General features: G+C 58.7%; 57 protein-coding genes, 4 tRNA genes and 1 other annotated feature (1 of these 62 only partly in view). Of the genes, 19 read left to right on the forward strand and 42 right to left on the reverse strand.

The window, feature by feature from the left end; translation table 11 throughout:
* Window positions 1-182: 182 nt before the first annotated feature.
* The 3 genes from clpB to rluD all read right to left on the reverse strand — a co-directional run bounded on the left by clpB (window position 183) and on the right by rluD (window position 4,595).
* Window positions 183-2,756 (reverse strand): ATP-dependent chaperone ClpB, encoded by a 2,574-nt coding sequence (clpB, locus tag GKN89_RS11890; protein WP_004932446.1) that lies wholly within the window; start codon window positions 2,754-2,756, stop codon window positions 183-185.
* 130 nt (window positions 2,757-2,886) lie between these two features.
* On the reverse strand, window positions 2,887-3,618 hold the full coding sequence (gene yfiH / locus GKN89_RS11895) for a purine nucleoside phosphorylase YfiH (protein WP_019455144.1): 732 nt from the start codon (window positions 3,616-3,618) through the stop codon (window positions 2,887-2,889).
* Window positions 3,618-4,595, reverse strand: coding sequence for a 23S rRNA pseudouridine(1911/1915/1917) synthase RluD (gene rluD / locus GKN89_RS11900; protein ID WP_025159659.1), 978 nt, complete (start codon window positions 4,593-4,595; stop codon window positions 3,618-3,620). The genes yfiH and rluD overlap by 1 nt, the downstream gene beginning before the upstream one ends.
* Before the next feature lie 131 nt (window positions 4,596-4,726).
* Here rluD and bamD point away from each other — a divergent pair, with 131 nt between their 5' ends.
* The 4 genes from bamD (at window position 4,727) to pheA (ending at window position 7,560) form a co-directional block, all read left to right on the forward strand.
* Window positions 4,727-5,458, forward strand: a complete 732-nt coding sequence (gene bamD / locus GKN89_RS11905; RefSeq protein ID WP_004932456.1) for an outer membrane protein assembly factor BamD — start codon at window positions 4,727-4,729, stop codon at window positions 5,456-5,458.
* Between the two features lie 311 nt (window positions 5,459-5,769).
* Window positions 5,770-6,111, forward strand: a complete 342-nt coding sequence (raiA, locus tag GKN89_RS11910) for a ribosome-associated translation inhibitor RaiA (RefSeq protein ID WP_004932457.1) — start codon at window positions 5,770-5,772, stop codon at window positions 6,109-6,111.
* Window positions 6,112-6,233: 122 nt separating this feature from the next.
* Window positions 6,234-6,360, forward strand: a sequence feature (Phe leader region).
* A complete protein-coding gene (locus tag GKN89_RS11915; RefSeq protein ID WP_101428074.1) occupies window positions 6,235-6,282 on the forward strand; it encodes a hypothetical protein in 48 nt (15 codons plus the stop codon). It overlaps the preceding feature by 48 nt.
* A gap of 42 nt (window positions 6,361-6,402) precedes the next feature.
* The gene (gene pheA, locus GKN89_RS11920; RefSeq protein WP_042783716.1) at window positions 6,403-7,560 is read left to right on the forward strand and encodes a bifunctional chorismate mutase/prephenate dehydratase; all 1,158 of its coding nucleotides are present in this window, start codon (window positions 6,403-6,405) and stop codon (window positions 7,558-7,560) included.
* Between the two features lie 55 nt (window positions 7,561-7,615).
* Here the strand turns inward: pheA and tyrA are convergent, their stop codons facing one another.
* Together tyrA and GKN89_RS11930 are read right to left on the reverse strand one after the other, a co-directional pair.
* Window positions 7,616-8,737: a bifunctional chorismate mutase/prephenate dehydrogenase gene (gene tyrA, locus GKN89_RS11925; RefSeq protein WP_019455141.1), complete on the reverse strand. Its 1,122-nt coding sequence runs from the start codon at window positions 8,735-8,737 to the stop codon at window positions 7,616-7,618.
* A gap of 3 nt (window positions 8,738-8,740) precedes the next feature.
* Window positions 8,741-9,817 (reverse strand): 3-deoxy-7-phosphoheptulonate synthase, encoded by a 1,077-nt coding sequence (locus GKN89_RS11930; protein WP_019455140.1) that lies wholly within the window; start codon window positions 9,815-9,817, stop codon window positions 8,741-8,743.
* A 506-nt stretch (window positions 9,818-10,323) separates the two neighbouring features.
* Here GKN89_RS11930 and GKN89_RS11935 point away from each other — a divergent pair.
* The 4 genes from GKN89_RS11935 to GKN89_RS11950 all read left to right on the forward strand — a co-directional run bounded on the left by GKN89_RS11935 (window position 10,324) and on the right by GKN89_RS11950 (window position 12,348).
* A complete protein-coding gene (locus GKN89_RS11935; RefSeq protein WP_025159658.1) occupies window positions 10,324-11,088 on the forward strand; it encodes a YdiY family protein in 765 nt (254 codons plus the stop codon).
* A 246-nt stretch (window positions 11,089-11,334) separates the two neighbouring features.
* Complete coding sequence (locus GKN89_RS11940; RefSeq protein WP_154747083.1) at window positions 11,335-11,556, forward strand: holin; 222 nt, start codon at window positions 11,335-11,337, stop codon at window positions 11,554-11,556.
* Window positions 11,540-12,055 carry a lysozyme gene (locus GKN89_RS11945; protein WP_019455137.1) on the forward strand — a complete coding sequence of 172 codons (516 nt, stop codon included), beginning with the start codon at window positions 11,540-11,542 and terminating at the stop codon, window positions 12,053-12,055. The genes GKN89_RS11940 and GKN89_RS11945 overlap by 17 nt, the downstream gene beginning before the upstream one ends.
* Window positions 12,056-12,120: 65 nt before the next feature.
* Window positions 12,121-12,348, forward strand: coding sequence for an ogr/Delta-like zinc finger family protein (locus GKN89_RS11950; protein WP_016929021.1), 228 nt, complete (start codon window positions 12,121-12,123; stop codon window positions 12,346-12,348).
* A 143-nt stretch (window positions 12,349-12,491) separates the two neighbouring features.
* On the opposite strand, the gene rplS is transcribed toward GKN89_RS11950, so the two are convergent.
* The 5 genes from rplS to ffh all read right to left on the reverse strand — a co-directional run bounded on the left by rplS (window position 12,492) and on the right by ffh (window position 16,108).
* Window positions 12,492-12,848 carry a 50S ribosomal protein L19 gene (rplS, locus tag GKN89_RS11955; protein WP_019455136.1) on the reverse strand — a complete coding sequence of 119 codons (357 nt, stop codon included), beginning with the start codon at window positions 12,846-12,848 and terminating at the stop codon, window positions 12,492-12,494.
* A gap of 48 nt (window positions 12,849-12,896) precedes the next feature.
* A complete protein-coding gene (gene trmD / locus GKN89_RS11960; RefSeq protein ID WP_004932485.1) occupies window positions 12,897-13,664 on the reverse strand; it encodes a tRNA (guanosine(37)-N1)-methyltransferase TrmD in 768 nt (255 codons plus the stop codon).
* A 52-nt stretch (window positions 13,665-13,716) separates the two neighbouring features.
* Window positions 13,717-14,265 carry a ribosome maturation factor RimM gene (gene rimM / locus GKN89_RS11965; RefSeq protein ID WP_019455135.1) on the reverse strand — a complete coding sequence of 183 codons (549 nt, stop codon included), beginning with the start codon at window positions 14,263-14,265 and terminating at the stop codon, window positions 13,717-13,719.
* 18 nt (window positions 14,266-14,283) lie between these two features.
* On the reverse strand, window positions 14,284-14,532 hold the full coding sequence (rpsP, locus tag GKN89_RS11970) for a 30S ribosomal protein S16 (protein ID WP_004932501.1): 249 nt from the start codon (window positions 14,530-14,532) through the stop codon (window positions 14,284-14,286).
* A 214-nt stretch (window positions 14,533-14,746) separates the two neighbouring features.
* Window positions 14,747-16,108 carry a signal recognition particle protein gene (ffh, locus tag GKN89_RS11975; protein ID WP_004932504.1) on the reverse strand — a complete coding sequence of 454 codons (1,362 nt, stop codon included), beginning with the start codon at window positions 16,106-16,108 and terminating at the stop codon, window positions 14,747-14,749.
* A 169-nt stretch (window positions 16,109-16,277) separates the two neighbouring features.
* On the opposite strand from ffh, the gene GKN89_RS11980 reads away from it, so the two are divergent.
* Window positions 16,278-17,069, forward strand: coding sequence for an inner membrane protein YpjD (locus GKN89_RS11980; protein WP_004932506.1), 792 nt, complete (start codon window positions 16,278-16,280; stop codon window positions 17,067-17,069).
* Between the two features lie 40 nt (window positions 17,070-17,109).
* Entirely contained in the window at window positions 17,110-18,399 is a 1,290-nt protein-coding gene (locus tag GKN89_RS11985; RefSeq protein WP_019455134.1) for an HlyC/CorC family transporter, read from the forward strand.
* 66 nt (window positions 18,400-18,465) lie between these two features.
* On the opposite strand, the gene luxS is transcribed toward GKN89_RS11985, so the two are convergent.
* The 13 genes from luxS to pncC form a co-directional block, all read right to left on the reverse strand.
* Complete coding sequence (gene luxS, locus GKN89_RS11990) at window positions 18,466-18,981, reverse strand: S-ribosylhomocysteine lyase (protein WP_019455133.1); 516 nt, start codon at window positions 18,979-18,981, stop codon at window positions 18,466-18,468.
* Window positions 18,982-19,147: 166 nt separating this feature from the next.
* Complete coding sequence (gshA, locus tag GKN89_RS11995) at window positions 19,148-20,710, reverse strand: glutamate--cysteine ligase (RefSeq protein WP_025159657.1); 1,563 nt, start codon at window positions 20,708-20,710, stop codon at window positions 19,148-19,150.
* An 82-nt stretch (window positions 20,711-20,792) separates the two neighbouring features.
* Window positions 20,793-21,221, reverse strand: coding sequence for a YqaA family protein (locus GKN89_RS12000; protein ID WP_025159656.1), 429 nt, complete (start codon window positions 21,219-21,221; stop codon window positions 20,793-20,795).
* Complete coding sequence (gene yqaB, locus GKN89_RS12005; protein WP_154747084.1) at window positions 21,218-21,784, reverse strand: fructose-1-phosphate/6-phosphogluconate phosphatase; 567 nt, start codon at window positions 21,782-21,784, stop codon at window positions 21,218-21,220. The genes GKN89_RS12000 and yqaB overlap by 4 nt, the downstream gene beginning before the upstream one ends.
* Before the next feature lie 178 nt (window positions 21,785-21,962).
* Window positions 21,963-22,039, reverse strand: a tRNA-Arg gene (locus GKN89_RS12010).
* A 52-nt stretch (window positions 22,040-22,091) separates the two neighbouring features.
* Window positions 22,092-22,168: transfer RNA gene (locus GKN89_RS12015), tRNA-Arg, on the reverse strand.
* Window positions 22,169-22,229: 61 nt separating this feature from the next.
* Window positions 22,230-22,306: transfer RNA gene (locus tag GKN89_RS12020), tRNA-Arg, on the reverse strand.
* 3 nt (window positions 22,307-22,309) lie between these two features.
* Window positions 22,310-22,402, reverse strand: a tRNA-Ser gene (locus tag GKN89_RS12025).
* Between the two features lie 310 nt (window positions 22,403-22,712).
* Window positions 22,713-22,898, reverse strand: a complete 186-nt coding sequence (gene csrA / locus GKN89_RS12030) for a carbon storage regulator CsrA (RefSeq protein ID WP_004091602.1) — start codon at window positions 22,896-22,898, stop codon at window positions 22,713-22,715.
* Between the two features lie 252 nt (window positions 22,899-23,150).
* The gene (alaS, locus tag GKN89_RS12035; protein ID WP_154747085.1) at window positions 23,151-25,778 is read right to left on the reverse strand and encodes an alanine--tRNA ligase; all 2,628 of its coding nucleotides are present in this window, start codon (window positions 25,776-25,778) and stop codon (window positions 23,151-23,153) included.
* Between the two features lie 133 nt (window positions 25,779-25,911).
* The gene (gene recX, locus GKN89_RS12040; protein WP_154747086.1) at window positions 25,912-26,424 is read right to left on the reverse strand and encodes a recombination regulator RecX; all 513 of its coding nucleotides are present in this window, start codon (window positions 26,422-26,424) and stop codon (window positions 25,912-25,914) included.
* Between the two features lie 60 nt (window positions 26,425-26,484).
* Window positions 26,485-27,549 (reverse strand): recombinase RecA, encoded by a 1,065-nt coding sequence (gene recA / locus GKN89_RS12045; protein WP_004932541.1) that lies wholly within the window; start codon window positions 27,547-27,549, stop codon window positions 26,485-26,487.
* Window positions 27,550-27,660: 111 nt separating this feature from the next.
* Window positions 27,661-28,149, reverse strand: coding sequence for a nicotinamide-nucleotide amidase (pncC, locus tag GKN89_RS12050; protein ID WP_019455129.1), 489 nt, complete (start codon window positions 28,147-28,149; stop codon window positions 27,661-27,663).
* Window positions 28,150-28,392: 243 nt separating this feature from the next.
* On the opposite strand from pncC, the gene GKN89_RS12055 reads away from it, so the two are divergent.
* On the forward strand, window positions 28,393-29,772 hold the full coding sequence (locus GKN89_RS12055) for an MFS transporter (RefSeq protein WP_211129783.1): 1,380 nt from the start codon (window positions 28,393-28,395) through the stop codon (window positions 29,770-29,772).
* Between the two features lie 9 nt (window positions 29,773-29,781).
* On the opposite strand, the gene chbG is transcribed toward GKN89_RS12055, so the two are convergent.
* The 6 genes from chbG to GKN89_RS12085 form a co-directional block, all read right to left on the reverse strand.
* A complete protein-coding gene (gene chbG, locus GKN89_RS12060; protein ID WP_154747087.1) occupies window positions 29,782-30,543 on the reverse strand; it encodes a chitin disaccharide deacetylase in 762 nt (253 codons plus the stop codon).
* Between the two features lie 148 nt (window positions 30,544-30,691).
* Entirely contained in the window at window positions 30,692-31,540 is an 849-nt protein-coding gene (gene chbR, locus GKN89_RS12065; protein WP_025159654.1) for a transcriptional regulator ChbR, read from the reverse strand.
* A 15-nt stretch (window positions 31,541-31,555) separates the two neighbouring features.
* The gene (locus tag GKN89_RS12070; protein WP_154747088.1) at window positions 31,556-32,941 is read right to left on the reverse strand and encodes a glycoside hydrolase family 1 protein; all 1,386 of its coding nucleotides are present in this window, start codon (window positions 32,939-32,941) and stop codon (window positions 31,556-31,558) included.
* A 43-nt stretch (window positions 32,942-32,984) separates the two neighbouring features.
* The gene (chbC, locus tag GKN89_RS12075; protein ID WP_063918187.1) at window positions 32,985-34,346 is read right to left on the reverse strand and encodes a PTS N,N'-diacetylchitobiose transporter subunit IIC; all 1,362 of its coding nucleotides are present in this window, start codon (window positions 34,344-34,346) and stop codon (window positions 32,985-32,987) included.
* 12 nt (window positions 34,347-34,358) lie between these two features.
* On the reverse strand, window positions 34,359-34,676 hold the full coding sequence (locus GKN89_RS12080; protein WP_004932561.1) for a PTS sugar transporter subunit IIB: 318 nt from the start codon (window positions 34,674-34,676) through the stop codon (window positions 34,359-34,361).
* 415 nt (window positions 34,677-35,091) lie between these two features.
* Window positions 35,092-35,985: a LysR family transcriptional regulator gene (locus GKN89_RS12085; protein ID WP_154747089.1), complete on the reverse strand. Its 894-nt coding sequence runs from the start codon at window positions 35,983-35,985 to the stop codon at window positions 35,092-35,094.
* 106 nt (window positions 35,986-36,091) lie between these two features.
* Here GKN89_RS12085 and GKN89_RS12090 point away from each other — a divergent pair, with 106 nt between their 5' ends.
* The 4 genes from GKN89_RS12090 to mutS all read left to right on the forward strand — a co-directional run bounded on the left by GKN89_RS12090 (window position 36,092) and on the right by mutS (window position 41,765).
* Window positions 36,092-36,892, forward strand: coding sequence for an SDR family NAD(P)-dependent oxidoreductase (locus tag GKN89_RS12090; RefSeq protein ID WP_195934008.1), 801 nt, complete (start codon window positions 36,092-36,094; stop codon window positions 36,890-36,892).
* Window positions 36,893-36,904: 12 nt separating this feature from the next.
* Window positions 36,905-37,876, forward strand: a complete 972-nt coding sequence (locus tag GKN89_RS12095) for an aldo/keto reductase (protein WP_063918185.1) — start codon at window positions 36,905-36,907, stop codon at window positions 37,874-37,876.
* A 30-nt stretch (window positions 37,877-37,906) separates the two neighbouring features.
* The gene (locus GKN89_RS12100; RefSeq protein ID WP_230328988.1) at window positions 37,907-38,899 is read left to right on the forward strand and encodes a hypothetical protein; all 993 of its coding nucleotides are present in this window, start codon (window positions 37,907-37,909) and stop codon (window positions 38,897-38,899) included.
* 310 nt (window positions 38,900-39,209) lie between these two features.
* Window positions 39,210-41,765, forward strand: a complete 2,556-nt coding sequence (mutS, locus tag GKN89_RS12105; RefSeq protein WP_154747090.1) for a DNA mismatch repair protein MutS — start codon at window positions 39,210-39,212, stop codon at window positions 41,763-41,765.
* Between the two features lie 81 nt (window positions 41,766-41,846).
* On the opposite strand, the gene rpoS is transcribed toward mutS, so the two are convergent.
* The 8 genes from rpoS to ftsB form a co-directional block, all read right to left on the reverse strand.
* Window positions 41,847-42,845, reverse strand: coding sequence for an RNA polymerase sigma factor RpoS (rpoS, locus tag GKN89_RS12110; RefSeq protein WP_019455119.1), 999 nt, complete (start codon window positions 42,843-42,845; stop codon window positions 41,847-41,849).
* Window positions 42,846-42,899: 54 nt separating this feature from the next.
* The gene (gene nlpD / locus GKN89_RS12115) at window positions 42,900-43,898 is read right to left on the reverse strand and encodes a murein hydrolase activator NlpD (protein ID WP_019455118.1); all 999 of its coding nucleotides are present in this window, start codon (window positions 43,896-43,898) and stop codon (window positions 42,900-42,902) included.
* A 325-nt stretch (window positions 43,899-44,223) separates the two neighbouring features.
* Window positions 44,224-44,850, reverse strand: coding sequence for a protein-L-isoaspartate(D-aspartate) O-methyltransferase (locus GKN89_RS12120; RefSeq protein ID WP_019455117.1), 627 nt, complete (start codon window positions 44,848-44,850; stop codon window positions 44,224-44,226).
* On the reverse strand, window positions 44,844-45,605 hold the full coding sequence (gene surE, locus GKN89_RS12125; RefSeq protein WP_019455116.1) for a 5'/3'-nucleotidase SurE: 762 nt from the start codon (window positions 45,603-45,605) through the stop codon (window positions 44,844-44,846). Before surE ends, GKN89_RS12120 begins: the two co-directional genes overlap by 7 nt.
* Window positions 45,586-46,632, reverse strand: coding sequence for a tRNA pseudouridine(13) synthase TruD (gene truD, locus GKN89_RS12130; RefSeq protein WP_063918182.1), 1,047 nt, complete (start codon window positions 46,630-46,632; stop codon window positions 45,586-45,588). The genes surE and truD overlap by 20 nt, the downstream gene beginning before the upstream one ends.
* 4 nt (window positions 46,633-46,636) lie before the next feature.
* The gene (gene ispF, locus GKN89_RS12135; protein WP_004932594.1) at window positions 46,637-47,110 is read right to left on the reverse strand and encodes a 2-C-methyl-D-erythritol 2,4-cyclodiphosphate synthase; all 474 of its coding nucleotides are present in this window, start codon (window positions 47,108-47,110) and stop codon (window positions 46,637-46,639) included.
* 10 nt (window positions 47,111-47,120) lie between these two features.
* Window positions 47,121-47,828, reverse strand: a complete 708-nt coding sequence (gene ispD / locus GKN89_RS12140) for a 2-C-methyl-D-erythritol 4-phosphate cytidylyltransferase (RefSeq protein ID WP_019455114.1) — start codon at window positions 47,826-47,828, stop codon at window positions 47,121-47,123.
* Between the two features lie 3 nt (window positions 47,829-47,831).
* Complete coding sequence (ftsB, locus tag GKN89_RS12145; RefSeq protein ID WP_016929043.1) at window positions 47,832-48,152, reverse strand: cell division protein FtsB; 321 nt, start codon at window positions 48,150-48,152, stop codon at window positions 47,832-47,834.
* 403 nt (window positions 48,153-48,555) lie between these two features.
* Here ftsB and GKN89_RS12150 point away from each other — a divergent pair, with 403 nt between their 5' ends.
* The 3 genes from GKN89_RS12150 (at window position 48,556) to GKN89_RS12160 (ending at window position 50,866) form a co-directional block, all read left to right on the forward strand.
* Window positions 48,556-49,326, forward strand: a complete 771-nt coding sequence (locus GKN89_RS12150) for a basic amino acid ABC transporter substrate-binding protein (protein WP_019455113.1) — start codon at window positions 48,556-48,558, stop codon at window positions 49,324-49,326.
* A gap of 114 nt (window positions 49,327-49,440) precedes the next feature.
* A complete protein-coding gene (locus GKN89_RS12155; RefSeq protein ID WP_154747222.1) occupies window positions 49,441-50,160 on the forward strand; it encodes an amino acid ABC transporter permease in 720 nt (239 codons plus the stop codon).
* Entirely contained in the window at window positions 50,144-50,866 is a 723-nt protein-coding gene (locus GKN89_RS12160) for an amino acid ABC transporter ATP-binding protein (protein ID WP_370520200.1), read from the forward strand. The genes GKN89_RS12155 and GKN89_RS12160 overlap by 17 nt, the downstream gene beginning before the upstream one ends.
* A 52-nt stretch (window positions 50,867-50,918) precedes the next feature.
* Here the strand turns inward: GKN89_RS12160 and GKN89_RS12165 are convergent, their stop codons facing one another.
* The 5 genes from GKN89_RS12165 to cysG form a co-directional block, all read right to left on the reverse strand.
* A complete protein-coding gene (locus GKN89_RS12165; RefSeq protein ID WP_033637158.1) occupies window positions 50,919-51,245 on the reverse strand; it encodes a DUF3561 family protein in 327 nt (108 codons plus the stop codon).
* 84 nt (window positions 51,246-51,329) lie between these two features.
* A complete protein-coding gene (gene cysC / locus GKN89_RS12170) occupies window positions 51,330-52,019 on the reverse strand; it encodes an adenylyl-sulfate kinase (RefSeq protein WP_080062264.1) in 690 nt (229 codons plus the stop codon).
* The gene (gene cysN, locus GKN89_RS12175; RefSeq protein ID WP_019455109.1) at window positions 51,958-53,385 is read right to left on the reverse strand and encodes a sulfate adenylyltransferase subunit CysN; all 1,428 of its coding nucleotides are present in this window, start codon (window positions 53,383-53,385) and stop codon (window positions 51,958-51,960) included. Before cysN ends, cysC begins: the two co-directional genes overlap by 62 nt.
* 11 nt (window positions 53,386-53,396) lie before the next feature.
* The gene (gene cysD, locus GKN89_RS12180) at window positions 53,397-54,305 is read right to left on the reverse strand and encodes a sulfate adenylyltransferase subunit CysD (protein ID WP_004932620.1); all 909 of its coding nucleotides are present in this window, start codon (window positions 54,303-54,305) and stop codon (window positions 53,397-53,399) included.
* A 22-nt stretch (window positions 54,306-54,327) separates the two neighbouring features.
* Window positions 54,328-55,758: a siroheme synthase CysG gene (gene cysG / locus GKN89_RS12185; RefSeq protein WP_015376683.1), complete on the reverse strand. Its 1,431-nt coding sequence runs from the start codon at window positions 55,756-55,758 to the stop codon at window positions 54,328-54,330.
* Window positions 55,759-56,018: 260 nt separating this feature from the next.
* On the opposite strand from cysG, the gene GKN89_RS12190 reads away from it, so the two are divergent.
* On the forward strand, window positions 56,019-56,268 hold the 5' portion of the coding sequence (locus GKN89_RS12190) for an aminopeptidase (RefSeq protein WP_154747091.1). Its footprint extends 827 nt past the window's final position; 250 of the gene's 1,077 nt are visible here — the first part of the coding sequence; it begins with the start codon at window positions 56,019-56,021; the stop codon falls past the right edge of the window.

Consider the following 56,268-nt stretch of genomic DNA (forward strand, 5'->3'; position numbering starts at 1 on the left):
TTGCAAAAAACTTTTCAAGCGTTCAAATAATCACCAAAAACGCCTTTTTAGGATGTTTATTAGTCAAAAAATACCGGTTTTAGCGCAGTAATAGCGGCAAACGCTGCAAACAGGAGCAAACGAAGATAAAGAAAAGGGAGCGGTCGCCCGCTCCCTTTTATCTTTATTACGCTTAATCGCCGTTATTGGCGTGCGACGATATGGTCGTTTTCCACATCCAGCGTCACCAGCTTGCCGGGGATCAGCTTGCCGGACAGGATTTGCTGCGCCAACGGGTTCTCGATCTCCTGCTGAATAGCGCGTTTCAACGGACGCGCGCCATAGACAGGGTCGTAACCGGTTTTGCTCAACAGCGCCAGAGCAGGCTCGGTCATAGTCACTTCGTAACCGCGCTCTTCCAAACGCTTGTACAGACGCGACAGCTGAATCTTGGCGATCGCAGCAATATGTTTCTCGCCCAGCGGATGGAACACCACCACTTCATCGATACGGTTGATAAATTCCGGACGGAAGTGGTGACTCACCATCTCCATCACCGACTCTTTCATCTGCGCGTAGTTCATCTGACCGAAATGCTCCTGGATCAGATCCGAACCCAAGTTGGACGTCATGATCACCACGGTATTGCGGAAATCGACGGTGCGGCCTTGACCATCGGTCAGGCGGCCGTCATCCAACACCTGCAGCAGGATGTTGAACACGTCCGGGTGCGCTTTCTCGACTTCATCCAGCAGGATCACCGAATAAGGCCGACGGCGTACGGCCTCCGTCAGATAGCCACCCTCTTCATAACCGACATAGCCCGGAGGCGCGCCGACCAGACGAGAGACGGAGTGCTTCTCCATAAACTCGGACATATCGATACGCACCATGGCGTCGTCGCTGTCGAACAAGAACGAAGCCAACGCCTTGCAGAGCTCGGTTTTACCCACCCCGGTCGGGCCGAGGAACAGGAATGAACCGATCGGCCGGTTGGGATCGGACAACCCGGCGCGGCTGCGGCGAATCGCATTGGAAACCGCGCTGACCGCTTCGTCCTGGCCGATAACCCGCGAATGCAGCTCTTGCTCCAGGCGCAGCAGCTTGTCACGCTCCCCTTCCAGCATTCTGGCTACCGGGATCCCGGTGGCGCGCGCCAGCACCTCGGCAATCTCCGCATCGGTCACCCGGTTGCGCAGCAGCTTCATGCTCTTGCCTTCGGCCTGCGTGGCGGCGGCGAGCTGTTTCTCCAGCTCAGGGATTTTGCCGTATTGCAGTTCCGACATCCGCCCCAGATCGCCGACGCGTCGCGCCTGCTCCAGAGTGATTTTGGCCTGTTCGAGTTCAGCCTTGATATTCTGGGTGCCGGAGAGCGACGCTTTTTCCGCTTTCCACTCTTCCTCCAGCTCCGAATACTCGCGCTCTTTCTGCCCCAGCTCATCGCTGAGCATTTCCAGGCGTTTCTTGCTGGCATCGTCAGACTCTTTATTCAGCGCCTGCTGTTCCAGCTTCAATTGAATGATGCGGCGCTCAAGCCTGTCGAGCGATTCCGGCTTGGAGTCCATCTGCATGCGAATGCTGGACGCCGCTTCGTCGATCAGGTCGATAGCCTTGTCCGGCAATTGACGATCGGCGATATAACGGTGCGAAAGCGTTGCCGCCGCTACGATGGCCGGGTCGGTGATCTGCACATGGTGGTGCAGTTCGTAACGCTCTTTCAGGCCGCGCAGGATAGCGATGGTGTCTTCCACGCTCGGCTCCGCTACATACACTTTCTGGAAACGACGTTCGAGCGCCGCATCCTTCTCTATATATTGGCGGTACTCATCCAGCGTGGTGGCACCGACGCAGTGCAGTTCGCCGCGCGCCAGCGCCGGCTTCAGCATGTTGCCCGCATCCATCGCGCCATCCGCCTTCCCGGCACCGACCATGGTGTGCAGTTCGTCGATAAACAGGATCACACTGCCTTCCTGCTTGGCCAAATCGTTGAGCACGCCTTTCAGGCGCTCCTCAAACTCGCCGCGGTATTTGGCACCGGCGATCAAAGCGCCCATATCGAGGGACAATACGCGCTTGTGCTTCAGCCCTTCCGGCACTTCGCCGTTGATGATGCGTTGCGCCAGGCCTTCGACGATGGCGGTTTTACCCACGCCAGGTTCGCCGATCAACACCGGGTTGTTTTTGGTACGGCGCTGCAGCACCTGAATGGTGCGGCGGATCTCTTCGTCACGGCCGATCACCGGGTCAAGCTTGCCCTGCTCGGCGCGCTCGGTCAGGTCGATGGTATATTTCTTCAATGCTTGCCGTTGGTCTTCGGCGCCTTGATCTTCCACGCTGTCACCGCCTCTCATTTGTTCAATGGCTTTGCTGATTTTGTCGGCCGTCGCACCAGCCGCTTTCAACAAGTCGGTCAGCGAGCCGCGGTCTTCCAGCACCGCAAGCACAAACAGCTCGGAAGAAATGAATTTGTCCGCACGCTTCTGCGCCAGCTTGTCGCACAGGTTCAAAACGCGCACCAGCTCGTGGGACGGTTGAACGTCGCCACCGGTGCCTTCTACCTGCGGTAAACGGGACAGCGCCTGTTCGATCTCGGTGCGCACGCGCCCGGCATCGATACCTGCGGAAGTTAATAATGGACGAACCGTGCCCCCTTCCTGATTGAGCAGGGCGCTCATCAGATGTAGCGGTTCAATAAACTGGTTGTCGTGCCCAAGGGCTAGTGACTGGGCATCGGCGAGGGCAAGCTGGAATTTGTTGGTAAGACGATCCAGACGCATAACACCTCCAAGATGGGTCGAAATTGCTACTGGAGATTAAATGAGGTCATCCCTCAAATTTTCAAGGTTATCTCGACGCTAAATTTTCGGTACAACGCCATGCGTCGTTGGATCGTCCTAATTCAATAGGTTATATCAGCCAGATTAAACTTGCCAGACGTCCGGTTATTCCGTCGCGTCGATAGGAGAAAAAATGACTCGTTTCGTTAACCGTACAGCGGTCGCCGCCATAGATGGCCTGCACGCCCGCTCGCAACAAACGTTGGCGAGCCAGCAAGTAGATATTAGCCAAAAATTTATCGCCGTGCGGCGTAAACGCCGCCGCGGCTTCGGCGTCTTCCGCCATGAAAGCGGCGCGCACCTCCGGCCCGACCTCAAACTGCTGTGGGCCGATCGCCGGCCCCAACCAGGCGCTGATCTGGCCCGGCGCGGCGTTGAACGCCGCTACGGTTTGCTCCAGCACGCCGTGGCATAACCCACGCCAACCGGCGTGAGCGGCGGCCACTTCGTCGCCGCGCTGCGAGCAGAATAGCACCGGCAGACAATCCGCCGTCATCACTGCGCACACCTGCCCCGGCACATTGCTGTACACCGCATCCGCCCGCAGATCGGCGGGCGCTTGCCCGGCCAACGTCACCACGCGAGTGCCGTGTACCTGCTCGAGCCACACCGGCATTTGCGGCAAACCGGCGGCGATAACCAGCCGTTCCCGATTGCGCTTCACCGCTTGCACCTCGTCGCCGACGTGGGCGCCGAGATTCAGCGAGTCATAAGGCGGCAGGCTGACGCCGCCACCGCGCGTGGTGCTGCAGGCCTTAACGCCGGGAGGTAACGGCCAGTCGGGCAGAATGAGCGAGTTCATTACCAGTCCATCTGATCTTTGAATTCTTCGGTGTCCGCCTTCAGCGCATTGATCAGATCGACCATGTCCTGCGGCAGCGGCGCATGCCACTCCATCTGGATGCCGCTGATCGGATGGTACAAACGCAGCATGGTGGCGTGCAGCGCCTGGCGGTCAAAGCCGCGCAGCGTGTTGATGAAGGCTTCCGAAGCGCCCTTTGGCGGACGTGGACGGCCGCCGTACAGCGGATCGCCCACCAGCGGATGACTGATGTAGGCCATGTGCACGCGGATCTGGTGAGTACGGCCGGTTTCCAGGCGCAAACGCAGGCGGGTATGCGCACGGAAGTGCTCCATAATGCGATAATGCGTCACCGCCGGTTTACCCATCGGATGCACCGCCATGTGAGTGCGTTTGGTGGAGTGGCGCGCGATAGGCTCCTCTACCGTGCCGCCTGCCGTCATGGTGCCGATCGCCACCGCTTCGTATTCACGGGTGATTTCACGCGCCTGCAGCGCTTCCACCAGCCGAGTTTGCGCCGGTACGGTCTTCGCCACCACCATCAGGCCGGTGGTGTCTTTATCCAGACGGTGTACGATGCCGGCGCGCGGCACGTCGGCGATTTCCGGGTAGTGATGCAGCAGCGCATTGAGCACCGTGCCGTCCGGATTGCCGGCGCCAGGATGCACCACCAAATCGCGCGGCTTGTTGATCACCAGGATGTCGCTGTCTTCATAGACGATGTCCAGCGCAATGTCCTGCGGCTCCCAACGCGCTTCTTCTTCTATCTGTGCATCGATGGCGACCGCCTCTCCGCCCAGCACCTTCTCTTTCGGTTTGTTTGACGTTTTGCCATTGACCTTCACCCGATCGCCCAGGATCCACTCTTTTATGCGAGATCGTGAATAATCAGGGAACAATTCGGCCAAAGCCTGATCTAAACGTTGTCCGAGTTGAGATTCGGCCACCGTTGCGGTGAGTTGTACTTGTTGTGCCATATGCAGCTTCTTCGTTAACGTTGGGTTTTCACGGCGATGCCGTTTAATATAATGTGCTATTGTACCTGGTCTTTGTCGGGAGCTTAACGGACAGTCTCCCGGAATAACACCCTGAGGATAATCAAAACGTCATGACGCGTATGAAATATCTGGTGGCGGCAGCCACGTTGAGCCTGGCGCTGGCAGGTTGCTCCACATCCAAGGATGCGGTTCCCGACAACCCACCTTCGGAAATCTATGCTACCGCGCAGCAAAAACTGCAGGACGGTAACTTCAAGGGCGCGATTACGCAACTCGAAGCGTTAGACAACCGCTATCCTTTCGGGCCGTATTCCCAGCAGGTCCAGCTGGATTTGATTTACGCCTACTATAAGGCTGCCGACTTGCCGATGGCTCAGGCATCGATCGATCGCTTCATGCGCCTGAACCCGACGCACCCGAACATCGATTACGTGATGTACATGCGTGGTCTGACCGACATGGCGCTCGATGACAGCGCGCTGCAGGGCTTCTTCGGGGTTGACCGTTCGGACCGCGATCCTCAGCACGCTCGCGCTGCGTTCCGCGACTTCAGCCAGTTGATTCAGCAATATCCGAACAGCCAATACGCAACCGACGCCAACAAGCGTTTGGTGTATCTGAAAGACCGCTTGGCCAAGTATGAGCTTTCGGTGGCGGAATACTACACTAAACGCGGTGCTTACGTCGCGGTCGTTAATCGCGCCGAGCAGATGTTGCGTGAATTCCCGGATACCAAAGCGACGCACGACGTGTTGCCGCTGATGGAAAATGCCTACAAGCAGCTGCAGCTGAACGGCCAGGCTGACAAAGTGGCCAAAGTGATCGCCGCCAACCCGCAATAATCGCGCATCGGCAACGATAGAAAAACCAAACGGCAGCCCAGGCTGCCGTTTTCATTGGCGTCGACCGGGTTTTACTGGAAAAATACACAAGTAAAAACAAGGTGTTAGCGAGCGCTATTCACCGGTCAACTCATCGATAATGCGCCATCCGGCGGCAACTCTCAAGCATTAGATAATCAATTCAGATGCTGAATCACAGATTGAACTAACTTTGCAAAAAGTGACAAAAAATCGTGATTCACATCACGCATTTAAACAAAAAGCGGGGTATGCTGGACTCACCAAGACGGAAAGACAGAGAGGTAAGTTATATGACATTGAACATTACCAGCAAACAAATGGATATCACTCCCGCCATCCGCAATCACGTCGAAGACCGTCTCACCAAACTGGAAAAATGGCAGACCCAGCTGATTAACCCGCATATCGTCTTATCCAAAGAGCCGCAAGGGTTTGTCGCCGACGCTACCATTACCACGCCTAACGGCCCGCTGGTCGCCAGCGCCAAACATGACGACATGTATACCGCCGTTAATGAGCTTATCGCCAAGCTGGAGCGCCAGTTGAACAAGGTGCAGCACAAAGGCGAAGCGCGCCGCTGCAATGCCAGCGTGAAAGACATCGTGCCGGAAGTCACGCAAGAGCAGGAATAACCGTCCGACTGCGATTGCCGCATCAAACGCGCCCGAGGGCGCGTTTTTTGTCGGGTATTTTTGTTGACGGGCTAAAGGCCAGCGGTTACTTTAAAACCTGTTCACAACAACCTTAGGTAGACCATGCCACGCACACCGTTTTTCTTCGCATTCTTTTTTACCTTCCCCTGACTGGGAGGCGTTTCGTCGTGTGAGAAAGAATGCGAAGACGAACAACAAGGCCTCCTGGAGACAGGGGGCTTTTTTTATGGCTGTTTTACAACGAATAAGAACAGAAGGCGGAAGCTGATTATGACTGACAACCCGTTATTGGTGCTGCGCGAGCGCATCAGCGCACTGGACTTGAAACTGCTGGCTCTGCTGGCGGAACGCCGTGAGCTGGCGATCGAAGTCGGCAAGACCAAGCTGCACTCTCACCGCCCGATCCGCGATAAAGAGCGCGAGCGCGATCTGCTGGATGCGCTGATCGCCGCCGCCAAGCCTTACGACCTGGATGGCTTCTACGTCACCCGTCTGTTTCAACTGATTATCGAAGATTCCGTCCTGACCCAACAGGCGCTGCTGCAGCACCAGCTCAACCCCGTCAGCCAACACTCCGCCCGCATCGCCTTCCTCGGCCCTAAAGGCTCTTATTCGCATCTGGCGGCGCGCCAATACGCCGCCCGTCATTTTGATCGGCTGATCGAATGCGGCTGCCAGAAGTTTCAGGATATCTTCGCCCAGGTGGAAACCGGCCAGGCGGACTATGCCATTCTGCCGATCGAGAACACCAGCTCCGGCTCGATTAACGAGGTGTACGATCTGCTGCAACATACCAGCCTGTCGATCGTCGGCGAGCTGACTAACCCGATCAACCACTGCGTTCTGATCGCCGGCGACAGCGATCTTAGCCAGATTGAAACCGTCTATAGCCACCCGCAGCCGTTCCAGCAGTGCAGCCAGTTCCTGAATCGCTTCCCGCACTGGAAAATTGAATATACCGAAAGCACCGCCGCCGCGATGGAGAAAGTCGCCAAGCTGAATTCACCGAAGGTGGCTGCGCTCGGTAGCGAAGCCGGCGGCGCGCTGTACGGACTGCAAGTGTTGGAGCACAACCTCGCCAACCAGCAACAAAATATCACCCGTTTCATCGTCTTGGCGCGCAAAGCGATCGACGTCTCCGAACAGGTGCCGGCCAAAACCACGCTGATCATGGCGACCGGCCAGCAATCCGGCGCGCTGGTCGAAGCGCTGCTGGTACTGCGAGACAACGGCATTATCATGACCAAACTGGAGTCACGCCCGATCAATGGCAATCCATGGGAAGAGATGTTTTATATCGATGTGCAGGCCAACCTGCGCGCCGACGCGATGCAAAAAGCACTGCGCGATCTGGCGCCGATCACCCGCTCACTGAAGGTGTTGGGTTGTTACCCGAGCGACACCGTGGTGCCGGTCAACCCGTCGTGAAACCATAAAAAAAGGGTTCGGCCAAGCCGAACCCTCCATATCTGCTGCCCGCGCGTTACTGCCGACTATCGTTAGCCTGCCGCAACAGCGTGCGGCTCTCCACCAGGAAGCGTTGGGCGTAATCGCCGAACCAGTGCTCTACCTTGCGGAAGCTGTCGATAAACGCCTGTTTATCACCGTGCTCCAACAGCTTTATCGCCTCGCCAAAACGCTGGTAGTAGCGCTTGATCAACGCCACGTTTTCTTCAGACGACATGATGATGTCGGCGTACAGCTGCGGATCCTGCGCAAACAGGCGGCCAACCATCGCCAGCTCCAGCCGGTAGATTGGCGAGGAGAGCGCCAGCAATTGCTCCAGCTGCACGTTCTCTTCCGCCAGGTGCAAGCCGTAGGCGAAGGTGGCGAAGTGCCGCAGCGCCTGGATAAACGCCATATTCTGATCGTGCTCGACTGCGCTGATGCGATGCAGCCGCGCGCCCCACACCTGCAGCTGTTCAAGCAGCCACTGGTAAGCCTCCGGCTGGCGGCCGTCGCAGTAAACCACCACCTGCTTGGCCACGCTGCCCACGTCCGGGCCGAACATCGGGTGCAAGCCGACCACCGGGCCGCTGTGCGCCGCCAACATCGCATGCAACGGGCGATTTTTCACCGAGGCCAGATCCACCAGAATGCAGTCGGCGGGCAGCGGCGGCAGGCGGCTTATCACCTGCTCGGTCACGTGAATCGGCACGCTGACAATCACCATGCCGGCATCCGCCAACAGCTGTTCCGCCTGCGGCCAATCTTCCTGATCCAACACCCTGACCTGATAACCCGACAGCGTCAGCAGGCGGTTGAACAACCGGCCCATCTGGCCATTGCCACCGATGATGACGATCGGTCGCAGCTGCGGGCACAGGGTTTTAAAGCCTTTATCATTCTCGCTGACGTAGGATTCGCGCATCACGCGGCGCAAAACGTCCTCGATCAAATCCGGCGGCACGCCGAGGTTTTCCGCCTCTTGGCGCCGCGAGGCCAGCATCGCCGCCTCGCGCTCCGGCACATAGACCGGCAGACCGTGACGGCTTTTCACCTCCCCCACTTCCGCTACCAGATGCAGGCGCTTCGCCAGCAGGTCCAGCAGCGCTTTATCCACCTCGTCGATTTGATCGCGCAGCGCGGTCAGTTCTGCCACCATAACTTACTTTTCTCCCGTGCGTGCCGTCAGCGCAGCGCCGAGTTCCTGATGCATGTGGCGCAGCAGCGTTTCCGTACTTTCCCAGTCGATGCAGGCGTCGGTAACGGACACACCGTAACGCATGTCTGCACGCGGCTGTTCGGAAGACTGATTGCCTTCATGCAGATGGCTCTCCAGCATAATGCCGGTGATCGAGCGATTGCCCGCTTTGATCTGCTCCACCACGGACTCGGCAACCGCCGGCTGACGGCGATAGTCTTTATTCGAGTTGCCATGGCTGCAATCTATCATCAAGGACGGGTGGAGTCCCGCCTCGAGCATCTGTTTTTCACAGGCCGCAACGTGCTCGGCGCTGTAGTTCGGGGTCTTGCCGCCACGCAGGATAACGTGCCCGTCCGGGTTACCCTGAGTCTGCAGCAGGCAAACCTGCCCCGCCTGGTTGATGCCGACAAAACGGTGCGGCATGGCGGCGGCGCGCATAGCGTTGATGGCGGTGCCCAGACTGCCGTCGGTGCCGTTTTTAAATCCGACAGGCATCGACAGGCCGGAGGCCATTTCACGGTGCGTCTGCGATTCGGTGGTGCGCGCACCGATTGCCGACCAGCTGAACAAGTCCCCCAGGTACTGCGGGCTGTTCGGATCCAACGCTTCGGTGGCCAACGGCAAGCCCATGCCCACCAAATCCAGCAACAGGCGACGCGCAATATGCAAGCCTGCTTCAACGTCAAACGAGCCGTCCATGTACGGATCGTTGATCAAACCTTTCCAGCCGACAGTGGTTCGGGGTTTTTCAAAATAGACGCGCATAACGATATACAGCTGATCGCTCAAGTCAGCCGCCAGGGTTTTCAAACGACGGGCGTAGTCCAGCGCCGCATCCGGATCGTGGATCGAACAAGGCCCGCACACCACCAACAGGCGATGATCGCGCCCCTGTAAAATGTTGGCGATGGTGTTGCGCGCGGCGGCGATTTCATTTTCGTCGCTGGCGCTGAGCGGGAACTGGTTTTTCAGTTCCTCTGGCGTGATGAGAACCTGTTCTGCACTGATATGTACGTTATTGAGCGCGTCTTTTTGCATGATGCAATTCCTGTCGTTTGGCGTTATGCGTTGAAATGGAGCATTGAGCGTTTCAAGGCTCTACCCTATCACGATATGTAAAGTTTTCAATCCATTTTCCGTAAATAAAAAATTACCGTGATATTTTTCATTTAAACCGCTTTGTATAAGCATCACAAAATCAAACAAAAATACAATAAATACAAACAACTAAATTAAAACCCAATCCATATTCACACTGTTACACACCTTTCTGACAAAGGCCCCAACCTGTAAACATAAATTCACACTCGAATTTACAAAGAAGGGCCCCATCCGATTAGACGCCGGCAAATAGGCAGAGGAGGATCTCCGCCAGGCACAGCACGAAATACCGCCGAAAGCGATGAATTTATGTAGAAGAAAAGCGAATAAATAAGGAATAAAAATTAAAAACTTAAGCTAATGGCGGCTATTTTTGTCGCCGAAATGAACCGATATAATGTGACCGTCATCAACAATAACCACCCTTAACAACTGGATCCAAGATGCTCTCTTCTCGCGCTCGTCGCGCTTTTCCGCTGTATATTTGCTGCTTAACGACTTTCACCAGTGTTTCAGCCCTTGCCGACAATACGCTTTTCACCGCGATGGACGATCCGGCCACCGCCAAGAAACCGTTCGAAGGCAACGTGCAGGCGGGCTATAACGCCCAGTCCGGCAATTCGCAGAGCTCCACCCTGTTGGCCAATACCAACATGACCTGGTTTAACACCGATGCGGCGTACAGCCTGTGGGGTGCGGCCAACAACACCACCTCCTCCAACGTGCGCTCGTCCGAGAAATACCAGGCCGGCGGCCGTACGCGCTATAACCTGACCGATCGCAACTACCTGTTCGGCCAGGCCAGCTGGCTGAGCGACCGTTTCAATGGTTACGACTCGCGTTCCACGCTGACCGGCGGCTACGGCCGTCAAATCCTCAATGGGCCTCTCAGCGACCTGCGGGTGGAATTCGGCCCCGGCGTGCGCCATGACGAATACCACGGCGGCGGCCGTTCAACCAAAGGCCTGGCTTACGGCGCGGCCAACTATTCCTATCAGCTGACCGACAACACCAAGTTCATTCAGGGCGTCTCCGCACTGGCGAACGAAGAAACTACGCTGAACTCGGAAAGCGCGCTGAACGTGGCGATCAACGATCGTTTCTCACTGCGCGTGGCCTACACCGTGACCTACAACAGCAAACCGCCGGCCTCGGCGCCGAAGAACACCGACACCACTACCTCGGTCACGCTGGTTTACGGCCTGTAATCTCCCCGTCCCCCTTTCACGAAGCCCATCATCGATGGGCTTTTTTTATGCCTGTCGTCACCCTTTGCACAATTTGCTAAAAATATTCACCCCACCCATTGACGACTTTAGCAAATAGCTTAATACTGTATGCATATACAGTGATTATTATACAGGCCAGGAGCATGACGGATATCGATAGCGAGCAGTCAACAAAGCATCGATACCTCCTGTCCCAAGGTTCTGTACACAAAGCGAGCATCAGCTATGGAGAAAATTACCTCATTCATCACCTATACCATGGCGCTGTTTCTCGCCTGGCTGGGCAAACTGTCACCGCAGGACATTGCCTTTTTAGTTGGTGCAGCGGTAGGAATCGGCACTTTTCTGGTGAATTGGTACTACCGCCGTAAAAGCCTGCAGATCTTGAAGGCCATTGAACGCAATGCGGCATTACGGAGGAAAATTTACGATGAGTGCAATCGTTAAACGCTGCAGCGTCGCCGCCGTTTTGGCCATCGCCGTGCTGTTGCCCTCTTTCGGCGAACTGCAAACCTCAGAGGCCGGCCTCAGGCTGATCGCCGATCTCGAAGGTTGCCGCCTGTCGCCTTACCAGTGCAGCGCCGGAGTATGGACGCGGGGTATTGGACACACCGCCGGCGTCATCCCAGCTGAGGCGATCGATGAACGGAAAGCCGCTGTGGACTTGGTGGACGATGTTCGCCGTACCGAGCGCGGCATGGCCACCTGCCTACCGCAAACGCTCTCACAAGAAACCTATGACGCGGTGATTGCCTTCGCCTTCAACGTCGGCATCAGCGCCGCCTGCCACTCCACGCTGGTCGCGCTGCTGCAACAAAGCCAGTGGCGGCAGGCCTGCGATCAGTTGCCGCGCTGGGTTTACGTAAATGGAAAGAAAAACAAGGGGCTGGAACAGCGACGCGCCAAGGAACGCGCACTGTGTTTGCAAGGCATGGCCTCGACATGACGGGCTCGCACACCTAAGTGGTGATGCCACAACAATTTCACTTAATTTGTTCAAGGGGGGTTCTTATGATGCACTGTCCACTATGCGGTCACGTGGCCCACACTCGCTCCAGCCGTTATCTGAGCGAGTCGACCAAAGAGCGTTACCATCAATGTCGCAACATCAACTGCAGCTGCACGTTCGCCACGCACGAGTCCGTTGCACGGGTGATCGTTAAACCTGGCGATGATATTGTCCCGGCGCAGCCGCACCCGCCGGAGAATCAGCATAAACAAAGCGCCGCCGCGCTGTAGGGTAAAAGGCCTGCTGATGCAGGCTTTTTCATGTCGGTACTACGCAGACGGACTCTCGCAAATACAGCGCGATAGAATTTTCGGATAAAAAAAGGGGTTGGCATAGGCCAACCCCTGATAACTATTAACTTTTGGATGCAGCGTTAGTTAACGCGGTTCAGACGCTCTTTGATACGAGCAGACTTACCAGTACGTTCACGCAGGTAGTACAGTTTAGCTTTACGAACGGCACCACGACGTTTAACAGTAATGCTGTCGATTACTGGGGAGTGAGTCTGGAATACGCGCTCAACACCTTCGCCGTTGGAAATCTTACGAACAGTGAATGCAGAGTGCAGACCGCGGTTACGGATAGCGATAACCACGCCCTCGAATGCCTGCAGACGTTTTTTGCTACCTTCAACGACCCATACCTTCACTTCCACGGAATCACCCGGACGGAATGCAGGTACGTCTTGTTTCATCTGCTCTTGTTCAAGTTGCTTAATAATGTTGCTCATAATATGTCTCTTACCCTAGGTAAACTGATATATCGGTCCCGTCTGATGTCAGACGTTTCCTTCATAGTCCTGTTGCCTGGCCTGATGTTCCCGTTGGAACTCAGCCAGCAACACCGCTTGCTCGTCAGTCAGAGCTAGGCTTTCTAGAAGTTCAGGTCTTCTAAGCCAGGTTCGGCCCAGCGACTGCTTTAAGCGCCAGCGACGTATCTCGGCATGGTTGCCCGACAGCAGAACCGGCGGTACTTCCATCCCTTCCAACACCTCTGGGCGGGTATAGTGCGGGCAGTCCAGCAATCCGTCGGCGAAGGAGTCTTCCTCCGCTGAGGCCTGATGGCCCAGCACACCCGGTATGAAACGGGCGACTGAATCAATCAGGGTCATCGCCGGCAGTTCCCCGCCGCTGAGAACGTAATCGCCGATTGACCATTCTTCGTCAATTTCGGTTTGGATTACGCGCTCATCTATCCCTTCGTAACGGCCGCACACCAGAATCATCTTCTGATTGGCCGCCAGTTCGCACACGCCGGTTTGATCCAGCTTGCGCCCCTGAGGTGACAGATAAATCACCTTTGCTCCCTCGCCTGCCGCTGCTTTCGCTGCATGAATGGCTTCCCGTAAAGGTTGCACCATCATCAGCATTCCCGGGCCGCCGCCGTATGGGCGATCGTCCACGGTACGATGCCGGTCGTAGGTGAAGTCGCGAGGACTCCAACACTGCACGCTCAGCAGGCCATTTTTTACTGCCCGGCCAGTCACCCCGTAATCGGTGATAGCGCGGAACATCTCAGGAAACAGGCTTACAATACCGATGAACACAAGCCAATCCCCTTACCGTTATTCCACTTGCTTCGACCGTATGATCCGGAGGTCAAAAACCAGGATCCCAATCTGCCTCAATCACGCGGGCAGTGAGATCGACTTTCTTGATAACCTGCCCATGAAGAAACGGAATCAACCGCTCCTTCATGCCGAACGCATCTTTCAGGTTCGCTTTCACAACCATCACATCGTTCGAGCCGGTTTCCATCATATCGATGACTTTACCCAGCTCGTAGCCGGCGGTGGTGACTACCTGGCAGCCCATCAGGTCTTTCCAGTAGTAATCGTCACCCTCCAGCGGAGGAAGTTGCTCAGAATCCACCATAATCTCGCGATTAGTCAGCAGATTCGCCGCGTCCCGATCGTCAATGCCTTTGACCTTGATGATCAGATCCTGACTGTGGCGCTTCCAGTCTTCCAACTCGATATGCTGCCACTGACCCGCCTGCTGGATAAACCACGGCTGATAGTCAAAAATGCTTTCGGCGTTCTCGGTGGATGAAAACACTCTGAGCCAACCACGAATGCCGTAAGCGGACCCCATTTTACCGAGTACAATCGGCTGCTTAGGCGCTACCGGTTTGAGTTGCTTGCTCATTGCCACCACCGCGACAGATTAAGCTGCTTTCTTAGCGTCTTTGATCAGCGCGTGAACGCGATCAGAAACGGTTGCACCCAGACCAACCCAGTGCTCGATGCGGTCCAGGTCCAGACGCAGTGCTTCAGCCTGACCGGAAGCGATCGGGTTGAAGAAGCCTACGCGCTCGATGAAACGACCATCACGAGCGTTGCGGCTGTCGGTCACTACTACTTGATAGAACGGACGCTTTTTAGCGCCGCCACGTGCCAAACGAATTGTTACCATAACATCCTCTTTAGTTAATAAAACAGCCGGGCCCCATTGAGGGACGGGGCCCGGTTGCAATATAAAAAGCCCGAAAATTTTACTCATTTTGGCGCAAAAAGCAATCTAAAGCGTCAATCGCAGGGGACAACTTTTGCAGCCTGTCAAATTTCGGGCGGTTTTCACCGCGAACGGCGAATGCTGAAAGCGCCCGCACTCGGCGTGCGGGGGCCCGTCAGCGGCCTGGGAAGCCCGGCGGCATCATGCCTTTCATGCCGCGCATCATCTTCGCCATACCGCCTTTCTTCATCTTCTTCATCATACGCTGCATTTCGTCGAACTGCTTCAGCAAGCGGTTGACGTCCTGCACCTGCATGCCGGCCCCCATCGCGATGCGGCGCTTGCGCGAGCCCTTGATGATTTCCGGTTTGGCGCGCTCTTTCAGCGTCATCGAGTTGATGATCGCCTCCATGCGCACCAGCACTTTGTCGTCCATCTGCGACTTGACGTTGTCCGGCAGCTGGCCCGCGCCCGGCAGCTTGCTCAACATGTTGGCCATGCCGCCCATGTTGCGCATCTGCTTGAGCTGCTCCAGGAAGTCGGTCAGATCGAAACCGTCGCCCTTCTTCAGCTTGTTGGCCAGCTTCTCCGCCTGCTCGCGGTCGACCTTGCTTTCGATATCTTCGATCAGCGACAGCACGTCGCCCATGCCCAGGATGCGCGATGCCACGCGATCCGGATAGAACGGTTCCAGCGCTTCGGTCTTCTCGCCCACGCCGAGGAACTTGATCGGCTTGCCGGTGATGTGGCGGATGGACAGCGCGGCACCACCGCGCGCGTCGCCGTCGACCTTGGTCAGCACCACGCCGGTCAGCGGCAGCGCTTCGTTAAACGCCTTGGCGGTATTGGCGGCATCTTGCCCGGTCATGGCGTCGACCACGAACAGGGTCTCCACCGGCTTGATCGCCGCGTGCACCTGTTTGATCTCGTCCATCATCGCTTCGTCAACGTGCAAGCGGCCGGCGGTATCGACGATCAGCACGTCGTAGAACTTCAGCTTGGCCTGTTGCAGCGCGCGATTGACGATGTCGATCGGTTTTTCTTTGACATCAGACGGGAAGAAGTCGATGCCGACGCCTTCCGCCAGCGTTTCCAGCTGTTTGATCGCCGCCGGGCGATAAACGTCCGCGGAAACCACCAACACTTTCTTCTTCTGTTTTTCTTTCAGGAACTTGCCGAGCTTACCGACGCTGGTGGTTTTACCGGCGCCCTGCAGGCCCGCCATCAGCACCACCGCCGGCGGCTGTGCCGCCAGGTTCAGCTCGGTATTCACTTCGCCCATCGCGGCGATCAGCTCGCCTTTGACGATCTTGACGAATTCCTGCCCCGGCGTCAGGCTTTTGTTGACTTCATGGCCGACCGCGCTCTCTTTGACGCGGTTGATGAAGTCGCGCACCACCGGCAGCGCAACGTCCGCCTCCAGCAATGCCATGCGCACTTCACGCAGGGTTTCCTTGATATTCTCTTCGGTCAGCCGCCCGCGGCCGCTGATATTGCGCAACGTGCGCGACAATCGATCGGTTAAATTTTCAAACATCGTCTCATGCTCAACGTGTAATGACAGGCCGCTCCGGCGACACAATTGCGCCGATGATAACACGAAGCGCGCAGGATCTCTGCCTCAGCGTTGGAGATCGGTTGGAGTGAAACGCGCGCAACGTTATACTGACACTCCAATTAACCACGCCGAAGCAAAATTAAACGCTATGCCAGTTTTCTCCATTGTGGCTTTGATGGCCTACCTGCTCAGCCTTGGACTGATCATTCCCAGTTTGTTGCGGAAGAACAGCGCATACCGTCGGCTTGCCCTCGTCTCGGCGGTGGTGGCACTGATTTGCCACGCCATCGCACTGCAGCAGCGCATCTTTGACGTCAGCGCCGGGCAAAATCTCAGCCTGCTGAACATTGGCTCTATCGTCAGCCTGATCATCTGCTCGGTGATGACCTTCGTCGCCTCGCGCGATCGCGGCTGGTTCCTGCTGCCGATTGTCTACAGCTTCGCGATGATCAACCTGGCCTTCGCCAGCTTCATGCCCGGCGAGTTCATCACTCATCTGGAAGCCAGCCCGGAACTGATGGTGCATATCGGCCTGGCGTTGTTCTCTTACGCTACTCTGATCATCGCCGCGCTCTATGCCTTGCAGCTCGCCTGGCTCGACTACCTGTTGAAAAACAAGAAATTGACCTTCAGCGCCGACATGCCGCCGCTGATGAGCATCGAGCGCAAAATGTTCCATATCACCCAGATCGGCGTGGTGCTGCTGACGCTCACCCTGTGCACCGGCCTGCTGTACATGGATAATCTGTTCAGTAAAGAGAACGTGCATAAAGCCGTGCTGTCGATCATGGCCTGGTTCGTGTATATCGTGCTGTTGTGGGGCCACTACCATGAGGGCTGGCGCGGTCGCCGCGTCGTCTGGTTCAGCTTCGCCGGTGCCTTCCTGTTGACACTCGCCTATTTCGGCAGCCGTCTGATTCAGCAGGTGATGGTGCGCTAAGCCAGCCCGGTTCAATTCTCCCTATATAAGGAATACTGCATTGGAGCATGTGTCGACGGGGACCCTCATCATTATCCTGGTGATCATGATCGTGGTCTCTGCTTACTTCTCCGCCTCCGAAACCGGCATGATGACGCTCAATCGTTATCGCCTGCGTCATCTGTCCAAACAGGGCAACCGCTCGGCGCGTCGGGTGGAGAAACTGCTGCAAAAACCGGATCGGCTGATCGGTCTGGTGCTGATCGGCAACAACCTGGTCAACATTCTCGCCTCGGCGCTGGCGACCATCGTCGGCATGCGGCTGTATGGCGATCTCGGCGTGGCGATCGCCACCGGTGTGCTGACCTTCGCCGTGTTGCTGTTCGCTGAAGTGCTGCCGAAAACCTTCGCCGCGCTTTACCCGGAACGCATCGCCTTCCCCAGCAGCGTCTTGCTGGCGCCGTTGCAAAAGGTGATGTTCCCGCTGGTCTGGCTGCTCAACGGCATCACCAGCCTGACCCTACGTCTGTTCGGCATTCGCACCAATGTGCGCATCAGCGACGCCGTCAGCAAAGATGAGCTGCGCACCATCGTGCGCGAATCCCAGTCGCAGATCTCCCGTCGCAATCAGGACATGCTGATCTCGGTGCTGGATCTGGAAAAGGTGACAGTCAACGACATCATGGTGCCGCGCACCGAGATCGTCGGCATCGACGTCAACGACGACTGGAAGTCGATCATGCGTCAGCTGACCCACTCGCCGCACGGCCGCATCGTGCTGTATCGCAGCTCTCTGGACGATGCGATCGGCATGCTGCGCGTGCGCGAAGCCTACCGTCTGATGACCGAGAAAAAAGAGTTCAACAAAGAAAACCTGCTGCGTGCCGCCGATGAGATCTACTTCGTGCCGGAAGGCACGCCGCTCAACGTGCAGCTGGTGAAGTTCCAGCGCAACAAAGAGAAGGTCGGCATCGTGGTCGACGAGTACGGCGACATTCAGGGGCTGGTCACGGTGGAAGACATCCTCGAAGAGATCGTCGGCGACTTCACCACCTCGATGTCGCCGACGCTGGCGGAAGAAGTCACGCCGCAGAGCGACGGCTCGGTCTTGATCGACGGTACCGCCAACGTGCGCGAGCTGAACAAGGCCTTCAACTGGACTCTGCCGGCCAACGAGGCGCGCACCGTCAACGGCATGCTGCTGGAAGAGCTGGAAGAGATCCCCGAAACCGGCACTCGAGTGCGCATCGGCCATTACGATATCGACATTCTCGACGTACAGGGCAACATGATCAAACAGGTGCGGGTCACGCCAATCACCTCGCTGCAGGCCAGCGTCGGTCATCACTGACCGTCGGCCTGAACGTAAAAAAGACGCGAAATCGCGTCTTTTTTTATCTCTGCGGGCCACGTACGACTAGATATGCAGTTCCTGCAGCTTCTCTTTCGGCAGCGCCAGCTCGTCGTTGTGGTTCACCACCACATCGTTATCCAGAATGTGCTTGGCGATCTCCTGCGCTTCTTCCAGCGAGTGCATATGGTAAGTGCCGCATTGATACTCGTTCAGCTCAGGGATCTTGCGCTGATCGGTCACTTTCAGCACGTCGGCCATCGCCGCTTTCCAGGCATCGGCAACGCGCTGCTCTTCAGGCACGCCGATCAGGCTCATGTAGAAACCGGTGCGACAGCCCATCGGAGAGATGTCGATAATTTCCACGCCCTGGCCGTTCAGATGGTCACGCATAAAGCCGGCGAACAGGTGCTCCAGCGTGTGAATGCCGCGCTCGGGCATCACTTCCAGGTTCGGGCGGCAAAAGCGCAGGTCAAACACCGTGATGGTATCGCCATGAGGCGTTTTCATGGTTTTTGCAACGCGGACAGCCGGAGCTGCCATACGGGTATGATCGACGGTAAAGCTATCCAGCAATGGCATTTCGCTACCTCCTCGTAAAAGAGCATTTATTTCGAAACTTTTTTTCCTAACCGGGAAACCTTTTCCAACCCTGCGAGTCTGAGTATGTGAAAGACGCGCATTTGTTATCATCATCCCTGTCATCAGAGATGCATATTTGGCCACATTGATGTGGCCTTTTTCTTTTTCAGCTTCCGCCGTTTTGCTTCAGGAACGCTTCAAAGCTTAGCGTATCATTGGCTTCTATGTCGCGTTGGCGCTGCCACGAAGCCTCGCGCTCTTTATCCAGCTCAGCTTCGTTCAGAATTTCCAACGGCTCTTCCAGCAGCATCTCGCGATAGCGTTCAGCCAACTGCAGACCGACGCGCCCAGTGCCTTCCGCCTTCATCGCCTTCAGAATGCGTGCGGAGAAAGTCAGTTCCGGATCGTCGAACGCGGCGACCAACTCATCGCACACCTGCTGGTATTGACGATTGCCGGCTTCGCCGTCCAGCACTTCCGCTACCCGACGCAGATCGGCGAACAACGCCTTGCCAACTTTCTCCAGCGGCTCATGGCTGGCACCACAGCCGATGCCGATGGTCTGGCCCGGCTTGCGCCCTTCCAGGATCACTCGGTTCCAGTTTTTGCGCGTGCACAGCAGCTCATCGCTGCTCATCTCCGGCGCATCTGCCAGCGCGCACCACACCAGGAACAGATCCAGGAAACGCGCCTGCACCGCATCCACGCCGATCGGCGAGAACGGGTTGATGTCCAGCGAGCGCACTTCGATGTATTCGATGCCGCCGCGCAGCAACGCGTCCGACGGCGTCTCGCCGCTTTTGGTCACGCGCTTCGGCCGGATCGGCGCATACAGCTCGTTCTCGATTTGCAGCACGTTGCTGTTCAGCTGCAGATAGCGATCGCCCTCTTTCACGCCCAGCTTGGCGAACTCTTCCGAAGGCGTGGCGATCGCCCGCTTCAGACCGGCCACATAGCTGTGCAGATCGTTGAAGGTAATGCCCAGATTACTCTGCGATTTGTTGGTGTAACCCAGGTCGCTCAAACGCAACGAGGTGGCGTATGGCAGGTAGCACATGCCCTGTTCGGTGCGCTCGAACGGCAGATTGGTCTCGCGCCCTTTGAGGAACGAAGAACAGATCGCCGGCGATGCGCCGAACAGATATGGGATCACCCAACCGAAACGGTAGTAGTTGCGGATCAGGCGGAAATAGCCCGCCGAGATCTGCTCTTTACCGCTTTCGGCATCCTGCACGCCGGCCCAGGCCTGCCAAAACTCCAGCGGCAGCGAGAAGTTGTAGTGCACGCCGGAAATAGTCTGCATCAGCGCGCCATAGCGATTCTTCAGCCCTTCGCGGTACAGCGTCTTCATGCGGCCGATGTTCGACGAACCGAACTGCGCCAGCTCGATATCCTGTTCGGCTTCGATAAAGCACGGCATGCTGAGCGGCCACATGCGTTCATCGCCAATATTGCGCGCCACGTAGCGATGAATATCGCGCAAGAACGTCAGCAGGTGATCGATATTGTCATCAACCGGCGTAATGAACTCTAACAGCGCCTCGGCGAAATCCGTGGTAATCCAGTGGTGCGTCAATGCCGCCCCCAGCTTTTCCGGATGCCCGGTAGTCGCCAAGGTGCCGTTCGGCGTGACTCGCAGCGTTTCACGCTCGATGCCGCGACGAATGCCTTTTAATGCCTGAGGATGGGCTTCCAACCAAGAAAGCGCCTGTGATACGTCCGGGATCAAATTGACCTCCCGCTTCTAAAAACAATAACTCGTAAGCATACTGAATCCGCACCCGAGAGAATATTGAGTTATATTCACTTGGTTACTGCCACCAGGCGATGCCCTGTACCGTTATCATAGTCAAAACGATGTAACGCAGCGCCTTTCCGATACACAGAAACAGCGCGACAGAGCCCCAGGGCATGCGCAGCCAACCTGCCAACACGCACAACAAATCGCCCACCACCGGCACCCAGCTGAGCAACAGCGCAGCCGGGCCGAAGCGTTGCAGCCACCCGAGCGCCGTTGCCAGCCCCCGCTGTGGTTTCAACGCCGGTAACAGGCGCCCGATAATGACATTGGTCAAGCCGCCCAGCGTGTTGCCCAGGGTCGCGGCCAGCACCAGCAATTCCGGCGAGACGCGACTCTGGGTCAGCAAAGCGACCAGAACGATTTCTGAATTTCCCGGCAGCAGCGTCGCACTGAGGAAGCTGCTGCCAAATAACGATATTACGGCTAGCGTACTACTCACAGCGTGCGAACGTCTACCACGTCCATACCGGCGCTTTTTGCCGCCTGAATGCCGAACTCGGCGTCTTCAAACACCACGCACTTTTCCGGCGGCACGCCGATAAGTTCAGCGCAGCGCAGGAAGGTGTCCGGCTCCGGTTTGTGGCGCTGTACGTCGTCCGCCCCGACGATCGCGTCGAAGCAGTTGAACAGGCCGAGATGACGCAGCAGCATTTCCGCCATGCGGTGCTCACTGCCGGTACCGACCGCCATCGGACGGCGACCGTGATAGGATTTTACCACCTCGATCAGCGGCAACGGGCGCACGCTGTCCAACAGCATCGCCTCCACCGCGCGGGTTTTCTCCGCGGCCAGGTGATGGGGATCGAGATCGGCCTGATGGCTGGCGATAATCGCCTGAGCGATGCGCCAGGTTGGTGAACCGCTCAGCGACACCATCGCCGCTTCATCAAACGTCATGCCATAACGGGACAGCACTTCACTCCACGCTTTACGGTGCGTTGGCTCGGTGTCCAGAATCGTGCCGTCCATGTCGAAAATAAGACCCTGATAGCGGTCGTACATCGTTACTCCATGATCGTTGAGGAAAGAAAACTACTTTAGCGTAAAGCCGTTGGGTTGTCGCTGACTGCGTCATAGCGGAATGTGCTGTGAGCGTTCGGGTGCAAAGAAGGAAAGGAGTGAAGAGAGAATGGCTGAATGCTGAAAAGCGAAAAACCCGCCGAAGCGGGTTTCTCTTAGATGGTGCATCCAGGAGGATTCGAACCTCCGACCGCTCGGTTCGTAGCCGAGTACTCTATCCAGCTGAGCTATGGATGCATGTCTATTTTTACTGCTCGCCTGCTTCACTAACGAAGCATGACGGAAAGAATGGTGCATCCAGGAGGATTCGAACCTCCGACCGCTCGGTTCGTAGCCGAGTACTCTATCCAGCTGAGCTATGGATGCACATGAATTCTTTTTTGATACCGTATGGTATGTTGTTACTACCCCACCATACTGCAAAATATGGTGCATCCAGGAGGATTCGAACCTCCGACCGCTCGGTTCGTAGCCGAGTACTCTATCCAGCTGAGCTATGGATGCAAATGGCGGTGAGGCGGGGATTCGAACCCCGGATGCAGCTTTTGACCGCATACTCCCTTAGCAGGGGAGCGCCTTCAGCCTCTCGGCCACCTCACCATACGCTTCTTTCGAATTGTGCCTAACTTGCTTTAGAGAAGCTCATCGGCACTGCGTGGCGCACATATTACTTTCTCCGACTTTTAAGTCAAACAATTTTTCCCAACTCATGCGCGTTTGCACAATTCACACCCAACATGGGCGATTTCACGGCAAAAAGGGCGTTTTATCAACAGGCAACCGCAGCGTTTGTCGCAACAAAGCAGGAAACTAACCGGGAAAATAATCACGAAAAAAAGAGGGGAGAACGAAAGAAGTGGCTAAAACGATGCAGTAGCGTCTCGTCTGGCAACGAGACGCTGCTTCGGAATCAGTAAGTCGTCTGCTGAGACTTCTCTGCCTGAATGCGCTGATAGATTTCTTCACGGTGAACCGAAACCTCTTTGGGGGCGTTCACACCAATACGCACCTGGTTGCCTTTTACCCCTAGCACAGTGACCGTAACCTCATCGCCAATCATGAGGGTTTCACCAACTCGACGAGTCAGAATTAACATTCTTTGCTCCTTGAAAGATTAAAAGAGTCGGGTCTCTCAGTTTCCCCGTCATTATCCATCATATGTGGTGAAAACGTAAGCCGCGCAATCCACAATAAGTGTAAGCAGACTTGGTCCCACCTCAGATAATGGTAAGTTTAGCCGACCTGAAAAACTTTGTTCCCGCAATTGTAACTAAATTGTGTTAGCACAGTATGAAAACGCCATAATCAACAAAGTATTATGGCGTTTGTCCGTACTATTTATTTATGTTCACAGCTTCGAGGCCACCCAGGCTTCTACGCTGTTTAACGCCGCTGGCAGGGCGTTGATATCCGTCCCCCCCGCCATCGCCATATCTGGGCGGCCACCGCCCTTGCCGCCCACCTTCTGCGCCACGTTGCCGATCAACTCGCCGGCTTTTACGCGGTCAGTCAGATCCTTGGTCACGCCTGCGACCAGGCTGACTTTGTCGTCAGCCGTCGTTGCCAACACGATGATGGCCGAACCCAATTGATTTTTCAGGTCATCCACCATGGTGCGCAGCATTTTGGCTTCGACATTATCCAACTGGCTGACCAACAGCTTCACGCCGTTAACCACTTTCGCCTGGCTGGACAGCGACGCGCTTTCCTGCGCCGCCTGCTGATCTTTCAACTGCTGCAGTTCTTTTTCCAGCGCGCGGGTGCGATCGAGCACCGAGCGCACTTTATCGGTCAGGTTGTTGCTGTCGCCCTTGACCAGCTGCGCAACGTCTTGCAACAAATCGCTTTGCTGGTGCAGCGTGGCGATAGCTCCTGCGCCGGTCACCGCTTCGATACGACGGATGCCCGCCGCAGTGCCCGACTCGCTCAGAATGCGGAACAGGCCAATATCGCCGGTGCGGCTGGCATGGGTACCGCCGCACAGTTCGGTGGAGAAGTCGCCCATGGTCAGCACGCGCACGTTGTCATCGTACTTCTCGCCGAACAGCGCCATCGCGCCCTTCTCTTTGGCATCTTCCAACGCCATCAGCTCGGTCTGTACCGGCAGGTTGCGGCGCACCTGCTGGTTCACCAGATCTTCCACCGCGCGGATTTGCTCTGGTTTCATCGCTTCGAAATGCGAGAAGTCGAAACGCAGGTATTTGTCGTTAACCAGCGAGCCTTTCTGCGCAACGTGGTCGCCCAACGTTTGGCGCAGCGCGGCGTGCAACAGGTGGGTTGCGGAGTGGTTCAGACGGATGCTGTTGCGACGCTCGGTATCGATCTGCGCGTCAACGCGATCGTTCAGCTTCAGCGAACCTTGCGCCAGCTTGCCTTGATGGCCGATAGCCTGGCCGTATTTCTGGGTGTCGTTGACCACAAATTCTGCGCCGGCGGCTTTCAGCACGCCTTTATCGCCGACCTGGCCACCGGACTCACCGTAAAATGGCGTCTCATCCAGCACCACCACCGCCTCTTCGCCGGCGCTGATCTGATCGACCGACTGGCCGTCGCGGAACAGTGCGATGACCGTCGCCTGCTGCTCGTCGTGATCGTAGCCGCTGAACTGGCTGCTGCCGTCCACGCGGATCAGGCTGTTGTAGTCGGCACCGAAACCGCTGGACTCACGCGCGCGGCGGCGCTGCGCTTCCATCGCCTCTTCAAAGCCTGCTTCGTCGACTTTCAGACCGCGCTCGCGGCAAACGTCAGCGGTCAGATCGACCGGGAAGCCGTAGGTGTCGTACAGACGGAAAGCGGTTTCGCCGTCCAGGGTATCGCCCTGCAGCTTGGCCAGCTCTTCGTCCAGCAGCGCCAGGCCACGCTCCAGCGTGCGGGCAAACTGCTCTTCTTCGGTTTTCAGCACCTGCTCCACCAACGATTGCTGGCGTTTCAGCTCGTCGGCCGCCGGGCCCATCACTTCGATCAGCGGTGCCACCAGCTTGTAGAAGAAGGTGTCTTTCGCGCCCAACATGTTGCCATGACGGATCGCGCGACGAATGATGCGACGCAGCACGTAGCCGCGGTTTTCGTTAGACGGGATCACGCCGTCCGACACCAGGAAGGCGCAAGAACGGATGTGGTCGGCGATAACGCGCAGGGATTTGTTGTCCAGATCGGTCGCGCCGGTCACTTTCGCTACGGCGGCGATCAGGGTGCGGAACAGGTCGATCTCATAGTTGGAGTTCACATGCTGCAACACCGCCGCGATGCGCTCCAGACCCATGCCGGTATCCACCGAAGGTTTCGGCAGCGGCAGCATGGTGCCGTCGGACTGACGGTTGAACTGCATGAAAACGATGTTCCAGATCTCTATGTAACGGTCGCCGTCTTCTTCCGGGCTGCCTGGAGGGCCGCCCCAGATGTGATCGCCGTGATCGTAGAAAATCTCGGTGCACGGGCCGCATGGGCCGGTGTCGCCCATCTGCCAGAAGTTATCGGAAGCGAAAGGCGCGCCCTTGTTGTCGCCGATGCGGATAATGCGCTCGGCCGGAACGCCGATTTGCTTCTGCCAGATGTCGAAGGCTTCGTCATCGGTTTCATATACGGTGACCCACAGTCTTTCTTTCGGCAGGTTGAACCAGTTTTCACCGGTCAGCAGTTCCCACGCGTAGCTGATAGCGTCGTGCTTGAAGTAATCGCCGAAGCTGAAGTTGCCCAGCATTTCAAAGAAGGTGTGGTGACGAGCGGTATAACCGACGTTTTCCAGGTCGTTATGCTTGCCGCCTGCGCGCACGCAGCGCTGCGAGGTGGTGGCGCGGGAATAGGCGCGTTTGTCGAGCCCCAGGAAAACATCCTTAAATTGGTTCATGCCGGCATTGGTAAACAGCAATGTCGGATCATTGTTAGGCACCAGGGAGCTGCTTGCTACAACCTGGTGACCCTTACTATGAAAGAAATCGAGAAACGCTTGACGGATCTCAGCGGTGCTCTTGCTCATAATTTTCCTGGAAAGGCTAGAATAACGACACGTGAGCCGGCGACGCGTCATCCCGACGATGACAACCAGCTCACGAACAAAAAGTGGGGATAAGATAAATTTTCTTCAGAGGGAAGTAAAACCCCGTGTGCGCTCATTGCGCAAAATCACGGTAAATTGACTGAATTTCTTCCTGGAAGAAGCCGCGATAGAGCAGATAACGCTGCACTTTGGCTTTCTCTTTCCAGTCGGTTGGCAACACATCGCCAAATTTTCGCTGCGCCACCTGTTTAGCCTGTTCACACCAGTCGATGTCGCATTCCGCCAGCGCGTTCTGCACCAGCGCTTTATCCACGCCCTTTTGCATCAGTTCGCTGCGGATACGCTGCGCGCCATAACCCTTGCGGCTGCGGCTACCGATGTAACTGTGGGCGAAACGCCGATCGTCCAGCCAGTTATGCTGGTAACAGTAGGCGATAACCTGCTCGATCTGCGCAGGATCCACCGGCTCTTCAGCCACCGACGATGATGCCGGCGCATGTGGCCCCTTGCCACCAAAACGGGCTTTCGCCACAAACGGCTGCGCCGCAAGTTTGCGGCGCAGTTCAGCTTCACTATGATCGCGTTGCGACAGCAGGCGCATGGCGCGGCTTAGCAAATCATTCATCATTCAAGCCTGAATTTATGGGATATGCGCCACACAAGCGGCGGCGCATACCTTCAGCGATTAGAACTGCTCGCTGGTTTCCGCTTCGTCGTCTTCGAAGTCGTCACCGGAAGCGGCCACCAGTTCACCGCCGCTGTGCAGCAGCAGGTCGCGCAGCTTCTTGTCCAGCTCGGCGGCGATCGCTGGGTTTTCTTTCAGGAAGTTACAGGCGTTCGCCTTGCCCTGACCGATCTTCTCGCCGTTATAGCTGTACCAGGCGCCGGCTTTTTCGATCATCTTGTGCTTAACGCCAAGATCGACCAGCTCGCCGCGGCTGTTGATGCCTTCGCCGTACATGATTTGGAACTCAGCCTGCTTGAATGGCGCAGCGATTTTGTTCTTCACCACTTTCACGCGGGTTTCGCTACCCACCACTTCATCGCCCTCTTTGATGGCGCCGATGCGGCGGATATCCAGACGCACCGAAGCATAGAACTTCAGGGCGTTACCGCCGGTCGTGGTTTCCGGGTTGCCGAACATCACGCCGATTTTCATACGGATCTGGTTGATGAAGATCAGCAGGGTGTTGGCGTTTTTCAGGTTGCCGGCCAGCTTACGCATCGCCTGGCTCATCATGCGCGCCGCCAGGCCCATGTGCGAATCGCCGATTTCACCTTCGATTTCCGCCTTCGGCGTCAGCGCCGCCACGGAGTCGACGATGATAACGTCAACCGCACCGGAGCGGGTCAGAGCATCACAGATTTCCAGCGCCTGCTCGCCGGTGTCCGGCTGAGAGCACAGCAGGTTGTCGATATCGACGCCCAGCTTTTTCGCATAGATAGGATCCAGCGCGTGCTCGGCGTCGATGAACGCACAGGTTTTGCCTTCGCGCTGCGCAGCGGCGATCACCTGCAGCGTCAACGTGGTTTTACCGGACGATTCCGGGCCGTAGATTTCTACGATGCGGCCCATCGGCAGGCCGCCGGCGCCCAGGGCGATATCGAGTGACAGTGAGCCGGTGGAGATCGTTTCCACGTCCATGGAGCGGTCTTCACCCAGACGCATGATGGAGCCTTTGCCGAACTGTTTCTCAATCTGGCCCAGTGCCGCAGCTAACGCCTTTTGCTTGTTCTCATCAATAGCCATTTTTGCTCCTTCGTTTCGCAATGCCGGTGTTACCCCACACTGCCACTGAATGTATGTTGTGCAGGAAATGTCACTAATTATACTGTATGGTCATACAGTATCAAGCCTAATTTACAAAAATTCGTCAATGGCGGTTTGCAGCGCGAAGATCGTCGCCTGCAGCCGCACCGCATCGCGGTCGCCCTTGAATTGCATCTTGCGCACCAGCCCCCGGCCATCGCTGTTGGCGAAGCCGAACCACACGGTGCCAACCGGCTTTTCCTCGCTGCCGCCGTCCGGGCCGGCGATGCCGCTCACCGACAGCGCCAGATCGGCCCGCGCCGCACGCAGCGCCCCTATCGCCATCTCGCGCACCACCTCTGCACTGACCGCGCCGTGCGCCGTCAACGTGGCTTCGCTCACCCCCAGCAGGTCATGCTTCGCCGCATTACTGTAGGTGACGAAACCGCGATCGAAATAGGCAGAGCTGCCGGCGATGTCGGTAATGGCCTTGGCGATACCGCCGCCGGTGCAGGATTCCGCGCAGGTGATCCAGCGGTTCTGCGCCTTCAGTTTCTCCCCCGCCAGCACGCTGAGCCGGCGCAGTTGGTTTTCACTCATAACCCCTCCTTCGCGAATTCAGGTATATGCGCCCGATAGTAGCATTTATCAAGGCGGCGCGGCGGCCGGCGCGTGGAAATGCGCAGCGCCTCGCAGGCGGTGCGGTTTTAAGCGCCCGGTCAAGCTGCTAGTATCAAAAGAAGCGCCCCATCGAGCGGCGGCGCACCAGCACAAGGAACATCACGGAGGCGGCGCGCTGCGGCGGCGGCCTCAGGGCGCACCCGAAGAGATTAGGATGATAGAGTGAAAAAAACGTTGGGCGTATTCTTGCCGTTGTACACCACCACCCTGCTGCTGCTGTTGGGCTCGGGCCTGCTCACTACCTACGTTTCGCTGCGGCTGACCTCCATCCATGTCAGCAGCGCGCTGATCGGTGCCATCATTGCCGCCAACTACATCGGATTGGTGATCGGCGGCAAGGTCGGCCACTTTCTCATCGCCCGCGTCGGGCATATCCGCGCCTACGTAGCCTGCGCCGGCATCATCACCGCCGCGGTGCTGGGGCACGGCCTGACGGAGTTCATTCCCGCCTGGGTAGCGCTGCGTCTGGTGATCGGACTGTGCATGATGTGCCAGTACATGGTGCTGGAAAGCTGGCTGAACGACCAGGCGGAATCCAACCAGCGCGGCATGGTGTTCGGTTTCTATATGGCGGCGACCTATCTCGGCATGTCGCTGGGCCAAATCGTGCTGATGCTGCAAAGCAACCTGGGTATCGCCACGCTGCTGGTGATCGCACTGTGCTTCGCGCTCTGCCTGGTGCCGATCGCCCTTACTACCCGCACCAATGCGCGCCACATGTCGCCGGCTCCGATGGAACTGCGTTACTTCGTCGGCGCCATCCCCAAAGTATTGGCCACCACGCTGGTGATCGGCATGGTGGTCGGCTCGTTTTACGGCCTGGCGCCGGTCTACGCCAGCCTGCAATCCTTAACCACTCAGCAAACCGGCCTGTTCATGGCGCTGTCCATCTTCGCCGGGCTGGTGGCACAGTTTCCGCTCAGTTGGCTGTCGGATCGCTACAACCGCCCCTTGCTGATGCGCCTCAACGCCATTTTGCTGATCGTGGCGGCGCTGCCGCTGGCGCTGCTGCCGCACATCGATTTCCCGCTGCTGCTGGCGGTCGGGTTCGTCGTCAGCATGCTGCAATTTACGCTCTACCCGCTGGCGGTGGCGCTGGCCAACGATCTGATAGAGCCGGAGCGCCGCGTCTCGCTGGCCGCCTGTCTGCTGATGGCGTTCGGCGTCGGCGCCAGCATCGGACCATTGGCGGTCGGCGCGCTGATCGAACCGCTGGGCGGCAATATCCTGTACGCCTTCTTCGCCCTGTGCGGCGTGCTGCTGGCGGCCCTCAGCCGCACGACGAAAGCAGAGGAACCGCAGCTGGCGCAGGACGCGCCGGTGCCGCACATCCCGCTGCCGGACAGCCTCGCCAGCTCGCCGCTGTCGCCGGCGCTCAACCCGACCTTCGATGAACAGATCATTCACGACACCATGCCGCCGCCGGAAGCGGCGCCCGAGGTCGACGATCCGCAGCCCGAAGAACAAGAGGCGGAGCCTTTGCCTCAGGGCGCCGATCCGGAAGAGGACACCGGCCTGAAAAAGGCGCACGCCATGCTGTAAACGGCGGCGTTACAGATCCTGGAAGGAGCCCAGCAGGAAACCGCGTTCGGCGATCGCCGCTTTCAGCGTCGGCGCGGTCAACACATCCAGCTCGACGAGACGCGGGTGGCAGTATTGGCTCTGCAGAATGGTCGCATCGAGAAACGCCGGGTGGCACATTATTTCCAATGACTCGACGCCCTGCTCGTCGGCACGCGCCAACCTCTGCAGGAACAAGGCTTCGGAGATCGCCTCACCGTAGAATCCCGCGTCAAACGCATCGGTGCTGCAGGGCATCTGCAACGTAATATCGCGCCGTTTCGCCTCTTCGCGATCGAGGCGCAGCGGCAGCCCCTGCGCCTGCGCGAACGCCTCCACCAGCGGATAAATCTGCGGCTGCATATGCACATGGTGGTGGCTATCGATATGCGTCGGCGGCCGGCCGAACAGCGTCACAAACCGCGCGAACTGGCGCTGCAGCTCCTCGTGAATTTCGTCCAGCTGCAGCTCGCCGGCCTCGGCGCGGCGCCACAGCCATTTGCCCAGTTCGCCATGTTCGTTGACCAGCGAAGGCATGGCGCCCAGCGGCTTGCCATGGGTCAAAACGAAATGCAGCCCGATCGGCAACCCCGGATATTGCCGGCTGAGCGCCGCCGCGTGCTGCGCGCCACCGCCGTTCACCATCGCCGTGGTGGAGGAAACGACGCCATGCTGATACGCCTCGATGACGCCATAGTTCTGCCCTTTGCTCAGGCCGAAATCGTCGGCATTCACGATCAGTAGTTTTTCCATAGAGGCTCCCGCGGGATAGATTTTTGGCGAGGGAAGGCCGACCGCTCGGCGCGGCATTCCCCTTCGTTAAGGTAAAAATCAAATGATTAACCGACCGGCGCCCTGAAGCTCATCGGCATATCGGCGTTGATACTGATCGGGAGCGGCCCTAAAGAGGGCCGTAACACTTTTTTCGGTAGTTACCAGGGGTCACGTCGGTGAGCCGCTTGAAGTTTTTAATGAACAGGCTGACATCGCCATAGCCGGAATCAAAGGCGATGTCGGAGACCGAATAGTTGGTGACCTCCAGCTGCGTCTTGGCGAAATTGATGCGGATCTCATTGATCACCTGCATCGGCGTCTTCTGATAGTAGCGCCGCATCGCCCGGGTCAGGTACTCCTGAGTTTTCCCCGATAGCGCCACCATGTTCGCCAACGCCTTTTCGCCGAACATCGCCTTGTCATGCATGCCGGCCAGGGTGTTCTTCAGCCACTGCGGGATATCATCGCCGCCGTCGTTTTCTTCTTTATAATGTCGGATGCGGCTGATCACGTAGAAGGTCAATGTTTCGAGGAATTCGGCGAAGTCGTCCTCGCGAAACTGCGGCGAACTCACCACCGATTCGATATAGGCCAAAAACTCGCTTCTCAGGCTGTAGGCCTGCGAGGCGACGAAACAACGCGGCAGCTGTTGCAAGTAATGCTCTTCAAAGAACGCTTTGCTGACCGCCACGTTGAAGATTTTCGTCGCGCCGAACTCGTAAAAGCTCTGGTGGTAGGAACCGATAGGAATAAAGACGAAATCCCCCCGTTCCAGCAGTACCCGTTTGCCGTTGATCTCCTGATAGCATTTGCCGCTCAGCACGATGGTGAACTCGTAATAGTCGTGCTGATGCAGCCCGGTGGCGCTTTCCACCTTGTTGTAGATAAACAGGTGAAAATCTTTGCAGTTAAAGAAATCCTGCTCGCGAATCAGCTTCACGTCGTTTGCGCTCAGTGAAATTCGGTTATCGGACACGGCGCCGGCCTCCCGTTAGTCAAATCCGTTGCGTCTGGCCGCCTCGGCAAACCAGTAACCGCTTTTCTTGATGGTGCGCCGCTGATCCGCCCGATCTAGCCGCACCAGCCCATACCGATTCTTGTAGGCGTTCAGCCAGGACCAGCAGTCGATAAAGGTCCACAGATGATAGCCCTTGCATTGCGAACCTTCCGCCAGCGCGCGGTGTAACCACTTCAGGTGCTCGCGAATAAAGTCGATGCGGTAGTCGTCTTCCACCCGCCCATCGGCGCCGATAAACGCTTCTTCGCCCTCGACGCCCATGCCGTTTTCCGAAATATAACAAGGCAGATTGCCGTAGTTCTCTTTCAGATCCATCAGGATGTCGTACAGCCCCTTCTCATAGATCTCCCAACCGCGATGCGGATTGATTTTGCGGCCCGGCATTGCATAGTAGCTGAACAAATCCTCCGGCGATGCGATCGGCCCCGCGGCGCAACGCCCCTCTTTCGCCTGCACCCTGCGCGGCTGATAGTAATTGACGCCGAGGATATCCACCACGCCGCCTTCGATCAGCGGCGCGTCCTGCGGCTCGCAGTGCGGCATCAGCCCACGCTGCTCCAACAGGTGCAGCAGCGCCGTCGGATAACGCCCCTTGGCGACCGGATCGAGAAAGCTGCGATTGAGCAGCAGATCGGCGTCGTGTGCAGCCTGCAGATCCTCCGGCGCATCGGAGCGCGGATAGGTCGGGCTCAGATTCAGAATGATGCCGATGCTCCCCGGCAACCCGCGCGCTCTGAAACGCTGCACCGCCATGGCATGCGCCAGTACGCTGTGATACGCCACGGTGACCGCCCGTTTGAAGTCCACCACGCAAGGGTAGTGCAAGTCATTCAGGTAACCGGCCTCCACCGGCACGATCGGCTCGTTGAAGGTGAACCAGTGGGTGACCCGATCGCCAAACAGAGCGAAACACATATCGGCGTAACGCGCGTAGGCTTCGACCACCGCCCGGCTTTCCCAGCCGCCGCGCTGCTGCATGCACAGCGGCATATCGAAGTGATAGAGATTGATAAACGGGGTGATGCCCTGCGCCAGCAGCTCGTCGATCATCGCGTTGTAGAACGCCACCGCCTGCGGGTTCACCTCGCCGTCGCCGTCCGGGATCAGCCGCGACCACGAGATCGACGTTCTGAAGGTATTGTGGCCCAACGTTTTGAGCAGCCCGATGTCGGTGCGGAAATGGTCATAAAAGGTCGAGGCCTCGGCCGGCCCCACCCGATCGTGAAAGCGCTCGGGCGCGATCTCGTACCAATAGTCGAAGATGTTGCGGCTCTTGCCGTCCCGCGCGGCCGCCCCTTCAGACTGCGGCGCGGAGGTGGCGCTGCCCCACCAGAACCCGTCGGCAAATTGATATTCCATACTCGCGTCCCTCGCGGGGCGGCCGCGCCGCCCCGTTCCACAGTTAGAATTTCAGCGCGTTGGCGATGTCTTCTTCGCTTTCTGTCGCCGCATCGATCTGGCTCTGCGCCTTGTTGGAGATCGCCACGAACGGCAGGTAAATCACGGTGGCGACCGCCAGGTTGAACAGGCTCAGCAACATGGCCATGATGCTGCCGTTGGTGTTGAAGAACGCCCCCAGGCCGACCGGCATGGTCCAGGGCGCGATGTTGGTGATCGGCGGGATCAGTCCGGAGTAATAAGCCAGCGAAGTGATAATGGTCAGCACCGGCTGTACCAGAATAAACGGAATGAACATCACCGGGTTCATGATCACCGGCAGGCCGAACAGGATCGGCTCGTTGATCTGGAAAATGCCGGATGGTGTCGCCAACTTGGCGACCTGGCGGTAATCCTCGCGGCGCGAGGCGATGAAGATGGCGATGATCAGGCCCAGCGTCGAGCCGGTGCCACCGAGGTAGATATAGGAGTCGACGAACGGTTTCGCCCACATGTGGAACTCTTTACCGGCGGCCACCGCCGCTTCGACAGAACCGTATTTGTTGTACAGCTCCACGTTTTCCAGCGCGAACGGTGTCATGATGCCGCTGTCCAGCGCCGCCAACGCCATGGAGCCGTGCACCCCAAAGAACCACAGCAGCGAAGAGAACAGCACGTACACCCAACCCACCACGCTGCCCATCTTGGCCAGCGGCGCCGAAATGCCGTCCATGATGATCTGGTGGAAGTTGGTGCCCCAATGCGCCAGCGCGAACGCCACCAGCCCCATGATGGAGAGGATGATGAAGCCGGGGATCAGCGCCGAGAAAGAGCGCGACACCGAAGCCGGCACGCTGTCCGGCAGGCTGATCACCCAGTTGCGCCGCACGATGAAAGCAAACATCTCAGCCACCGCCAACCCGATCACCATACCGGAAATGATGTTGGCGCCGCCCAGCCAGTTGGCGCCCACCGCATAGGCCTCGCCGACGTTGAACGGCGTGACGGTCATGAAGGCCGCCACCGCCAGCAGTGCCGAGGCCAGCGGATCGACCTTGCGCTCTTCGGCCAACGCCATGCTGATAAAGAACGGCGTCATCAGGGACATGATCCCCAGCGTACCGTTGTAAACGCTGCCGCCGATGCTCTTCAGGCCGTTAAGCGTCTCGATGGTGGAGGCGTCCAACCTCACGCCCAACGAATAGAAGAACGATCCCTCACCGAAGCTGAGGAACACATTGTTAATCAACACGAACATCGCCCCGGTCAAGGTCAGCGGCATCAGGCGGATAAAGCCGTTCTTGATGGCGTTGACGTGGGGCTGCTTACCGATTTTTACGGCGAAAGGCAGGATAACCTTCTCGAGCGAGGCAATGAGGGTATTCACGGCGGCCTCCTGTTATTGGTTGGCTTTCTTGATGGCGGCCACCGCGGCCTTCAGTACGCCCAGCCCATCGACCTTGCCGTACAGCAGCGGATCGATGACTTCCACAGGTTTGTTGGGCAGCTGTTTTTGCACTTCCGGCAAGGTGTAGGCGATCTGCGGCCCCAGCAGGATCAGATCCGCTTCAACGCCCTTCTCGGCGGCCAGCGCTTCCGGATAGGCGGCGATGATCACCGGCACTTCATATTTCTCGGCCTGCGCCTTCATTTTTGATACCAACAGGGAAGTGGACATACCGGCAGAACAAAACAGATAGATTTTTTTCTTTTCCATACCAAGCACCTCAGATAATCAAAAAAACCCCGTGTTATTTGTATGCCAGATGCAATCACGATTGCTTCACGCACATTCCTTATGAAAATTTCCGTCACGTTGCCCTGGTTACGGACAGTATACGGAGCATGAAAAACGGATCGGTAAGCCAGGAGGTAACATAACCGTCTCTCATTGACCTGGCGGATTGACCCTCTTCACATTTCGCACAAAAAAATAGTGTGACCGGGCTCTCAAATAACCGATAAAAACTCAGAATATTCGCAATAAATACTCAAATAGCAATTATAAACAGCCAGTTATGAACGCGCTGAGAATTTAAGGGTTTATTTGAGCCGGAGCAAATGGAGAGGATATAAAAATAGTTCAGGCTTGATTCCCCCCTTCCATCCCGCACGCGGTGGCGTGGGGAGGATTACGTGGGCAGACGCAGCAACTCGATCACCGTGGTCAACGCCACGGGGTGATTTCTACGATTGGGATAATAGAGGTAAAAACCGGGAAACGGCGCGCACCAGTCGGCCAACACTCGCCGCAGTCGCCCGCTCGCCAGGTGTTCTTCCACCTCCTGCTCGATGGCGAAAGCGATGCCGACGTGCGCCAACGCCGCCTGCAGCAACAGTCTGGCGTCATCCACGATCAGCGGGCTGTTGACCGCCACGGAAAATCGCTGCTCGCCCTGCTGAAACGCCCATTTGTAGCGCTCGCCCGAAGAGGCCTTGCGCCAACCGATGCAGCGATGCTGCAGCAAATCCTGCGGGTGCGCCGGTTCGCCATGCCGTTGAAAATAGTCCGGCGTGGCGACGATGGCAAAACGCAGATCTGGCGTCACGCGCACCGCGCGCATATCGTTGTGCAGATCCTCACCGAGTCGGATACCGGCATCAAAGCCTTGTTCAACGATGTTGGCGAACCCTTCGTCCGCCACCACTTCCAGCGTAATGCCTGGGTACTCGCTGGCCAAGCGCCCCAGATGCGGCACGATGGCGAGCTCGATGGCCGAACGCGGCGCGTTGATGCGCACCAGGCCGCGCGGCCCGTCGCGAAACGCATTCAGGCTCTCCAGCGCGGCGTCGATATCGGTAAAGGCCGGCACCAGCTGCGCCAACAGATGCTCGCCGGCCTCCGTCGGCGAGACGTTGCGGGTGGTGCGGTTCAGCAGGCGAATGCCCACCTGCGCCTCCAGCTCGCGCAAGGTGTGGGTCAGCGTCGGCGGCGTTACGCCCAGCCGAGCGGCGGCGCGGCGGAAGCTGCGTTCACTGGCGATAGCCACGAAGGCCGCCAGACCGGACAGTTCGGGTTTCTTCATGCTATTGATATAAATTATCTAATAGTGAGATGAATTTTTAGCGGATAGTTATCCGTCATCTAACAACATAGCATTGCGATCGAACCCATTACCAGGTATCGATGCGATGATTAATGCTACAGCTCCAACTCATGAAACGCCGCGCAGGCTGGCGGGTAAAGTCGTACTGGTGAGCGGCGGCGGCACCGGCATCGGCCGCGCCGCAGCGCTGGCCTATGCCCGCGAGGGCGCCAAAGTGGCGTTGGCCGGCCGGCGCGCGGCGGAGATCGAAGCCACGGCGCGCGATATCGCGTTGGCCGGCGGCGACGCCCTGCCCATCGTGACCGACGTCGCCCAGGAGGGTGATATCCGCCGGCTGCTCGCCGCGGTGACCGCCCATTACGGCCGACTCGACGTCGCCTTCAACAACGCCGGCATCATCGGCAACTTCGCCCCCATCACCGAACAGACCAGCGAAGATTTTGACCGGGTTATCGCCATTAACCTCAGAGGCGTCTGGCTGGCGATGAAATACGAGATTGAAACCTTCCTGGCTCAACGCTCGGGCGGCGTGATCATCAACACCTCCTCCTGGCTGACCCACGGCGCACTGGCCGGTTCATCCAGCTACTCCGCCAGCAAAGGGGCGCTCGATGCGATGATCCGCGCAGTGGCGCTCGAATACAGCGGCCAGGGCATCCGCGTCAACAACATCAACCCCGGCATCATCGACACGCCGATGGCGCGCAGCAGCGTGGCCGACAGCGCGGCGTTCGCGCCCTTTATCGCCCATACGCCCGCCGGCCGCCTGGGCGAATCGGAAGATATCGGCGATGTGGCACTGTGGCTGGCGACGGACGAGGCCCGCTTCATCACCGGCCAAAGCCTGCTGGTGGACGGCGGTTACACCATCGCCGGCATGCGCTGAGGAGGCGACGCCATGAACTACGTTCGGCTTGGCGACAGCGGCCTGAAGGTGTCCCGCCTCTGCCTGGGCTGCATGACCTACGGCGATCCGGCCTGGCGCCCCTGGGTGCTGAAGGAAGACGAGGCGCGCCCCTTTATTCGCGAAGCGCTGGAAGCGGGCATCAATTTCTTCGATACCGCCAACATTTACTCCGGCGGAGAAAGCGAGCGTCTCCTCGGTCGCGCACTGAAAGCGTTCGCCCGTCGTGAAGACGTGGTGATCGCCACCAAGGCCTACTTCCCGATGGATGCGCAGCCGAACAGCCGCGGGCTGTCGCGCAAGCACCTGCTGCACAGCGTCGACGCCTCTTTGCAGAGATTGGGAACGGATTACCTGGATCTGTTCGTGCTGCACCGCTTCGATACCGAAACGCCGATCGAAGAAACCGCCGACACCCTCGACGCCCTGGTGCGGGCGGGCAAGATCCGCTATCTCGGCGCGTCTTCACTGCACGCCTGGCGCCTGATGAAAATGCTGGCCTTTCAACGTCAGCACCGCCTGGCGCCGTTTATTTCGCTGCAGAGCCAATACAACCTGGTGACGCGTGAAGACGAAGAGGAGCTGATCCCGCTGTGTCTGGAAGAAGGGCTCGGCCTGACGCCCTGGTCGCCGCTGGCCCGCGGCGTGCTGGCCGGTTCAGGTACGGCCGGCACGCTGCGCGCCGCCACCGACGAACAGGCACCTCGTTGGTACGGCAGCAGAGACGAAGTTGAGCGTACCGTCGCTGCGGTAGCGGAGGTGGCCGCCGCGCACGGCGTTCCTCCGGCACAGATCGCGCTGGCCTGGCTGTTGGCCAAACCCGGCGTGGCGTCGCCGCTGGTGGGCATGTCCAAGCCGCATCATCTGCAGGATGCCCTGGCAGCGCTCACCCTCAGGCTATCGCCGGAAGACGTGGCCGCGCTGGAGGCGCCTATCGCGCGCGTTGCCCGCCCCGAGCGCTGGTAGCCCATTTGCCTTCATTGCAGGAGAGAAGACATGTCATACGCTGTTACCGTGCGAGCGGTGTTGTTCACCCTCGCCACCACACTTCCCCTTAGCGTTCCGGCACAGGCCGCCATCAGCGCAGCCTGCGCCGCAAGCAGCATGACGTTGCCGCCCGGCGCGCTTTACCCCAACGGCATCGCCCGCGCGACGGACGGCACCCTGTATGTCGGCTTTGTCACCAGCGGCAATGTGCTGCGCAAACGGCCGGGTAAAGCGTGGGAAACCTTTTTCCCCGGCGCTGACACGGTGTTCGCCTCAAACGCGCTGAGGCTGGACGAAAAACGCGGACTGCTGTGGGGCAATTCGCCGGACTTCCTCTCCGGCGGCAAAGCGCGCGCCAACCGCATCTACGCGCTGAACGTCGCGGATGGCACGCTCGACCGCAGCCTGGCGCTGCCGGCGGGCGAAATGGGCAACGATATCGTGCTCGGCGCAGACGGTACGGTGTACGTGACGGAAACCCGCGGCGGCGGCATCCTGCGCCTGCGGCCAGGCGAGACGGCATTCAGTACGCTGTTTCAGGATCCGCAGTTAGCGGCCCCCAGCGGGCTGGGCGCCGCCGGGATCGTGCTGCTCGACGATCGGCTGATGGCAGTCGCCAATTTCGGTACCGGTAAGCTCTACACCCTCAGCTATAACGATCCCCAGCCGCAGCTGGCGGAAATGCAGCTGCCGCGCCTCATCGAAAACCCGGACGGAATGGGGTTGGCACCGGACGGCGCGCTGATCGTGCTGGAAAACGCGATCCAGAGCGGCCACGGGCGGATCCTGCGGATCGCGTTGCCGAAGGCGGCAGGTATGCACCAGCTTGAGGTCTTGCGCGAAGGCATGGAATCGCCGGTCAACCTGACCATCACCCCGCAAGGCTGCGCCTTCGTCAGTGAGTCGCGCATCCGCCACCGCCTGCTGCCCGGCCATGAAACTGACGTGCCCGACAGCTTCCGCCTCTATCAACTGCCCTTGCCTCTCACCGCCGCACAATAAGCTCTGCGCCGCCTCTACGGGCGGCGACTTGCGTTGTTGCCCGCAGACGAACGACAATCTCGCTTCGTTACCAACCCGCCTTGCGCAGCGCTTCCCATTTTTACCTGTGACAGCCGATTGCCCGCTGGGCTAGTATAAGCGTCTGTGCAAACCTTGGGTTTGAACACGCCGTTTGGCGTTTTGATGACTTGATTTGCGCCGCCCGCCAAAGCGCTGAATGGGGCGACGCCTGCTGAAACAATGTGATAGCGAATGACGACAATGAAAATCACAGTGACCTTTACATTCAATGGATTGGAAAAATAATCGCATGAATAGCACCGATAAACTCGATTTGCACACGCCGATGATGCAGCAATACCTGCGCCTCAAGGCCCAGCATCCTGAAATCCTGCTGTTCTACCGCATGGGTGACTTCTACGAGCTGTTTTACGACGACGCCAAGCGCGCTTCCCAACTGCTGGATATCTCGCTGACCAAACGTGGCGCCTCGGCGGGCGAACCGATCCCGATGGCCGGCGTGCCACACCACGCGGTAGAGAACTATCTGGCCAAGCTGGTGCAGCTCGGCGAATCCGTCGCCATCTGCGAACAAATCGGCGATCCGGCCACCAGCAAAGGGCCGGTCGAGCGCAAAGTGGTGCGCATCGTCACCCCAGGCACCATCACCGACGAAGCGCTGCTGCAAGAACGCCAGGACAACCTGCTGGCGGCGATCTGGCAAGACGCGCGCGGCTTCGGTTACGCCACCCTGGACGTCAGCTCCGGCCGCTTCCGCGTCGCCGAGCCGCAGGATCTGGAAACCATGGCCGCCGAGCTGCAGCGCACCAATCCGGCCGAGCTGCTCTACCCGGAAACCTTCGAACAAATGGCGCTGATCGAACAGCGCCACGGCCTGCGCCGCCGCCCGCTGTGGGAATTCGAACTGGAGACCGCACGCCAGCAGCTCAACCTGCAGTTCGGCACCCGCGATCTGACCGGCTTTGGCGTCGAGCAGGCGCACCAGGCGCTGCGCGCCGCAGGCTGTCTGCTGCAGTACGTCAAAGATACCCAACGCACTTCGCTGCCGCACATTCGCGGCATCACCATGGAGCGCCAGCAGGACGGCATCATCATGGACGCCGCCACCCGCCGCAATCTGGAGCTGACGCAGAGCCTGTCCGGCGGTAGTGACAACACGCTGGCGGCGATCCTCGATCGCACGGTGACGCCGATGGGCAGCCGCATGCTGAAACGCTGGCTGCACATGCCAACCCGCGACATCAAGGTCCTGACTGCCCGCCAGCAGGCGATCGGCGCATTGCAGGAACTGTTCGCGGATCTGCAGCCTTCGCTGCGTCAGGTGGGCGATCAGGAACGTATTTTGGCGCGTCTGGCGCTGCGCACCGCCCGTCCGCGCGATCTGGCGCGCATGCGCCATGCTTTCCAACAGTTGCCGGACATCCGCGCGCTGCTGCAAGACGTAGAGACGCCGCACGTGCAGCAGCTGCTGTCGCAGGTGGGCCAGTTCGACGAACTGCGCGAATTGTTGGAACGCGCGGTCATTGAATCACCGCCGGTGCTGGTGCGCGACGGCGGCGTGATCGCCCCCGGTTACAACAGCGAGTTGGACGAGTGGCGCGCGCTGGCGGACGGCGCCAGCGACTACCTCGACCGGCTGGAGATCCGCGAGCGTGAAAAGCTGGGGCTGGATACGCTCAAGGTCGGCTTCAACGGCGTACATGGCTACTACATTCAGGTCAGCCGCGGCCAAAGCCACCTGGTGCCGATCCACTATGTGCGCCGCCAGACGCTGAAAAATGCCGAGCGCTACATCATCCCGGAACTGAAAGAGTATGAAGACAAAGTGCTCACCTCCAAGGGTAAGGCACTGGCGATCGAGAAAAGCCTGTACGACGAGCTGTTCGACCTGCTGCTGCCGCACCTGGCGGAACTGCAACAAAGCGCCGCCGCACTGGCCGAGCTGGACGTGCTGGCCAACCTGGCCGAGCGCGCCGATACCCTGAACTACGCCTGCCCGACCATGAGCGAGCAGCCGGGGATCCGCATCACCGAAGGCCGCCACCCGGTGGTGGAGCAGGTGCTGAGCGAGCCGTTTATCTCCAACCCGCTCACCCTGTCGCCGCAGCGTCGCATGCTGATCATCACCGGCCCAAACATGGGCGGTAAAAGTACCTATATGCGGCAAACGGCGCTGATCGTGCTGATGGCGCACATCGGCAGCTATGTGCCGGCTACCAAGGCCACCATCGGCCCGGTGGATCGCATCTTCACCCGCGTCGGCGCGGCGGACGATCTGGCTTCCGGCCGCTCCACCTTCATGGTGGAGATGACTGAAACCGCCAACATCCTGCACAACGCCACCGAGCACAGCCTGGTGTTGATGGATGAGATAGGCCGCGGTACCTCCACCTACGACGGCCTGTCGCTGGCCTGGGCCTGCGCCGAGAACCTGGCTAACCGCATCAAGGCAATGACGCTGTTCGCCACCCACTACTTCGAGCTGACGACCCTGCCGGAGAAAATGGAAGGCGTGGTCAACGTGCATCTGGACGCGCTTGAACACGGCGACACCATCGCCTTCATGCACACCGTGCAGGACGGCGCCGCCAGCAAAAGCTATGGCCTGGCGGTCGCCGCGCTGGCCGGCGTGCCGCGTGACGTCATCAAGCGCGCCCGCCAGAAGCTGCGCGAACTGGAGTCTATCTCCAGCCACACCGCATCGGGCAGCGTCGATGCCACCCAGATGACGCTGCTGCAGGAAGAGACTTCGCCGGCGGTAGAAGCACTGGAGGCGCTGGATCCGGATTCCCTGTCGCCGCGCCAGGCGCTGGAATGGCTCTATCGGCTGAAAAATATGGTGTAGTTGAGGCGATAAACGCAGGCATAAAAAAAACGGTGAGCATCATGCTCACCGTTTTTATTTGATGCGGTTCAACAACCGGCGTTATTCGCGGAACAGCGCCTCAATGCTCAGACCCTGCATCTGCAGGATCTCACGCAGGCGGCGCAGACCTTCAACCTGAATCTGACGGACGCGTTCACGCGTCAGGCCAATCTCCCGGCCCACGTCTTCCAGCGTCGCCGCTTCATAGCCCAGCAGGCCGAAACGACGCGCCAACACTTCACGCTGTTTGGCGTTCAGTTCGAACAACCATTTGACGATGCTTTGCTTCATATCGTCGTCTTGCGTGGTGTCTTCAGGCCCGTTGTCCTTTTCGTCGGCCAGAATGTCCAGCAGCGCTTTCTCCGAATCCCCGCCCAGCGGCGTATCCACCGAGGTGATACGCTCATTCAGGCGCAGCATGCGGCTGACGTCATCTACCGGCTTGTCGAGTTGCTCGGCAATCTCTTCAGCGCTCGGTTCATGATCCAGTTTATGAGAAAGCTCGCGCGCGGTGCGCAGATAGACATTCAGTTCTTTGACGATATGGATAGGCAAACGAATGGTACGGGTTTGGTTCATGATCGCCCGCTCAATCGTCTGACGGATCCACCAGGTTGCGTAAGTGGAGAAGCGGAAACCGCGTTCCGGGTCGAATTTTTCCACTGCGCGAATCAGACCGAGGTTACCCTCTTCGATCAGATCCAGCAGCGCCAGACCGCGGTTGCTGTAGCGGCGGGCAATTTTCACTACCAGCCGCAGGTTGCTTTCAATCATGCGGCGGCGGGACGGCACGTCACCGCGCAGAGCACGCCGCGCAAAATAGACTTCTTCCTCTGCGGTCAGCAGAGGGGAATAACCGATCTCGCCCAGATAGAGCTGCGTCGCATCCAATACGCGTTGCGTAACGCCTTGAGACAACAGCTCTTCTTCCGCTAAATCGTTCTCGCTGGCCTCTTCTTCTACCAGCGCTTTTTCATCAAACGACTCAGCCTCAGCTCCATTCTCGTCGAAATCCGCATCATCATGTAACTCGTTAACTTTCAGCGTATTTTGGCTCATATGCTGCTCCTACCCGTGATACCGCGAGCAGAATCTCAGCGTATTCTGCCCAATCTATCGCTGCGGAAGATAACGCAGCGGGTTTACGGATTTCCCCTTGTAACGAATTTCAAAATGCAAACGTACTGAACTGGTACCGGAGCTACCCATGGTGGCTATTTTTTGACCCGCCTTCACTTCTTGTTGTTCCCGGACCAGCATTGTGTCGTTATGAGCGTAGGCGCTCAGGTAATCATCATTGTGTTTGATGATGATTAGATTACCGTAACCCCGTAAAGCGTTGCCTGCATACACTACGCGGCCATCGGCGGTAGCGAAGATAGGCTGCCCACGGGAACCGGCGATATCGACGCCCTTATTCCCACCTTCTGATGAGGAAAAGTTATCAATAATCTTACCGTCAGTCGGCCATCTCCAAGTGCTGACCGGAGAACTGTTGCTGACGGTGCTGCTCACTGGTGGAGCGGCTTCCGGTGCGGTAACAGGCGCAGTCGCGGTCCCAACCGCTGCGGCACCCGCTGCAGGTAACATCTTACCTACATTCTGTTTACCCGAGTTTTCAGAATACGCGTTAGTTGATTGAGAATCAACCGTTGCCGTCTGGATCTGGGTAGTGGAAGGTGGCTTCGGAACGCCGCCTTTGGTAGCGTCTGTCGTCGCCAGCATACCGCCGCCGCCGTTGGCAGAACCATTACCAAGCTGAATGGTTTGGCCAACATTCAGGCTGTACGGCTCGGGAATATTGTTGCGCTGCGCCAGGTCGCGGAAATCGTTGCCGGTGATCCAAGCGATGTAAAACAGCGTATCGCCGCGCTTGACCGTATAGGTGTCGCCGCCGCTGTAGCTCCCTTTAGGAATGGCGTTATAACTGCGGTTGTAGACAATGCGGCCTTCTGGGCTGACCTGCTGCGCTCCGCCATTATTATTGCCGGATGGAACGGCGCCGCCGCCGCCCACGCTGCTGATAGGGGCCGACGTCGAGGCTGTATTCGTACACCCCGCCAACCACAAACTTACCATCGTACACACCGCTACCCGGCGTAACGTAATCATTGGGCTTCCCGTGCTCATGCTTCCCCCATGACAGCAATATCAGTGATATATCCAAAATACCCTTTACATCGTAGCCGAGCTTTTGCCACTTCCCAGTTTCTGCGATGCAAAGGCGCCGCCGGCCGATCCCTGAACGCCAGGTTATCTCCCGCCGGAGCATCAAAATGCGCGCCAATGCTAACCACATTGGCGATGTCGCACCATAAGACAACTACGTAGAAAGGCCAATTCTAGTGAAAATTAGCCTGATTGGAACGAGAAAACCTTATCCGGACGTGATGAAAGTGCAACAGATTTTGCGGTCGGTCTAAAAATCAGACAATCGCTAGGCCAATTCGCCTTTCACCAGCGGCACAAAACGCACCGCTTCCACCGCGTCGACAACGAATTCGTTGCCATGACGCTGAATGCGTTTGAGGGTTTGGGCCTGTTCGCCGACCGGCAGCACCAAAATACCGCCGTCGTCCAATTGCTCCACCAGCGCCTGCGGAATTTCCGGCGGCGCGGCAGTGACGATGATTGCATCGAACGGACCGCGCGACGCCCAGCCTTGCCAGCCGTCGCCGTGGCGGGTAGAAACATTATGGAGATCGAGCTGCTTCAGACGGCGCTTGGCCTGCCATTGCAACCCTTTGATGCGTTCGACGGAACAAACGTGTTGCACCAGATGCGCCAGAATGGCGGTTTGATAACCGGAACCGGTGCCAATCTCCAGCACCCTCGAAGTGGGCGTCAGGTTCAGCAGTTCGGTCATGCGCGCCACCATATAAGGCTGGGAGATGGTCTGGCCGGAACCGATCGGCAGCGCGGTATTTTCGTAGGCCTTGTGATCCAGCGCCTCGTCGACAAAACGTTCGCGCGGCACCGCTTCGATCGCCTGCAGCAACTTTTCGTCCCGGATCCCCTGCTGCCGCAGCTGCGTCAGCAATGTTTGCATACGCTTGTTCACCATTCCCCGCTAACCTCTGCCTTGGTTAACCATGTTTTCACGACTTCCTGCGCCGCGTAGGCAGTCAAATCCACCTGCAGCGGCGTGATCGCCACATAGCCCTGTTCCACCGCCGCAAAGTCGGTATCCGGCCCGGCATCAAATTTATCACCAGGCGGCCCGATCCAGTAGAGATTTTGTCCGCGCGGATCCTGCTGGCAGAAGACCTTATCGGCGGGATGGCGGCTGCCGCAGCGGGTGACGCGCAGGCCTTTGATCTCCGCCAGCGGCAGATCCGGCACGTTGATATTCAGGATTTTTCCGGTACGCAACGGCTCGCGCTGCAACGCGCGCAGGATGCGGCAGGTAATGACGGCGGCGGTCGCATAGTGCTGATGGCCGTTCAGCGACACCGCCAGCGCGGGCAGCCCCAGGTGCCGCCCCTCCATCGCCGCCGCGACGGTGCCGGAATAGATGACGTCGTCGCCCAAATTCGGCCCGGCGTTGATGCCGGAGACCACGATGTCCGGCGCCGGGCGCATCAGCGCGTTGACGCCAAGATAGACACAGTCGGTCGGCGTCCCCTGCAGCACCGCGATATCGCCGTTGGCCAGCGTCTGCGTACGCAGCGGCGACTCCAGCGTCAGGGCATTGGAAGAGCCGCTGCGGTTACGATCCGGCGCCACCACTTGCACCTCGGCGAACTCCCGCAGCGCCGCCGCCAACGCCTGAATGCCCGGGGCGCTAACGCCGTCATCGTTACTCAGTAATATCCGCATCGCTGTCATCCTGCTGCATGATCTCGCGAACCACGCTGGTCGCGAAGCTGCCTGCCGGCAACCAGAAACGCAGCTCCACGGTAACGTCATCCCACCAGTTCCACAGCATATTTTGCGGCTGCAGCAGCAGGGCCCGACGAGCGGGTTCGACACGCTCGCGCTTTAAAAGCGTAAGCAATTCCGGTTGTTCCGCCAAGCATTGTTGTTCAAAAGCCAATACCTGGCCGGCGGTGCCCGGCTCGCCGTCACCTGGCAAGGGCGCCGTGATCGCCAGCTCGCCGGCATCCAGCCGTTGCTGCAACGTCTCAAGCTCATCGGCTTTGGCAACGAACCAGCTGCCGCGCCCACTCAGCTGCAGGGCATCCCCTTCCAGCACGGTGCGCTGCAGTCCATCGGCCAGGCGCCGGCCGGCAATCTGATTGAACAGCGCGCTACGGCTGGCGGACAGGTAGAAGCTGCGTTTACTGCGCTCTTTGACGCGGATTTCGTCATTCGCCCAGCGGCGCGCCATCACCAGGTTGTTGCCGCCGCGGCCGAAACGCTGGCTGCCAAAGTAGTTCGGCACGCCCTGCGCGGCGATCGCCTGCAAGCGGCGCTCCACGTCCTGCCGATCGGAAATCTGGCGCAGCACCAGCGTAAAGTGGTTGCCCTTCAGAGTGCCGATGCGCATCTTACGCAGGTGACGGGCGTACGAGAGCACCTCGCAGCCTTCCAGCGTAAACCGGGAGAAGTCCGGCGTTTCCTTGCCCGGCATATGCAGGCAGAACCACTGTTCGGTCACCGCGTGACGATCCTTCAAGCCCGCATAGCTGACGGAACGGGCGTGAATGCCGGCGAAGCGCGCCAGATAGTCGGCCACGAACTGGGTATTACAGCCGTTTTTACGGATGTTCACCAACACGTGCTCGCCTTCGCCGTCCGGTGCAAAACCCAGGTCTTCCACCACCACGAAATCTTCCGGATTGGCTTTCAGCACCCCGGTGCTCTGCGGTCGGCCATGCAGCCAGGTCAGATTCGCCATATCCATACCGTTATTCCTTGATCAGCAAGGCGACCGCTTCGCAAGCGATGCCCTCGCCGCGCCCGGTGAAGCCGAGCTGCTCGGTCGTCGTGGCCTTCACGTTGACGTCATCCATATGGCACTGCAGATCTTCCGCCAGGAACACGCGCATCTGCGGGATGTGCGGCGCCATTTTCGGCGCCTGGGCGATGATGGTGATATCGAGGTTGCCAAGGCGGTACCCTTTGGCGCGAATGCGTTTCCAGGCTTCGCGCAGCAGCTCGCGGCTGTCGGCACCTTTGAACGCCGGATCGGTATCGGGGAACAGCTTGCCGATATCGCCCAGCGCCGCCGCGCCCAACAAGGCGTCGGTTGCGGCGTGCAGCGCAACATCGCCGTCGGAATGGGCCAGCAAACCTTTGTCGTAAGGGATGCGAACGCCACCGATCACCAACGGGCCTTCGCCGCCGAATTTATGTACGTCAAAACCGTGACCGATACGCATGGTGCGCTCCTTAATTGTCTAACTGGGTCAAATAGAACGCCGCCAGCGCCAAATCTTCCGGCCGCGTTACTTTAATATTGTCCGCCCGCCCGGCGACCAGCAGCGGATGATAACCGCAATGCTCCAGCGCCGAGGCTTCGTCGGTGACGTTCGCGCCTTCATCCAGCGCGCGTTGCAGGCACTGTTTGAGCAGCGGCAGCGGAAACAGCTGCGGCGTCAGCGCGTGCCACAGATCCTGCCGTTCGACGGTATGGGCGATGGTTTCGCGGCCGGGTTCGGCGCGCTTCATGGTGTCACGCACCGGCGCGGCGAGTATGCCGCCGACCTTACTGTGCGCGGTGATCGCCAGCAGGCGTTCAAGATCGTCGGCGTGCAGGCAGGGGCGCGCGGCGTCGTGCACCAGCACCCAGTCCGCATCGCCCGCCAGCTTCAGCCCGGCCATCACCGAATCGGCGCGCTGTTTGCCACCCTCGGTGACGATCACCCGCGGATCCTGGGCGATCGGCAACCGTTCGAACTGACGATCTTCCGGGCCGATCGCCACGATCACCCGCTCAATGCGCGGGTGGCGCAACAGGGCGTGGATGGCGTGTTCGACGATGCTGTGCCGGCCGATGGTTAAATATTGCTTCGGGCATTCCGCCTGCATGCGGCTGCCGATACCGGCAGCGGGCAGGACGGCAATCACCGAGGGAAAGGTGCCTGCGGAGTGATTCATGCGTTATTTTTGTGCGTTATTTTGCGAGGAAGACGCCGCGTTGCGTCTGGATTGGTCAGGAACCAGACGATAGAAAGTCTCACCGGGCTTGATCATGCCCAGTTCATTACGCGCTCGCTCTTCGATCGCTTCCTGACCGCCGTTCAAATCATCGATTTCGGCAAACAGCTGATCGTTACGCGCTTTCAACTTAGCGTTGTTGCCCTGTTGGACCGCAACGTCTTCATTGACCCGCACGTAATCGTGAATACCATTTTTGCCCAGCCACAGTGAATACTGTAACCAACCGAGCAATGCCAGCAATAGCAGCGTAAGTTTTCCCATCTCCGCCCCCTGAAAAACCGACCAATCATCCCACAACTTCTCGTTGGACTCCACACTGAGAGCGGCATTTCAACGCCAAATTCAGAATACGGATGAAGGGTTCTCGAGTTTATAGCCTAATTCCGCTGCCAAAGCGGCAAAAAAAGCCCCTTTTGCCCGGCGTGCGCGACGTGTTTTCCGGTAAGGCGCACACTGTCTTTTTCCCATTATGCAGCAAGAATCACTATACCGCCGCCCTGTGCCTCATCGCTTTCGCCGTTACCGGGCTAAAAGTGAATATTTAACACCATAGAAATAATAATCATCATGCAGCGGTTGCACTTTCATTCACATAAGCTTATTTTTATGCACTCATAGTGCATAAATAATTCCAATATATAACCTTTCATTATCGGGGATCGCGATGTTAAAACGTTTAGTTCTGATCGGCGCCTGCCTGGCCGCCACCTTCTCCACCGCCGCGTTGGCGGCTGAACCTACCTACGTCGTCGGCTCCGGCGGCACCTATCGGCCGTTCGAATTTGAAAACAGTCAAAAGCAGCTGGAAGGTTTCGATATCGACATCATCAAAGCGGTAGCCAAGGCCGAGGGCTTCCAGATCAAACTGATCAATACGCCGTGGGAAGGCATCTTCGCCACGCTGAACTCCGGCGATCGCGATATCATCATTTCCGGCATCACCATCACCGATAAGCGCAAGCAGATGGTTGATTTCTCCGCGCCTTACTTCCCGGCGGAACAGGCCATCGTCGTGCCGCAAGACTCGAAGGTGGACTCCATCGCCGCGCTGAAAGCGCTGAAGGTCGGCGTAGTGAACTCCAGCACCGGCGACATCGTGGTGTCCGACGTGCTGGGTAAGAACAGCACCGCCATCAAACGCTTCGACAATACCCCGCTGATGCTGCAGGAGCTGTATGAAGACGGCATCGGCGCGGCGGTCGGCGACGTCGGCGTGGCCAAGTTCTATATCAAAACTCACCCGGAGAAAGCCTTCAAGCTGGTGCCCGACGCCAAGTTCGAGCGTCAGTATTTCGGCATCGCCGTCGCCAAGGGCAACGATGAGCTACGCAACAAGATCAACGCCGGCCTGAAGAAGATCGTTGCCGACGGCACCTACGCCAAGATCTACCAAACCTGGTTCGACAGCAACGTACCGACGCTGCCGGCGGAATAATCCCCTGTCACCGGCGCCCACCAGGCCGCCGGCGCACCACCGTTTCAGCCTACCAAGAAGGAATACCCCTTGAACTTCCGCTGGGAGATCATCCAGGAATACGCGCCGCTGTTTATGGAAGGCGCCTGGATGACCATCAAATGCACCATTATCTGCGTGCTGCTGGGCACCACCTGGGGATTGATCCTCGGGCTGGGCCGCCTGGCGCAGGCGCCGCACGGCATCTGGAAACCCATCCTGCGTTACGGCGTTCAGTGGCCGGTGCGCATCTACATCAGCGCCTTTCGCGGCACGCCGCTGTTTGTGCAGATCATGGTGGTGCACTTTGCGCTGGTGCCGTTGTTCATCAATCCGCGCGACGGCCTGCTGGTCACCAGCGGCCTGATGAGCGTCGATTTCGCCCGTGCGCTGCGCGCCGACTACGGCGCATTTCTCTCCTGCGTGGTGGCGATCACGCTCAATGCCGGCGCTTATGTCTCGGAGATCTTTCGCGCCGGGATCCAGTCGGTCGACCGCGGCCAGATGGAGGCCTCGCGTTCGCTGGGCATGAGCTATGGCAAGACCATGCGCCAGGTGATCCTGCCGCAGGCTTTCCGCCGCATGTTGCCGCCGCTGGGCAACAACGCCATCGCCATCGTCAAGGATTCGTCGCTGGCCTCCGCCATCGGCCTGGCGGATCTGGCCTATGCAGCCCGCACCGTCTCCGGCGCCTACGCCACCTACTGGGAGCCCTATCTGACCATTTCGCTGGTCTATTGGGTCATCACCTTCCTGCTCTCGCTGCTGGTGCAACACATGGAAAAGAGGTTCGGTAAAAGTGATTCGCGTACATAATCTGCAAAAACAGTTCGGCGAAAGCCACGTGCTGCGCGGCATTTCCTGCCAGATCGCCGCCAACGAAGTGGTGTGCGTCATCGGCCCTTCTGGCTCGGGCAAAAGCACCTTCCTGCGCTGCATCAATGCGCTGGAGACGCTCTCCGGCGGCGAGATCGAGGTCAACGGCTTCGCCGTCCACGATCAGAAAACCGACCTGAACAAGATGCGGGAAAGCGTGGGCATGGTATTCCAACGTTTCAACCTGTTCCCGCACATGACGGTGTTGGAAAATATCATCATGGCGCCAATGAGCGTGAAGAAACAGCCGCGCGCCGAAGCCATCGAGCAAGCAGAACAGCTGCTGCTCAAGGTCGGCCTGCTCGACAAGATCGACGCCTACCCCAACAGCCTGTCCGGCGGCCAGCAGCAGCGGGTAGCGATCGCCCGCGCGCTGGCGATGGAGCCGAAGATCATGCTGTTCGACGAACCGACCTCCGCGCTCGATCCTGAGCTGGTGGGCGAAGTGTTGGCGGTGATGAAATCACTGGCCCACGAGGGCATGACCATGGTGGTGGTGACGCATGAGATGGGCTTTGCCCGCGAGGTGGCCGACCGGGTGCTGTTTATCGATCAGGGGATCATTCAGGAGGAGGGTGCGCCGCAGCAGATCTTCAGCCAGCCGGCCAATCCGCGCACTCAGGCGTTTCTGAGCAAAGTTTTGTAACCTTCGGCACGGCTTTGCAATCCTTCGGGCGCCGGCATCGGCGCCCGCTCTCTCACCACCCGGTCAGGAAGCTGAACACCAGCCAGAACAGGCACAGCACGATCGTGCCGGTCAGCAGCAACGTCAGGATCAGACGGCCGCGCAACAGCATGCTGAGGGTGATGCCGATCAGCACTGACAGCGGCATCAGCGCCAGGAAGAACGGCCAGGTATAGAGCAGGAAAAACAGCGTGTTGGAACCGTAAACCAGAAACGGCAACGCGAATGCCAGCCAGTAGAAAACAAAGCCGCTGACGCCGCCCAGGAAAGAATAAGACGGCTCCTCTCTCTCCTGTTTTGACTGCTTGGAGTCGATCAAGATAGGCGTGACATTTTGCATAGTGATCCCTGGTTATTCGGCTCGCTCTGCGGCGGCTTAGAGTAAAAAGCGCATGGCGAAAAACGCCACACGCTTTTTTTGAATTCAGGGTTTGATAATAGCCTGACCACGCAACACGTCTAACAATTGCGCAATCAAATTTGTTACCAATTGTTGGCCATCGAGGTGAATTTCCGGCTGTTGCGGCGCCTCGTAAACCGCGTCGATGCCGGTGAAATTGCGCAGCTCGCCGGCGCGCGCTTTCTTATACAATCCCTTCGGATCGCGCGCCTCGCAGATCGCCAACGGCGTGTCGACGAACACCTCGATAAAGCGCTCCTCGCCGAGCATCTCGCGCACCATCTGCCGCTCGGCGCGATGCGGCGAAATGAACGCGGTCAGCACCACCAGCCCGGCGTCCACCATCAGTTTGGCCACCTCCCCCACCCGGCGAATGTTCTCGCGCCGATCCTCGTCGGAGAAGCCGAGATCGCGACACAGGCCGTGCCGCACGTTATCGCCGTCCAGCAGATAGGTGCTGACACCGAGACCGTGCAACGCCTGCTCCAGCGCGCCGGCGACGGTGGATTTGCCCGAGCCGGACAGCCCGGTAAACCACAACACCACGCCGCGGTGGCCGTTGCGCGCTTCGCGATCCGCACGCGTCACCGCATGCGGATGCCAAACCACGTTCTCATCGTCCGGCCCGCTCGCCCTCAGTTCCACGGCCACCTTACTGGCCACCGAGCAGATCGCGCGCACCCCAGTGCGGGAAGTGTTTGCGCACCAGCGCATTCAGCTCCAGCTCGAAGGCGCTGAACTCGCCGCGCGCCGCCGAGGCGGCCTGCAGCGTTTCACGCACCAGACCGGCACCGACCGTAACGTTGCTCATGCGATCGATGAAGATCAGCCCGCCGGTGTCGTGGTTGCTCTGGTAGCTGTCCAGCACCAGCGGTTCGTCGAAGGTCAGCTCAACCAACCCGATACCGTTGAGCGGCAGGGTGTCAGCCGGGTGCTGCGCCAGCGTATTGATCTCCACCTGATGGCGGATGCTCTCCACGCGAGCGCGGGTCTTTTTGCCGGCGATCTTGATGTCGTAGCTCTGGCCCGGCACCAGCGGCTGTTCGGCCATCCACACCACGTCCACCAGCGCGCTCTGCGCCGCCTGCAGGCTTTCGCCGGCATCGACCAGCAGATCGCCGCGGCTGATGTCCACCTCATCCTTCAGCACCAGCGTAATCGCCTCGCCCGGCACCGCCTCTTGCAGATCGCCGTCGAAGGTCACGATGCGCGCCACGCTGGACTCCACGCCGGAAGGCAGCACCTTGACCCGTTGCCCCACCCGCACCACGCCGGCGGACAGAGTGCCGGCATAGCCGCGAAAATCGAGGTTCGGGCGATTGACGTACTGCACCGGGAAGCGCAGCGGCTGGTTTTCACGCTCGCTGACCACGTCGACGCTCTCGAGCACTTCCAACAACGTCGGGCCGCTGTACCACGGCATATGGGCGCTTTCGCTCGCCACGTTGTCGCCGTCCAGCGCCGACAGCGGCACGAATTTGATATCCAGATCGCCCGGCAGCTGCTGGGCGAAGGTCAGGTAATCCTGTTTGAACTGTTCGAACACCGCTTCCTGATAATCCACCAGATCCATTTTGTTTACCGCGACCACCAGATGGCGAATGCCCAGCAGGGTTGCGATAAAGCTGTGGCGGCGAGTCTGATCCAGTACCCCTTTGCGCGCGTCGATCAGCAGGATCGCCAGATCGCAGGTGGAGGCACCGGTGGCCATGTTGCGGGTGTACTGCTCGTGTCCCGGGGTATCGGCGATGATAAATTTACGCTTTTCGGTCGAGAAATAGCGATAGGCCACATCTATGGTAATGCCCTGCTCGCGTTCGGCCTGCAGGCCGTCCACCAGCAGCGCCAGATCGAGTTTCTCGCCCTGAGTACCGATGCGTTTGCTGTCGCTGTGCAGCGTCGACAGCTGATCCTCGTAGATCTGGCGGGTATCGTGCAGCAGGCGGCCGATCAGGGTGCTTTTGCCGTCGTCGACGCTGCCGCAGGTCAGAAAGCGCAGCAGGCTCTTGTGCTGCTGCGCGTGCAGATAGGATTCGACGCCGCCCTGGTCAGCGATTTGTTGTGCAATTGCGTTGTTCATCCGGCGGCTCCTTAGAAATACCCTTGACGCTTTTTCAGCTCCATCGAGCCGGACTGATCGCGGTCGATCATCCGCCCCTGGCGTTCACTGGTGGTGGAGACCAGCATCTCTTCGATGATCTCCGGCAGGGTTTGCGCCTGCGAATCCACCGCGCCGGTCAGCGGCCAGCAACCCAGGGTGCGGAAACGCACCATGCGCTGGCTGATCACTTCCCCCGGCTGCAGATCGATACGATCGTCGTCCACCATCATCAGCATGCCGTCACGCTCCACCACCGGGCGTGGTTTCGCCAGGTACAGCGGCACGATGTCGATCTTTTCTAGGAAGATGTACTGCCAGATATCCAGCTCGGTCCAGTTCGACAGCGGGAAGACGCGGATGCTCTCCCCTTTGTTGATCTGGCCGTTATAGTTGTGCCACAGCTCCGGCCGCTGATTTTTCGGATCCCAGCGGTGGAAGCGATCGCGGAACGAATAGATGCGCTCTTTGGCACGCGATTTCTCCTCGTCGCGCCGCGCGCCGCCAAAGGCGGCGTCGAAACCGTACTTGTTCAACGCCTGCTTCAGGCCCTCGGTCTTCATGATGTCGGTATGCTTGGCGCTGCCGTGCACGAACGGGTTGATGCCCATCGCCACCCCTTCCGGGTTTTTGTGCACCAACAGCTCGAAACCGTACTCCTTCGCGGTGCGATCGCGGAATTCGTACATTTCGCGGAATTTCCAGCCGGTATCGACGTGCAGCAGCGGGAACGGCAGCGTGCCGGGGAAGAACGCCTTGCGCGCCAGATGCAGCATCACGGAAGAGTCTTTACCGATGGAGTACAGCATCACCGGGTTAGCGAATTCAGCGGCGACTTCACGGATGATATGGATACTCTCCGCCTCCAATTGCCGCAAATGAGTGAGTCGTTTTTCGTCCATAACAGGTCCTTAAAAGCCTTGCCTATGCCAAATTCACGACGGCCGGGCGCGCGGCCCCTTCCGTCTGCGATTGATGCCCGAACCAGGCGATTTGATGGTGCAGTTCCACCACCTCGCCGATCACCAACAGCGCCGGCAACGGCGCCCGTTGGGCCAGGAGTTCCAATTGATCCAGCGTGCCGATCTGCACCTGCTGATCGGCGCGCGTGCCGCGGCTGATCACCGCCACCGGCGTCGCAGCGTCGCGGCCATGGGCGATCAGGCGTTGGCTGATGTCCGCCGCCTTCATGGTGCCCATGTAGATAGCCAGCGTTTGCCGCGCCCGGGCCAGATCGGCCCAGTCCAGGCCATCGCCGTCGGGGCGGCAGTGGCCGGTGATAAAGGTCACGCTCTGCGCGTGATCGCGATGCGTCAGCGGAATGCCGGCGTAGGCGGTCGCGCCCGCGGCGGCCGTGACGCCAGGCACCACCTGGAACGGAATGCCGGCGGCGGCGGCCACCTGCAGCTCTTCGCCGCCGCGGCCAAAGATGAACGGATCGCCGCCCTTGAGGCGCACCACCCGTTTGCCCTGCTGCGCCAGCTCCACCAGCAGCCGGTTGGTCTCTTCCTGGATCACCGAGTGCGCGCCGGCGCGCTTGCCCACGCAGATGCGCTCGGCGTCGCGCCGCACCAGATCGAGGATCTCGCCGCTGACCAGATGGTCATACAGCACCACGTCCGCCTGCTGCATCACCTGCAGCCCGCGCAGGGTCAACAGCCCCACGTCGCCCGGCCCGGCGCCCACCAGGGCGATCTCGCCCTGTGCGCCTTCATCGCCTGCGGCGAAGTGGTGTAAATCCTGCTCCAGCTGCCGTTCCGCCTGCGCCGTCTGGCCGTTGGCCACCAGCGTGGCGAAACGGCCGCCGAACGTTTTCTCCCAGAAACGGCGACGTTCGCCAATTGAAGCCAACCGCTGTTTAACCTGGCCGCGCCAGCGGCCCGCCACCTGCGCCATCTGCCCCAAACTGGCGGGCAATAACGCCTCCAGCTTTTCGCGCAGCAGGCGCGCCAGCACCGGCGCCTGGCCGCTGGACGACACCGCCACCACCAGCGGCGAGCGATCGATGATCGACGGGAAGATGAACGAGCAGCGCGGCTGATCGTCCACCACGTTGGCCAACACCCGGCGCTTATCCGCCTCGGCGAACACCGCGGCGTTCAGCGCGTTGTCGTCCGTGGCGGCGATCGCCAGAAACACGTCGTCCAACTGCTGCGGATCAAAGCTTTCCCCCAGCCAGAGCACCCGCCCCAGCTGACGTTGTTGTTCCAGTTCCGGTGAGAGTGACTGCGCAACTATCCGTATTTCAGCCCCGGCGCGCTGAAGCAGATCGACTTTGCGCGCAGCCACGTCACCACCGCCAACGACCAGCACCGGACGTTGTTTCAGGTCGGCGAATATTGGTAGATAGTCCACAACAGCCTTTTCATATAACAGAAAGATAGTGTGACTATACGGGCTGAGATTTAGCCTCTGAAATGACGAAAAGGAATGATTAGTTCCTTTATGGAATATAGGCCGCAGCGCAGGAGGCAAACGGTGATAATCGAGGCGATGCTTTGCGCGTTCGCGCGAAATTAAGAGACAGGGAAATTGTGTAATGCCGCCCGGCGTCTCATACTGGGTGCCGCAGAAAAATGATCGGCAGCGCCGATAGCAAAGAAGGATTTTTCGGTATGTTTTCCCGTTTTTACCTGAAGACCAGCCTGCTGGCCCTCGCACTCGGCGGCGTCTTCAGCGTGTGTGCCGCACAGCCCGCAAAAGACGCGCCAATGGGCCGTTTCGCCGCCGAACAGACCCGCCACATCGCCACTTACTTCCCCGGCCGCATGGCGGGCAGCCCGGCCGAATTGCTCACCGCCGACTACCTGAAGCAGCAGTTCAGCAAGATGGGCTACCAAAGCGATATTCGCAGCGTCAATACGC

The sequence above is a fragment of the Serratia sp. YC16 genome (assembly GCF_009707615.1).
In the GTDB taxonomy this organism is placed as follows: domain Bacteria; phylum Pseudomonadota; class Gammaproteobacteria; order Enterobacterales; family Enterobacteriaceae; genus Serratia; species Serratia surfactantfaciens.

Excerpts from the sequence above, each read along its gene's own strand:
- luxS (WP_019455133.1), bottom strand. The coding sequence starts at position 18,981 with ATGCCATTGCTGGATAGCTTTACCGTCGATCATACCCGTATGGCAGCT.
- bamD (WP_004932456.1), top strand. The coding sequence starts at position 4,727 with ATGACGCGTATGAAATATCTGGTGGCGGCAGCCACGTTGAGCCTGGCG.
- GKN89_RS12150 (WP_019455113.1), top strand. The coding sequence starts at position 48,556 with ATGTTAAAACGTTTAGTTCTGATCGGCGCCTGCCTGGCCGCCACCTTC.
- pncC (WP_019455129.1), bottom strand. The coding sequence starts at position 28,149 with ATGAGTGAAAACCAACTGCGCCGGCTCAGCGTGCTGGCGGGGGAGAAA.
- tyrA (WP_019455141.1), bottom strand. The coding sequence starts at position 8,737 with ATGGTGGCAGAACTGACCGCGCTGCGCGATCAAATCGACGAGGTGGAT.
- GKN89_RS12120 (WP_019455117.1), bottom strand. The coding sequence starts at position 44,850 with ATGGTGAACAAGCGTATGCAAACATTGCTGACGCAGCTGCGGCAGCAG.
- GKN89_RS11940 (WP_154747083.1), top strand. The coding sequence starts at position 11,335 with ATGGAGAAAATTACCTCATTCATCACCTATACCATGGCGCTGTTTCTC.
- rluD (WP_025159659.1), bottom strand. The coding sequence starts at position 4,595 with ATGGCACAACAAGTACAACTCACCGCAACGGTGGCCGAATCTCAACTC.
- surE (WP_019455116.1), bottom strand. The coding sequence starts at position 45,605 with ATGCGGATATTACTGAGTAACGATGACGGCGTTAGCGCCCCGGGCATT.
- GKN89_RS11930 (WP_019455140.1), bottom strand. The coding sequence starts at position 9,817 with ATGCAAAAAGACGCGCTCAATAACGTACATATCAGTGCAGAACAGGTT.
- GKN89_RS11980 (WP_004932506.1), top strand. The coding sequence starts at position 16,278 with ATGCCAGTTTTCTCCATTGTGGCTTTGATGGCCTACCTGCTCAGCCTT.
- cysC (WP_080062264.1), bottom strand. The coding sequence starts at position 52,019 with ATGCGCTGGTGCGCAAACACTTCCCGCACTGGGGTGCGCGCGATCTGC.
- recX (WP_154747086.1), bottom strand. The coding sequence starts at position 26,424 with ATGAATGATTTGCTAAGCCGCGCCATGCGCCTGCTGTCGCAACGCGAT.
- ispD (WP_019455114.1), bottom strand. The coding sequence starts at position 47,828 with ATGAATCACTCCGCAGGCACCTTTCCCTCGGTGATTGCCGTCCTGCCC.
- rplS (WP_019455136.1), bottom strand. The coding sequence starts at position 12,848 with ATGAGCAACATTATTAAGCAACTTGAACAAGAGCAGATGAAACAAGAC.
- yqaB (WP_154747084.1), bottom strand. The coding sequence starts at position 21,784 with ATGTACGACCGCTATCAGGGTCTTATTTTCGACATGGACGGCACGATT.
- alaS (WP_154747085.1), bottom strand. The coding sequence starts at position 25,778 with ATGAGCAAGAGCACCGCTGAGATCCGTCAAGCGTTTCTCGATTTCTTT.
- clpB (WP_004932446.1), bottom strand. The coding sequence starts at position 2,756 with ATGCGTCTGGATCGTCTTACCAACAAATTCCAGCTTGCCCTCGCCGAT.
- GKN89_RS12070 (WP_154747088.1), bottom strand. The coding sequence starts at position 32,941 with ATGGAATATCAATTTGCCGACGGGTTCTGGTGGGGCAGCGCCACCTCC.
- GKN89_RS12085 (WP_154747089.1), bottom strand. The coding sequence starts at position 35,985 with ATGAAGAAACCCGAACTGTCCGGTCTGGCGGCCTTCGTGGCTATCGCC.
- yfiH (WP_019455144.1), bottom strand. The coding sequence starts at position 3,618 with ATGAACTCGCTCATTCTGCCCGACTGGCCGTTACCTCCCGGCGTTAAG.
- rpsP (WP_004932501.1), bottom strand. The coding sequence starts at position 14,532 with ATGGTAACAATTCGTTTGGCACGTGGCGGCGCTAAAAAGCGTCCGTTC.
- GKN89_RS12100 (WP_230328988.1), top strand. The coding sequence starts at position 37,907 with ATGTCATACGCTGTTACCGTGCGAGCGGTGTTGTTCACCCTCGCCACC.
- csrA (WP_004091602.1), bottom strand. The coding sequence starts at position 22,898 with ATGTTAATTCTGACTCGTCGAGTTGGTGAAACCCTCATGATTGGCGAT.
- GKN89_RS11935 (WP_025159658.1), top strand. The coding sequence starts at position 10,324 with ATGCTCTCTTCTCGCGCTCGTCGCGCTTTTCCGCTGTATATTTGCTGC.
- mutS (WP_154747090.1), top strand. The coding sequence starts at position 39,210 with ATGAATAGCACCGATAAACTCGATTTGCACACGCCGATGATGCAGCAA.
- nlpD (WP_019455118.1), bottom strand. The coding sequence starts at position 43,898 with ATGATTACGTTACGCCGGGTAGCGGTGTGTACGATGGTAAGTTTGTGG.
- ispF (WP_004932594.1), bottom strand. The coding sequence starts at position 47,110 with ATGCGTATCGGTCACGGTTTTGACGTACATAAATTCGGCGGCGAAGGC.
- raiA (WP_004932457.1), top strand. The coding sequence starts at position 5,770 with ATGACATTGAACATTACCAGCAAACAAATGGATATCACTCCCGCCATC.
- GKN89_RS12165 (WP_033637158.1), bottom strand. The coding sequence starts at position 51,245 with ATGCAAAATGTCACGCCTATCTTGATCGACTCCAAGCAGTCAAAACAG.
- GKN89_RS12095 (WP_063918185.1), top strand. The coding sequence starts at position 36,905 with ATGAACTACGTTCGGCTTGGCGACAGCGGCCTGAAGGTGTCCCGCCTC.
- rpoS (WP_019455119.1), bottom strand. The coding sequence starts at position 42,845 with ATGAGCCAAAATACGCTGAAAGTTAACGAGTTACATGATGATGCGGAT.
- chbG (WP_154747087.1), bottom strand. The coding sequence starts at position 30,543 with ATGGAAAAACTACTGATCGTGAATGCCGACGATTTCGGCCTGAGCAAA.
- cysD (WP_004932620.1), bottom strand. The coding sequence starts at position 54,305 with ATGGACGAAAAACGACTCACTCATTTGCGGCAATTGGAGGCGGAGAGT.
- pheA (WP_042783716.1), top strand. The coding sequence starts at position 6,403 with ATGACTGACAACCCGTTATTGGTGCTGCGCGAGCGCATCAGCGCACTG.
- rimM (WP_019455135.1), bottom strand. The coding sequence starts at position 14,265 with ATGAGCAAGCAACTCAAACCGGTAGCGCCTAAGCAGCCGATTGTACTC.
- recA (WP_004932541.1), bottom strand. The coding sequence starts at position 27,549 with ATGGCTATTGATGAGAACAAGCAAAAGGCGTTAGCTGCGGCACTGGGC.
- GKN89_RS12090 (WP_195934008.1), top strand. The coding sequence starts at position 36,092 with ATGATTAATGCTACAGCTCCAACTCATGAAACGCCGCGCAGGCTGGCG.
- GKN89_RS12155 (WP_154747222.1), top strand. The coding sequence starts at position 49,441 with ATGGAAGGCGCCTGGATGACCATCAAATGCACCATTATCTGCGTGCTG.
- ffh (WP_004932504.1), bottom strand. The coding sequence starts at position 16,108 with ATGTTTGAAAATTTAACCGATCGATTGTCGCGCACGTTGCGCAATATC.
- GKN89_RS11950 (WP_016929021.1), top strand. The coding sequence starts at position 12,121 with ATGATGCACTGTCCACTATGCGGTCACGTGGCCCACACTCGCTCCAGC.
- cysN (WP_019455109.1), bottom strand. The coding sequence starts at position 53,385 with ATGAACAACGCAATTGCACAACAAATCGCTGACCAGGGCGGCGTCGAA.
- truD (WP_063918182.1), bottom strand. The coding sequence starts at position 46,632 with ATGGATATGGCGAATCTGACCTGGCTGCATGGCCGACCGCAGAGCACC.
- ftsB (WP_016929043.1), bottom strand. The coding sequence starts at position 48,152 with ATGGGAAAACTTACGCTGCTATTGCTGGCATTGCTCGGTTGGTTACAG.
- GKN89_RS12080 (WP_004932561.1), bottom strand. The coding sequence starts at position 34,676 with ATGGAAAAGAAAAAAATCTATCTGTTTTGTTCTGCCGGTATGTCCACT.
- GKN89_RS11945 (WP_019455137.1), top strand. The coding sequence starts at position 11,540 with ATGAGTGCAATCGTTAAACGCTGCAGCGTCGCCGCCGTTTTGGCCATC.